This window comes from Micromonospora sp. NPDC005367 (assembly GCF_040606825.1).
Classification (GTDB): Bacteria; Actinomycetota; Actinomycetes; order Mycobacteriales; family Micromonosporaceae; genus Micromonospora.
This window is the reverse complement of sequence record NZ_JBEXFP010000022.1, coordinates 1-55,303: the sequence shown is the minus strand read 5'-3', so window position 1 is coordinate 55,303 and position 55,303 is coordinate 1. Positions and strand designations below refer to the sequence as shown.

Genomic DNA, 55,303 nt, shown 5'->3' with positions numbered 1-55,303 from the left:
CGCGTTGACTTCGGGGCGCGGGTGAGGCGGGGTGGCCGTCGACCGCCGCAGTCGGCAAGCATGGCCGGCATGATCTCTGCCCCTCGCCGCTGGTTCGGTCGGCTCGTCGCCGCGGCCGGACTCCTCGTCGCCGTCGTCGCCCTCCTGATCGCTCCGGCCACGCCCGCGAGCGCGCACGCGGTGCTCTCCAGCTCCAGTCCCGTAGCGTCGGCAGTGCTGCCGACCGGGCCGTCGGAGGTGGTGCTCACCTTCAGTGAGTCGGTCCAGAAGGTGCCGGACAAGATCCGTGTGATCGCCCCGGACGGTTCCCGTGCCGACCGTGGCGATCCGGATTTCCAGGGCGCGGTGGTGAAGATCCCGGTCGACCCGGCCGGCGAGCGCGGCACATACCTCGTCAGCTACCGGGTGATCTCGGCCGACAGCCACCCGGTCTCCGGCGCGTTCACCTACTCGGTCGGGGCTCCGTCGCCTCCCCCACAGGACACCGGTGACAACAGCCGGGCGAACCCGGTCGTCGAGACTGCGGTGAAGGTCGCCAAGTTCCTCGGCTACGCCGGCCTCGTGCTGCTGATCGGGCCGGCGCTGGTGCTGGCCGCGTTGTGGCCGCGGCGGCTCAGCCGGCGTGGTCCGGCCCGGCTCGCCTGGGCCGGGCTCGGCCTGGTCGCCCTCTCCACCCTCGCCGACCTGTGGTTGCAGGTGCCGTACACGGCCGGTGGTGGGCTCTTCGAGGTCAGCGGTGAGGGTTTCGGCACCGTGCTGGGCAGCACCTTCGGCGCGGTGCACCTGGTTCGGCTCGGTCTGCTGGCCGCAGCCGCCTTCCTGCTCCGGCCGCTGCTCGCGGGCCCCGCCGGGCGGGCGGACGGGATCATCCTGGCGGTGCTCGGGGTGGCCGGTCTGCTGACCTGGCCGCTGTCCGGGCACCCCGCCGCGTCGCCGGCCCCGGCGGTCTCCGTGGTCGTCGACACGGTGCACCTGGGCAGCATGGCGGTCTGGCTCGGCGGCCTGCTGATGCTCGCCGTGTTCCTGCTGCGTCGTGGCGATGAGCGGGAACTCGGCGCGATCATGCCGATCTGGTCCCGCTGGGCGGCGCTGGCCGTGTCCGCGCTGCTGCTCGCCGGCGTGGTGCAGGGTCTGATCGAGGTGGCCACGCCGAGCGCCCTGGTCAACACCACCTACGGCCAGCTGCTGCTGGTCAAGATCGGGCTGTTCGCGTTGGTCATGGGGGTGGCCGCGTACTCGCGGCAGATGGTGCGCCGGCGGATCGCCGAGCAACGGCCCGGGTCGGTTCGCCGGGCCGTCTGGGTGGAGCTCGCGATCACGGTGGTAGTGCTCGGTGTGACCACGGTGCTGGTGCAGAGCCCACCGGCCCGCACGGCCGCCGAGACGGCCGGGGTCGAGGCCGGCTACTTCAGCAGCACGCTCACCAGTTCCCTGCTCGACATCCAGGTCGAGGTGGATCCGGCCGCGCCGGGCAACAACAGCCTGCACCTGTACGCGTATGACAAGAACAGCCGGCCGCAGCCGGTGGTGGAGTGGAAGGCGACAGCCGCCCTGCCGTCGGCCGGGATCGAGCCGATCGACATCCCGCTGCTGCCGCTGAGCGACAGCCACGCCACCGGCGAGATCAACCTGCCCGCGTCCGGGGACTGGCAGCTGAAGTTGACCGCCCGTACGTCCGACATCGACCAGGCCACGGTGACCGCCACCGTGCCGATCCGTTAGAGAGGTTCCGAACCCATGACCCGTACCCGCCGTTCTCTGGCCGGCGCCGCGGCCCTGGCCGTCGGTGTCGTCGCCACCGCCGTGCTCGGCTTCGCCGCGCCCGCGTCGGCCCACGTCACGGTGAACCCGAAGGAGGCGACCCAGGGCGGTTACGGTCGGATCGCGTTCCGGGTGCCGAACGAGAGCGACACCGCCTCCACCGTGAAGCTGGAGGTGGTGCTGCCGGAGAACGCGCCGGTCGGGTCGGTCTCGACGATGCCGGTGCCGGGTTGGACGGTGGCGATGGAGAAGCGGAAGCTGAACCCGCCGCTCGAGGTGCACGGCAGCCAGATCACCGAGGCGGTGTCGAAGCTGACCTGGACGGCGAGCGGCGACGCCGGGATCAAGTCGGGTCAGTTCCAGGAGTTCGCGGTCTCCCTCGGGCCGCTGCCGCAGGTCGACCAGATGGTCTTCAAGACGCTGCAGACCTACTCGGACGGCAACGTCTCGCGGTGGATCGAGGAGCCCACGGCGGGCGCGGAGGAGCCGGAGGACCCGGCGCCGGTGCTCACCCTGGCCGCCGCGGCCGAGTCCCCCTCCGCGTCGTCGGCTCCGGTCGCGAACAACGCCACGGGCACCGGCGGTGACCCGGACGAGGCCGGGGGGAACGGTCTCGCCACCGGGCTCGGCATCGCCGGGCTGGTCGCCGGGCTCGCCGGCCTGGTGCTCGGTGGGCTCGCGTTCAGCCGCAGCCGCCGGGAGCCGGCCGCGAAGGCCTGACCCGTACCCCCGTCAGGCGGGCCCACCGGATCTCCGGTGGGCCCGCGTGCTTTCCCCGATCGCGTGCCGTGGATATCCCCTGATCGGCCGGTCGACGTCGGTAAGGTCGACCGAGTGTCTGGCTACGGAGGGGGACGGAACGGATGCGGTTCGTGCGCGCGATCGCCGGAATGCTGCTGCTGATCGTCGGTCTCCCGGCGCTGCTGGCCGGCGGAGTGCTCTGGCAGGTCGGCCGGCACGCCGATCCGAGCGGCGCGTTCACGGCCCGCTTCGAGGCCGTGCAGACCTCCGGACACGCGGTGGTCGTGCCGGACCTGGACCGGCTGCTGCGGCAGGAGGCGCCGTTCACCCGGTTCGGGCAGGCGCGGCTACGCCTCGAGGCCAGTACGCCGGACGGTCCCGCGTTGCTCGGCCTGGCCCCGGCCGACGAGGTGCGGCGCTGGCTGGAACCCGTACCGCACGCCACGGTGCGGCGGGTGGCGCTGGCCCGCGGCCCGCTGCCGGTCCGGCTCGAGCAGGCCGGCGCGTCGCCGGCCACCGGCGAGCCGGCCGGATCCGTACCCGTGGGCCGTCCCGGTTGGACGCGGGAGGGCGTCGGCGAGCTGGAGTGGACCCCGGAAGATCTGGCGGGCCGCCCGCTGAGCCTGGTGGTGATGCGCCCGGACGGCCGTGCGGGCCTGGCGCTGGACCTGCGCGTCGAGCTGAACCTCGGATGGGCGGCTCCCGTGATGTGGGGGCTCCTGGCCGGCGGCGTGCTGCTGGTGACGTTCGCCGTGCTCCTGCTCTTCCGCCCGGTGCGCCCCCGGGAGGTCGTCTTCGTGGTTGAGCCGGACCAGGTGCCGGTCCTCGCCGGTCGGCTCGGGGTCACCTCGCTCAGCGGCCTGGGCGTCCAGCCGACCGGCGGCGACGAGCGGATGAGCAGGGTCCAGCGGCAGCTCGTGGCGGTCGGGTCCGGTGCGGCCGAGCGGTCCGCGATCGGCGCGCTGCCGGCTCGCCGGCCGGCCAGCCTGGCGGATCTCGCCGAGACCGACCTTCCCTCCGGTACGGACGTTGGCGCCCGCTCGGCGGCCCGGACGTCGACGGCGACCGCGGAGCACCCGCCGGAGGTGACGCTCACCCTCGCCTGGCCGCCCGTCCAGCCGGAGCAGACGGTCCGACCGGCGCCGGTGGACGGTCGGAGCCGGCCGGGGGAGCCGGCGGACGACGGCGATCATCGTTCCTGAGCGATCACGCGGAGCTGGTTCGTCCGCCGGTAAGGACCCGCGAACGGCGAGTGGCCCTCCGCGCTGCCGACGTGGAGGGCCACCCTCACCGGGGGATCGGTGCCGCTACCCGAGTTGTCCTTGAGGTAGTTGAGGTCAGATTAGCGCCGATGGTGGCTACTCGGGGCCTCTGTCCATTTGATGCAATTTCTCAGGCTCGGCGGTCGGGCGGGACGTCTCCGGTCGCGGCACGGACGGCCGGGCCGGCAGGGTGACCAGCAGCAGCAGGCTGAGCAGCACATACGTGTTGCGGACCAGGAACTGCCACGGGTTGTCGGTGTGGACCGGCGCGACGCCCCAGTCGTAGAAGGTGACGACGCCGTAGATGATCACGGCGGCGGTGGCGACGGCCAGCACCGCCAGACTGCGGCGTCGGCCCAGGTCTTGGTCGCCGATCGGCCCGGCGGCAGACGAAGCGCCGACCGCCGACGGCACGGCCGCGTTCGACGGGCGGGTGCCCAGCGCCGCGTCGGCGAACACCACCACGGCCGGGATGAACCAGTAGAGGTGGTGGGTCCAGGTGATCGGGCTGACCAGGCCGCCGACGAGCCCGGTCAGGGTCAGGCCGGCGAGGTGGTCACCCACCCGTGCCGCCCGGGCCGCCCGCCACAGCCCGTACCCGGTCACCACCGCCACCAGCAGCAGCCAGATCAGCCGGTCCGGCTTGTCCGGCGCGGTGAACCGGCTGAGCAGGCCGAACAGCGACTGGTTGCCGGTGTAGTCGGTGCGCCCCACCCGGTCGGTGGCCCACAGTTCGTGCGTCCAGAACCGCCACGAGTCGTTCGGCGCGACGGCCGCCGCCAGCAGGGTCGCCGCCGCGGCGGTGGCGCTGGCCACCGCCGCCGCCCACCAACGCCGGCAGGCGAGCAGGTAGACGATGAAGATGCCGGGAAAGAGCTTGAGCGCCGTCGCCAGCCCCACGCCGACGCCGGCCCACCGCCGGCCCTGGGGTACGGCGAAGAGCAGGTCGGCGAGGATCAGTACGACCAGCAGCATGTTGATCTGGCCGAAGGTGATGGTCTCGCGGGTGCTCTCCACGGCCAGCACCAGCAGCACCGCCACCGTGAGGACGAACACCCGGGGCAGGCCGTGCCGCGCGATGACCGGGCGGACCAGCCAGCGGGTGGTCACCACCACGCCCAGCACAGTGAGGATCGTGAAGATCGCGATCGTGGCACCGAGCGGGATCAGCGCGAACGGTCGCAGCAGCAGCGCGCTGAACGGCGGATAGGTGAAATAGAGCTCGCCCTGGACCCGGTCCGGTTGGGCGTAGTCGTAGAGCGGATTCCCGGCCGCCCACCACCGCATCGCGCGCATGTAGATCTTCAGGTCGAAGAAGTCGTGCACCCGTCCGGGCAGGTAGAGCGCCGGCAGCACCGCGGCCAGGGCCACGACTGTGACGAGACGGCGAACCGTACGGCCACCGGGATCGTCATCGGTGACGGCAGGTGGTACGACGGATTCGGGTGGCACGGGGAAACCCTAGCGGGCTGGTCGCCGTGGAGCCCGCATCCGCGGCCCGTGGGCTGCGCGTAGTCTGTGCCGGTGGCTGATCTCCTCGTCTGGATCGACTGTGAGATGACCGGGCTGGACCTTCGCAGCGACAAGCTGATCGAGGTGGCGGCGCTGGTGACGGACCGCGATCTCAACGTCCTGGGTGACGGCGTCGACGTCGTGATCCACGCGGACGACGCGGCGCTGGACGCGATGCCGGAGATCGTCCGGACGATGCACGCCAAGTCCGGGCTGACCGAGGAGGTCCGCCGGTCGACGGTCACCATGGCCGAGGCGGAGGACATGGTCCTCGACTACGTCACGACGTACGTGAAGGAGCCGCGTACCGCCCCGCTCTGCGGCAATTCGATCGCCACCGACCGCGGCTTCATCGCCCGGGACATGACCCGGCTCGACAACCACCTGCACTACCGGATGATCGACGTCTCCTCGATCAAGGAACTCTGCCGCCGGTGGTACCCCCGGGTTTACTTCGGTCAGCCGGCCAAGGGGCTGGAGCACCGGGCGCTCGCGGACATCCGGGAGAGCATCCGGGAACTGGAGTACTACCGGCGGACCATCTTCGTGCCGCTTCCCGGTCCCGATGTGGAGAGCGCCAAGGCGGTCGCCGCGCAGCTCTGAGCCTTGCTCCGGGGCTCCGCCGGTGGTGGCCGGCCGTCCGGCGCAACCCGCTGGACGGGGGCGCCGGGTGGGGGGCTATTATTGTTCCGCGCCGCCCGGAGCATTCGACCGGGCACGGCGACATGGTGGCTGTAGCTCAGTTGGCAGAGCACCGGGTTGTGGTCCCGGTTGTCGTGGGTTCAATTCCCATCAGTCACCCCAGCAGCAAGTCAGGCCCCCTCCCCGGAGGGGGCCTGACTTGTCTCCGCCTCCCCCACCCCGACCCCTCCCACCCCGGTCGCAGGCCCCGGTGATCATGAAGTTATTGCGCCGGCGCGCTGGGCAACAACTTCATGATCAGCCGGGTGGGTCCGGGGGTTGGAGCCGGGTGGGACGGTCGGGAGTTCTTGAACGCGAAACGCCCCCTCCGGGGGAGGGGGCGTTCGGCGTCGCTCGGGAACGTCAGTCGGTGGTCGGGGTGACGTCCGGGTCCGGCGTGGCGTCGGTCGACGGCTCAGTCGGCGGCTCGTACGGCAGGGCGCTGCCCTTGACGTACTCGTTCCAGCTCATGTTCCAGTCGGTCCAGCCGTTGCCGTTCTGGAGCTTGCGCTCGGTGCCCTTCACCGTGATCGGGTCGCCGATCCGGGTGTTGGTGAAGAGCCAGGCGCCGTCGGCCATCGACACGTTCACGCACCCGTGGGACACGTTCACACTGCCCTGCTGCCCCTCCGACCACGGGGCGGCGTGGATGAACTCGCCACCCCAGGTGAGCCGCTGGGCGTAGTCGATCTTCGTGCGGTAGCCCTCGTCGGGCCCGAGCTCCTCGAAGGTGTCGAAGACCGTCTTGCGCAGCTTCTCGATGACCACCATGGTGCCGCTCGACGACGGGGTGCTCTTCTTGCCGAGGCTGACCAGGATCGTCTTGACCACCTTGCCGTTGCGGGTCACGGTCATCTTCTTGGTCTTGTTGTCCACCGTCATGATCAGCGAGGGGCCGATGTTGATGTCGACGGTCAGGTCGGCTCGGCCGTACCAGCCGCTGCCCATCGGCAGGCCGCCGGCCTGGACCCGGTACGAGACCTTGCTGTTGGCCTTCCAGAACTGCTTCGGCCGGTAGCGGATCTCGGTGGGGCTCACCCAGTGCCAGATGCCCTCCTGCGCCGGCACCGAGGTCACCGTCATCCGGCGCTGCACGTCGTCGCGGTAGCTCTCGGGGATCGCCCGGCTGAACTTGACGATCAGCGGCATGCCGACACCGACCGTCTGGCCATCGCCGAGGAAGCTGCTCACCCGGATCTGCTTACTGGGCTGGGCCATCGTGGTGAAGGTGCTGGTCGCCGTGGCCGGCCGGCCGTCGTCGCCGGTCGCGGTGACGGTCGCCGTGTAGGTCTCGCCGTACTTGAGCACACCGGACGGGAGCCACGACTTGCCGTCCGCGGCGAGCTTGCCCTTGACCGTCTCGCCGGCGGAGTCCTTGAGCTCGACCGCCGTCTCCATCGCCTCGGTGGTGCTGAAGGCGATGGCCGTGGAGGCCGGCACGTCCTTCGCATCGGCCTTGGGCTCGCTGATGGTGGCGGCCGCCTTCGGCGCGGGAGTCTCCGTGCCGCCCTGCCACGACGACGGTTTCCCGTCGCCGCCGCTGGTGCAGGCGGAGGTCAGCGCCAGTGTGGCGGCGATCAGCCCCGCGGCGAGAGCGCGGCGTCGCGCGACTGGCCGGCCGCCGCGACCTTGGTTCAGCTGGTCCTGGTCAGCTCGCATGATTCCCTCACAGTCGTGATCCCCGCACAACCCATCGTCTCTTACAGACGCGTCAGAAGGGGTACCCGTTGCAGGGGGTGAAACGAAACACCCCGAGAACTTATGCCCGGGTTGTTGCTAGAATTCGCGGTTCGCGAGCAGGGTTCGGTTTTCCGGGTCCCGCTCCCGCCCATCGATCCGACATCGTACGCGTACCGCCGCGCCGGCTCGACGTCGCGAGCCGGCGCGCACGGTGACGTCAGAGCGCTGGGCCGGCCCCACCCTTGGGCACCGGCAGGGCACTGCCCTTGATGAACTGCGACCAGCTCAGACTCCAGGCGGTCCAGCCGTTACCGGCGGCCAGCTTGCGCTCGGTGCCCTTGACGGTGATCGGGTCGCCGATCCTCGTCTTCTCGAACAGCCAGCGGGCGTTGGCGGTGGAGACGTTCACGCAGCCGTGCGAAACGTTGCGCCGGCCCTGGTCGCCCACCGACCACGGCGCGGCATGGATGTACTCACCGCCCCAGGTCAGCCGCTGGGCGTACTCGATGTCGGTGACGTAGCGGTTGGCGGGATCCGGGTCGTCCATGGTGTCGAAGACGGTCTTTTCCTTCTTCTCCATCACGACCATCGTGCCGCTGGAGGAGGGGGTGCTCTTCTTGCCCAGGCTCACCGGCATGGTCCGGCTCACCTTGCCGTCCTCGTACACCGTCATCTTCTTGGTGGCGTTGTCCACCTTCATCACGAAGGAGCGGCCGATCTTGGCGGTGGCCTTGCGGTCCACGTCGCCGTAGCGGCCGTTGCTCAACGGGATGCCGGCCAACGCGATCCGGACGTCGAGCGTCGTGCCCGGCTGCCAGTACTCCGGCGCGCGGTAGTAGGCCTGGGTGCCGTTGTCCACCCAGTGCCAGGCCCCCGGCTGCGGCGGGTCGGTGCGGACGAACATCCGCTTCTGCACGGCGGCCCGGTCCTTCTTCGGGATCCCCGGATGGAACTCGGCCACCACCGGCATGGCCACGCCGTACGTCTTGTCGTCGAAGAGGTACAGCCCGGAGCCGATGGTCGACTTCGGCTTCTTCATCGTGGTGAAGGTGCTGGTCCCCTGATGCGTGGTTCCGTCGGAGCCGGCGGCGGTGACGCTCGCCGTGTAGCTGGCGCCGTACTTCAGCGGCGCGTTCGGGACCCACGACGAGCCGTCGGTGCGCAACTTGCCCGCGACCCGATCGCCGGCGGCGTTGGTCAGCGTGACCTCTTTGATCTTGATGCCGTCCGGCAGGTCCGCGCTGATCTCGGTGCTGACCGGCTTGTTCTTCGTTCCGTTATCCGGGCTGACCGGCAGCGGCGGCCCGGCCGGAGCGGTCGGTGTCGACGAGCCGCCGATCGCGGCATCGGGGCCGGTGCCCGGTGCCGATCCACCGACGAACGACGGTTTCTGCTGCTCGTCGCCGCAACCCGTCAGTGCCAGCGAAGCCGCCAGAGCCAGGGCGCCCACCAACGCCCCGGCCCGCGTGAACCTGACCATCCCCACCTCTGTTCTCGCGTGCCTGGCGGACATAGTGCCGCATCTCGCGCCGCCGGCAGGCCCCCTGCGAGATCAAGTTGGGCTCTTCGATGCATTTGCCCGTTAAGCTCGCCCGAAGGGAGGAGCCGGGTATCGGATTGGAACCCCGCTCAGAGCCCGTGCTAATGTTCTCCCCGTTGCCAACGAGCGCCGCTAGCTCAACTGGCAGAGCAGCGGACTCTTAATCCGCGGGTTCGGGGTTCGAGTCCCTGGCGGCGCACCAGCAATAAGGCTCTGGCCTGATGTCCTACATCGGGTCGGAGCCTTTTTCGTGTCGGCGGTGGTGGGCGGGCGCTCGAGAGCCGTTGGACCGACCTATCCACCTTCGCTGCAGTCCGCGATCTCGCGTTGATATTTCGGTTTCTGCAACAAGGCCGACCGGTAGATCCGGAAGGGTGTCCTGTTGTCGGATATGGGCCGGGGTGAGCCGTCGAACGGGAAGTCCCACCCCCCGTAGGAGTCGTGCAGCCGCAGGGTCCAGCCGGCCGGCAGATCATTGACCAGGAACCGTGCGTCGGCACCCTCACCCGCGACCGGCCAGATCTTTTCGTCCCGGTGATCGCCCTCCAGCAGGACCAGCTCGTAGCCGACCATCGTGCACGGCATGATCATCTGCTCGAACTGCGCCACCCCCAGCCGGTCATCCGCCGTGTCGATCGGGCGGTAGAGCGCCTCGACGTCCAGCAAACGCACCGGTGATCGGTTCTGAATGTGTATCACGTGCGACTTTCCCGTTTCCTCGATCCACCAGGCGACTCGTTCCACGTACCGTCGCTCCGCTCGTTCGCGGGTCACCTCGTTGATCTGCTGCTGGTCCTGCAGCGTCAGTGCTCCTACGAGTAGCGCCAGGGCGGCGATGACGGTGGCGATCATCGTTCCGATGCCCTGTAGCCAGTCGGTGAGCTTGTGGCCCTGCTCGGCGGACGCGGAGGCTGGTGGGACGTCGCTCTCACGGGGGACGTAGAGGCCACCTGGCCGGCGCTTCCAGGAGGAGTCAGGCGTCGGGGGGCAAGGTCGGTCGGCCATCAGTGCATGTTGGACGGCCGCCGGCGGGCAGTCACCTGGTTGTCCGGTAGGCGACGGATGAGCCGGCTACCCCTTCGGGTCCAGCGGGCCCTCCCGCATCGGATCGAAGTGTCGTCGTACTCCAGACGGGGCGCGCGGCCATCGGGACGCCGAGCAGAATAAGGCGATGCGAGCCGCGTACATCGAACGTCCCGGGCCCGCCGCCGACATCCGCTTCGGCGACCTGCCGGCACCCCGACCGGGCCCGACCGACGTCCTGGTCGACGTGATCGCCACCACCGTCAACCCGGTCGACACCTTCGTGCGCTCCGGGGCATTCCCCACGCCGCTGCCGCTGCCCTTCGTGGTCGGCCGCGACCTCGTCGGCCGGGTGGCCGAGGCCGGACCGGGCGCCGCCGGCTTCCGAGCCGGAGACCTGGTCTGGTGCAACAGCCTGGGGTACGACGGGAGGCAGGGCAGCGCCGCCGAGCAGGCCGTGGTGCCCGTCGACCGGCTGTTCCGGTTGCCCGCCGGTGTCGACCCGGCCACCGCGGTGACCGTGCTCCACCCGGCGGCCACGGCGTACCTGGCGTTGTTCGTCCACGGCCGGCTCCGGCCCGGGGAGACCGTCGTCGTGGCGGGTGGTGCCGGCAACGTCGGCGCGGCGCTGGTCGCGCTCGCCAGCGCGGCAGGTGCTTGCGTCGTGGCGACCGCCGCCGCGGCCGACCTCGAATACTGCCGCCGCAACGGCGCCGTCGAGGCGCTCGACTACCACGCCCCCGACCTCGTCGACCGGCTGCGAACGGTCAGTCCCGACGGGGTCGACGTGTACCTGGACACGGCCGGACGCAACGAGCTGGAGCAGGTCATCGACCTGCTGGCCCTGCGCGGACGGATCGTGCTGCTCGCCGGGGGCGCCTCCCGGCCGGTGCTGCCGGTCGGCGCGCTCTACCAGAACGACCGCGCCGTCATCGGCTTCGTCATCTCCCACGCCACAGTCGCCGAGCTGACCGAGGCCGCCGTGATGGTGAACCGGATGCTCGCCGCTGGGCGGCTGACCCCACGCGAGACCGTGCCGCTGCCGTTGTCGGCCGTGGCGGAGGCGCACCGCATGCTGGAGCAGGGTGAGCTGCGCGGCCGGCGGGTGGTGATCCACCCGTAGGTCAAGGCCCTCCCGTTCGGCAATGCCGGGGCCCTGTTAATGTCTCTTCCCGTTGTCAGCGAGCGCCGCTAGCTCAACTGGCAGAGCAGCGGACTCTTAATCCGCGGGTTCGGGGTTCGAGTCCCTGGCGGCGCACCAACGATCAAGGCTCTGACCTGGTGTTTCTCCCTGGGTCAGGGCCTTTTTCGTGCACCTCGGTACGTGGTGGTGGCTCGGTGGGTGCTCGGGAGCCGTTAGACCGGGCTGGCGTTGCTGGGGCATGTCGTTGTTCCGTGGACGCCTGCGCTCATCGTCATTTCTGAGGTGGCCAGCCTGCACGGTCGTCAGGGCATTGACGCATCCGACCGCCGAGGCATCCGCCGCGCTTCTTCAAGCATCCGGCCGTCGGCGCTTACGCTGGCGGCGTGGGGGGACAGCCGCGGGTTCGCGTGCAGGGGGACCTGTATCACCCGGTGGTACCGCCCGGTGCCGTGTATGTGGGGCGGCAGGGGTTCGGGTTGCGGCGTTCTCCGTGGGCCAATCCGTTCAGCCTGCGACAGCATGATCGGGCGGAGGCGTTACGCCTCTATCGGCAGTGGCTGGTGGGGCAGCCGGCCCTTGTCGACCGGGCGCGTCGGGAACTCGCGGGAAAGCAGTTGGCGTGCTGGTGCCGCGCCGAGGATGCGTGCCATGCCGACGTGCTGGCCGACGTCATCGGTTGACGTACGGTCAGTGCCGGGCGGTGGGTCGTCTCGGTGCGTAGACGCCGCCGATGCTGAAGGACTGCGGTCGGGCCGCCTGGTTGCCCACGTAGAAGGCGACGTCGCGGTCGGCGGCGCAGAGCTGGGTGAGGAACTTGTTTCTCAGCTGCTCCGCAGCCTCCGCGTCGGTGAGCCGGTCCAGGCGACGTTGCAGGGCGACAAACTCCCAGTCCCAGAGTGTCTGCTGGTGACCGCGGCAGTGAGGGTCCGCGCAGCGGTAGTGGTAGGCGCCGGTGAAGCGTGGCGCTTGGAGCGGGTTGCGCTTGGCCGGTTCCAGTAGGTCGAGCTGGTTGAGGTAGCCAGCGATTTTCCTGCGATCCTCCGCCGACCAGCCGGGATGTCGCTTCACTTGAAAAGCCGAAATGTCGGCCACGCGAATCAGCGCGATCGATCGTGCGCTCGGGTCGTCGCGGGCCTGTTTGTTGAGCCAGCACATGGAGTCTTCGACGAGTGGATCGAGGAGACTTCGACGCGACTGCCGACTGGCAACGTGCCGCTCGGTGGTGATGGTGTCCGCGATCGGCTTCCAGCTCTCGCGTCGATGGTCTTGCCTGGCTGGCAGTGCCTCGACGTGAATGATGTCGTACTTGTGGAACTTGCTGTCGTCGTCCAGGTCGCGATAGCGAACCGGGTAGAGGCGAATCCAACCCGTCCAGGGCGGGTGCATGCCCAGTGCCCCGACGCAGACCGTCTCGCCGTACTGCGCGGAGGGGTTGGGTGCCGCCTTCACTGTGATCAGGAGGCGGAGTTTTGCTGGTCGTGCCAGGACTGGCTTCGGTCTCGGATCTTCGTCGGTGCTCGATCCCCACAATGGAAGTTGTTCCAACGGAACCACCCACATCGCTAAATGCAGCCACTCAAATACTTTTAGTTACATAGACAGTCCCACATTTGATGGGAGAGTGCTAGCCGGCAGGGGTGAGGGTCGGGGTCCCGACCGGAGATGCTCGGCATCACCGAGCCGCGATACGGCGACTTCATCGGCGGCAACGTCCTCCATAAGCCCATAACCGACATACTCGCCCGCCCCGACGACCTGGACTACGTCGCCGAGTTCGTCACGGCCCTCAACGGCTGTGCCGACCACTGCGCCTTCTACGACTTCTGCCGCAGCGCCCAGGCCGGCAACCGCTACTTCGAGCACGCGACGTTCACCGCCCATGAAACCGCCTACTGCCGGACCACCCGACAGGCCCTCGTCCGCGCCGCCGCGGACCACCTCACCCTCAAGGAGGAGCACCATGACCAATGCTCTCGCGACCCTTGTCAACGCCGCGCCCGCGCAACTCGCCCGCCTCGGCGTCGACCCGCAGCGGTCGGTAGCGTCGATCGACGCGGCGAAGTGCGACAACCGCCCCACCTGGGATAACAAGGGTAAGTTCGACAGCCGACCCGGCTGGGCAACTGGAACAAGAAGAAGTAGACCCCACCACGGGAACGCGCAAAGTGGCGTGCCCACCCCGCGCCCACACAGGTTGAGGACACATGCGTACCACCACGATCGGCGATGTGAAGGTCCTGCTGCCGGACCTCGAACCGGACGACCTCGACACCACGAAGAACCTGGACGGCGGCCTTACCGAGGCCCTCGTCAACGGCGCGGCGTGGCGCGGCTCGCACCTTGAGGACGTCAACATCCGCAGCAGCCTGATCACCGGCGTGGACCTGAGCGAGACCACCTGGGAAGCCGGCAGCCTCTTCGGCTGCGAGATCACCCGCACCGACTTCTCCGGCGCGACCCTGACCGGCATGACCATCGAACGCTGCGCGATCACCGGCTCCCGGTTCACCGGCACCAGACTCACCGATGTACGCCTCAAGGACGTCCTGTTCGACGGCTGCCGCTTCGACTACGCCACCCTCCAACGCGTCGCCGCCGCCGGCTCGGTCGCCTTGACCGACTGCACTCTCACGAACGGCGCGTGGTCCTCCTGCCGGCTACCGCGCATCGCACTGCGGTCATGTGACCTCGCCGGTGTGGAACTGGATTCCTGCCACCTCGACGGGGCCGACCTGCGGGGCAGCCGGCTCCAGGGCCTCAAGACGCCGCTGGACAACCTGCGCGGCGTCACCCTCGGCGAGGACCAGCTTCCTGACCTCACCCAGCTGACCGTCGCCGCCCTCAACCTCACCGTCCGCAACGACTGAACCCGAGGAGGGATCGTGGTCGCTGAATCCACCGGCAGCCCGGACACGATCCTCGTCTGCATCAGGGGCAATTCCGGCTCGGGCAAGACCAGCATCGCCCGTGAGCTACGACGCCGGCACGGCCGGGGCTGCGCCCTGGTCGAGCAGGACTACCTGCGCCGCATCCTGCTGCGCGAACGGGACCTGCCCGGCGGCATCGCGCCGGCGCTGATCGCGCAGACCGTACGGTTCGCCCTCGACCACCGCTACCACGTGGTGCTGGAGGGCATCATGCACAGCAGCCGCTACCGGGGCGTGCTGACCGCCCTCCGCGACAACCATCAGGGGCGGTCACTGTTCTGCTATCTCGACGTGTCCCTGGCCGAGACCCTGCGCCGGCACCTCACGCGCCCGCAGGCCGGTGAGTTCACCGCCGAGCACATGAGCGGCTGGTACGCCGCCCATGACGTCCTGGGCTGGCCCGACGAACTCGTCCTACCCGAGACCACCGGACTGAACGAGGCCGTCAAGGCCATCGCCGCTGCCGCCGGGCTACCCCAGACCAGACGCGACGACGACCTGCTACCGAACGTTCCGTACCCGTAGAGCAGCCCAACCGGCTACCGGTGACGCCGTTCCGGCGCACCGATCCCAACGCCGGTCCCGAGTAACCAGGCAGCCCGTCAAGCACGGCGACTGCGACGGCATGGAGCTCGCCCTACCGCGCCCGCCTGAGCCAGCTCTCGATGACTGTGAAGTCGTGCTCGGTCAGCCCGCGACGTGGGTCGACCCGGTGCGGTAGGGCCGGGCAATGGTGATGAGTCGATACCCACTGCTGGCCGGTGTGGGAGATTTCGTCGTCGACCCAGACGAAGGGGCGTCCCTGCACCCACTCGACCAGCCCACGGGTCTCCAGTGCAGGACGCCCACCTCGTCGGAGTGGGGCCAGTCCTCGACGGGCAGAGGTGGTAGCCCGAGCAGGGGTACGAGCAGGTCGTTCGCATCGTTCATCCAGGTCGTCGCGCACACCAGATCGCACATTCCACGCCTCAACCAAGGAGTTCTCGTGCTCGTGCCGACCCCTACACCTACTGCCATACGCATTGGCAGTGACAACTTCCCGCATGATTCCGCGCTCAGGTTCCTCGTCATGGTCAAGATCGCCCTCGGCCGCACCAGCACCGCCACGACCGCTTCGAGATCAGGCTCTTGAACCGCGGGTTCGTGGTTCGAGCCCCTGGCGGCGAGCCGTTCTGGCTCAGTTGCGTGGCACGGCTGGCTCCAGGCGGGCACGCTCGGCTGGAAGAGTGCAGGTCAAGCGGGGTGCGAATACCCGGCTTATCGGCAACGGCGAGACATCCCCGCTGAGCGAACCCCGATGGTCGAGACGTGCGCGGCACCACCAGTCAGGTAGACACGTGGTGTGATGCGGGTTTCCGGCGATCAGAAGCGGCTCGGTGCTCTCGCGGCGGCGGAGCTGACGTACACCGATGCCGGGGCCACCCGGGACCGGCTGCCGTCGGGCTACCGTCACGCGCGCCGGGACGCGGCACTGGGGTTCGGCCGCGGCGTATTCGAACAGGCCGTCGACGGGTTGCTGGGCTGGGAGATGCACCGCCGCGCGGGCATGGCGGTGACCGCGTCGGAGCCGAGCGCCGCACCGGGGGCGGTCGTGGTGTTGCGGGTGGGGATCCCTCCGCTCGGTTTCCGCATCCCGTGCCGGGTGGTGTACCGGGTCGAGGAAGCGGATCGGCGGGGCTTCGCCTACGGGACGCTGCCCGGACACCCGGTGCGGGGCGAAGAGTCGTTCGTCGTGCGGCTCCGGCCCGACGGCGAGGTCCGCTTCGCCATCGCGGCGTTCTCGCTTCCCGCGTCGCTGATGGCCCGGCTCGGCGGCCCGGCAGGCCGCAAGGTGCAGGCCATCTTCACCGACCGCTACGTTCGAGCCATGCAGCGCATCGCCGAGGGTTCGGCGTGACCGTTCACCACGAAATCCCGCCGCGAGACGGGCCGACTCCGCGCGTCGTACGCGCAGCGGAGCTCGCCCACTTCACCGCCGCCCAACTGCTGGACGTGACGACGGCCGTCATGGCGATCCTGGCCCTGCCGCAGTCCGCAGCGGACCGGGCCGAAGCGCTCGTGGTGCCGACCGGCCAGGGTGAACAGTGGCGTCTCATCCATGCCATCCGGCGCTGGGAGGCCAACCGGGACATCAGGCATCTGCTGGTCGCGAACGGCAACCCGGCGGAAGAGACGTACCAGGAGATCACGCTTGCCTACCTGCGCAGGCTCGGCCTTCGTCGCCTCGACGGGGTCCGTCTTCAGGCCGAGGCGGCTCCCAACACCGGCCTGCAGGCCGCCTGGATCGCAGACCAGGTGAAGGAGTTCGGCATCACGAGTCTCGCGCTCAGCGTCTCCGCGTACCACCTGCCCCGCGTCTACCTGACGGTCCTCAAGTCGCTCAGCCGTATCGGCGTTCGCCTCCCCCTCATCCCGGACCCGGTGACGATCTCTCCCGACGCCGCCGCCCCCGAGACCCAGGCGACCGCGTACGACCTGTTGCCGGGGGAAGTGGCCCGCATCCTGAGGTACGTCGACGAGGGGTGGGTCGCCACGTTCGATGATCTACAGCGGTACCTGCGATGGCTGTGGAGCGACCACGAGACCTTCCTGACCGGGAACTCCGGATGATCCTCTCGGGCTCCTTGAAGTCGGGCTGTCCCGGCGTCTGGGACGGCCCGACTTCAAGGAAACCGAGTCGATCAACCTGGTCGGCGGTCGTACAGCAACGTCCGGGGGTTGTGTCGAAGTCGTCACCGGTGAACCTGGCAGCTTGCAAGATCGTGGGAGAGGGTGTTGTCGGCGCGAGGAACAGCAGGGGAGCGAGATGTTTTCTGGTCGTGCGTGGCGGGTGGCGAGGTTCGGCGTCCCGGAAGAGGCGATCGAACTGCAGGAACTCACCTGGCCCGAGCCGTCGCCGGGACAGGTGCTCATCCGGGTGCGAACCGCGGGTGCCGGGTATCCCGACGCGATGATGACAGCGGGAAAGTTCCCGCTGCTCGGCGACCCTCCGTTCGGGCTCGGCGAGGAGGCGGCCGGCGAGGTAGTCGCCGTACCGTCGGGCTCTCGGTTCGCGGTGGGTGACCGGGTGGCGGGTATCACCGAGTTCCTCAAGGGCTGGGGCGGGTACGCCGACTACGCCTACCTGAGAGAGATATCGACCGTCCGGATCCCCGCGGGGATGACCGACGAGCAGGCCGGCGGGTTCCCGATCGGGTTCCGAACGGCGTACACGGGTCTGGTCGAGCGCGCCCCGGTCGAGGCGGGGCAGACACTGCTGATCCTGGGCGCGGCCGGCAGCAGCGGCGCCACCGCCATCCAGCTGGGCAAGGCGCTGGGCGCGACCGTGATCGCGGTGGCCGGCAGCGCCGAGAAGCTGGAGTTCTGCGCCCGGTACGGCGCGGACCACGGAGTGAACTACCGAACGCAGGACCTCACCGCCCGAATCGCCGAGATCACGAACGGACGAGGTGTGGACCTCATCTACGACCCGGTGGGTGGCGAGACCGCGGCCATGGCCATGCGGAGTCTCGTCCGCAACGGCCGTATCGCCGTCGTCGGCCTGGCCAGCGGCGCCCCCGTGGCGCTGGATCCGATGCAGCTGATGCTGCGTAACCAGACCGTGGTCGGCGTGCTGTCCATGCCCCAGGAGGATCCGCAGGCCGAGGCCGCCGTCTGGGAGCGCCTCGCCGACCTGGCCGAGCGGGGCGTCATCACCACACCGGTGGGCGCGGTCTACGCCTTCGACGAGGTGCCGCGGATGGTCGCGAACCAGACCGCGCCGGGGGCGGGCAAGTCCGTGGTCCGGGTCGCGGCGCCCTAGCCGAGGCGGCGCACCGCGGCGGCTCGGCCGGAGTACCCGGCCCAGCCCTGTACGGCCAACGCCTCCGCGCCGCCGGCGGCGAACGACAACCAGGCCGAACGGATCTCGGCACCCCGGTCGGCCACCTCGGCCCAGCTCAGTCCGGCGAGCATCGGCGCGTTCGCCCAGGCGGCCTCGTCGCCGAAGAGCAGGGGCAGGTCGCTGCAGTGGCAGGCCCGGTACGGCGAGGTCGAGGCCGGCTCGTCGATGCGGTACGCGAAGACCCGGGCGCCGGCCCGGGCCAGCTGCCGGCCGAACCGGAGGGTGGGCCGGGCGAAGACCGCCCGGGTGGCCAGGTCGATGACCGCGTTCTCGGCGGCGCGTCCCAGCACGGGGACGTGCCGGGAGATCGGCCCGTCGGCCAGGAAGTAGGCGATCTCCCGGCGGGTGCTGCCGAGCACCACCTCCAGGTTCTCCGCACCCTCCCGGGTGGCGGCCCGCCAGCCCCGTACCTCCGGCAGCGGATCGGTGCCGGCGACCGGCCCGTACACCGGGGCCATGCCGAACCCGGCACGTGCCGCCAGGTCGCGTTCGGTCAGCTGCTGCGCCGCGATCAGCTCCGCCGTCGACGCCTGCCACGGATCCCGTCCCAACCGGGTGAGGAAGCGCTCGGCCACCCGACCGGCCAGGGCGGGGCTGCCCAGGCCCAGACCGAGCGGCGGGCTCTGCAGCACGGCCCGGCGGAACAGCGGGCGCGCCTGCGCCACACCCAGCAGGCAGGCCACCGAGTGGGCACCCGACGACTGGCCCACCACTGTGACGTTCTCCGGGTCGCCGCCCAGATCCGCGGCGTTGTCACGTACCCAGCGCAGCGCCTCGATCTGGTCGAGGAGGCCGAGGTTGCCGGGGGAGACACCGGGTGACCGCAGGTAGCCGAGCGCGCCGAGCCGATAGTTGACGCTCACCACGACCACGTCGCCCTCGCGGGCGAGCCGGTCGGTCCGGTAGCGGTCCCAGGAACCGGAGCCGGAACGGTACGAGCCGCCGTGCAGCCACACCAGCACCGGCCGCCGCGCCCGGTCGGCGGCCGGGGTCACGATCGTCAGATTCAGGCAGTCCTCCGACTGGAGGCCCAGCTCGGACATGCCCGCGGGCCCCACGGACCGGGCCGCTGGCTGCGGGCTGACGCCGCCGTGCTTCCGGGCGTCGCGTACCCCGGACCATGGTTTCTCGGGCACCGGCGGGGCGAACCGCTCCGCGGTCGCGTACCGGACGCCACGCAGGACCGTCAGACCGCTCTCGCGTGCGCCGCGCAGCGTGCCCCCACGCACGCTGACCAGCACTTCCTCCGCCGCCGGCGGGGCGTCGGGCCGGGCCGAGCCGACGCCGGCACCATCCTGCACGAACGCCTCGGACGTCACCGTGATCCCGCCTCTCTCGCAGCGCTGCGGGCCGGACGGCGACGACCCAACGGGGAGAACGCGCAACGGTAGCCCCGAGGGTCAGGCAGGCGACGAGGGCGTACGCCTCCGGGAGACGTACGCCATGGTCCGGGCGGCTTGGCTCAGGCGGGTGTCTTCTTCCTGGCCCTGCGCAGCCCGAAGAGGGCCACCGCGGCCAGCACGATGATGGCGATGCTGTACTCGTCGGCCGTCATGGGCAGGCCACCGCCGTAGACGACGAGGAAGCCCGCGATGACGGCGGGCAGGCCGAGGCCCACGTAGGAGACGATGTAGAGCAGGGACAGGACGCTGGCGCGCTGGTGCGCCTCGACCAGTGGCAGGACGGTCTTGAGGCTGCCCTGGAAACCGCCGCCGAAGCCGACGCCGCCCAGCGCGATGCCGACGAAGAAGCCGGCGACGAGGTCCATCATGACCGACACCAGCGTGACGATCATGCCCAGGATGAGGGCGCTGACCCCCGTGAGCATGACGGTATCCGCGGGAGTGTTGCGCAGCAGGAGGACGGTGACGGACGAGAGGCCGGCGAAGACGAAGAGCGCCACTCCGCCGAGCACGATCGAGGTGGGTCCGAGGGTGCGTACGAGCGCGGGGCCGAGCGCGCCGAAGAAGCCGGCCAGCGCCCAGACGGCGAAGAGCACCGGGGCGACCGCGAGCACCGGCCCGCGTACGGCGCGGGGCAACGTGATCTCCGGCCGCAGGCTGCGCAGCGCTCCCGCCATCGGCGTGACGGTCTCCGGCATCAGCACGATCCCGATGCCCTGGACCAGCAGGATCACGAACAGGACGATGTACACGAGTCGCGTCGGCGCGGGCAGGAACTGGATGAACAGCGCCGACAGCAGCGCCCCGCCGCCGGTGCCGATGCCCGGCGCGAACGAGTTCGCGAGCGTGCCTCGGATGCGGTTGATGTCGAGCATCGCGGCGCCGATGGCGCCGGTGGCGGCGCCGGCTGCGAGCCCCTGCACGACCCGGGCCGCCAGCAGCGCGCCCACGCCACCCGCGAAGACGAAGATGACCAGCGCGATCATCTGCACCGCGATCGCGCAGAGCAGGATCGGCCGCCGGCCGAGGTGGTCCGAGAGTTTGCCGAAGGTGAGCAGGGACCCCAGCACCGCGGCGGCGTAGATGGCGAACACCAGAGTGGTGGTGATCGATGAGAAGTGCCAGGTCGCCTGGTAGATCCCGTAGAGGGGGGTAGGGGCGGACGAGGCCGCCAGGAACGACACCAGGATCGAGGCGAGCAGGACCAGGGAAGCGTTCGGTGAGAGACGCGCCTGCCCGGCGATGCTCATGCATGCTCCTCGAGTGCGCTGCGGGCGGCCCGCCCGACCGGTCTGGACGCAGGTACGCAGGCACCGCGGATACCCGTTGCGCTTCGCCGCACGCCGACCAGCCCGGACGACGCGTCGGCGACTGTCAGAAAAGGGTCATCGGCTCGGCCGGGATCGGTACGGGCAGGGGTGCGAGTCCGGGTACCCGGACCCGAACCTCGTCGTGGAAACGTCGGGCCAGCAGCGGCGCGTCGGCGTTGTCCGGGGTGTGGACGAAGAAGGTGGGGGAGCGGCCCTCGCGCAGCCACCCGGCGACGATCTCGACCCAGTGCTGCCAGCCCTCGACCGTGCGTTCGGCGTCGTCGCGCCCGAGGTAGCGGACGATCGGCCGGTCGGTCAGCGCGGCGGATCGGAGCGACACCCGGGGCTTCTTGACCCAGGCGTCCCGTTCCGCGTCGCTGGTCGGCGGGCTCTGGAAGAACGTGGTGGTGTCGAACGGCACCCATTCGGCGGCCACCGTGGTGAGCGTCTCCTCGAGCAGGCGCGCCGAGCGGGGGTCGTCGAAGAACGCGGGGTGACGGACCTCCACGGCGTACCGGTGGGTGTCGGGGAGCCGGCGCAGGAAACGGGCGAGCACGGGCACGTCGGTGGGGCCGAACGATCCCGGCAGTTGGATCCAGAGGGCGTGGGCCCGCGGGCCGAGTGGTTCGATGGCGTCGAGGAACCCGCGCAGCGCGTCGCCGACCTCACCGAGCCGGCGTTCGTGTGTGATGAGCTTCGGCAGCTTGAGCACGAACCGGAAGTCGGGGTCGGTCTGCTCGGCCCACGACGCCACGCTCTCCCGGGTGGGCGTCGCGTAGAACGTGGTGTTTCCCTCGACGGCGTCGCACCAGCCGGCGTAGTGCCGCAGGCGCTCTTCGGCGGGCAGGGGATGCGCCAGGAACTGGCCCTGCCACGCCCTGTGCGACCACATCGCGCAACCCACGTGAAGACGCAAGGCTTCCCACCTCTCCGGTAGACCGAACACCATCGGTCCGCCCCCGCACCGGGACGTCGACGGCCGCCGGAAACGGTATACGGCGGGTCTCAGCGCTCTCCTCGACGGCCGGTCGCCGGTCTGGCCGGTCCGTTTGCCGCCGATTGCTGCGGGTAGCCACGCATCTCTGCTTCGGGAAGGACGGGTCATGGCCGAGCTCAGTTTCTACGACAAGGTCGCCGACCGGGCGGGCGTCCCGGAGGTGACGGCCCGCGCGCTGACCGAGGCCACCTTGTGTACGCTCGCCGAGCGGATCAGCGGCGCTGAGGCGGGCGCGCTGGCCGGCCACGTGGCGCACGAGCTCCGCCCGCTGCTGGCCCGGACCGCGCCGGAGGAGCCCGAGGTGTTCGGGTACGACGAGTTCCTGCGCCGGGTCACCGAGCGCGCCGAGGTGAGCCCCCTCATCGCCGAGCAGGGCGCCGGCGCCGTCCTGCAGACCCTGCACCGCGTGGTCGGGCACCGGGAGTTCCTGGAGGCGCTGGCGCAGCTGCCCACGGAGATCCAGGCCCTGGCCGAGCCCGTGCCGCACACGCCCTGACCTGTCAGTACGTCACTTGGGCAGCACCTCGATCATCCGGCGTAGGGTCTGCTCGTAGCCCTCGGGGCCGCCCAGGCGCTGGAAGCTGGACAGCGTGATCGTGAACGTGCCCGGGGCGGCGATGAGGACGGCCTGCCCCTCGATGTCCTTGACCGCGACGTAGCCCTTGCCGCCCTGGTCGATGTCGGTCACCTTCTGGTAGATCTGGTCGGCCTGCTGGCGCTGGTAGTCGTACGTCATCTCACCCGCGGTTCTGGACGCGGTGGTGATGGTCAGGCTCGCCACGCCGTTGCCGTCGCCGAAGAGGCAGTTGCCCTGGTCGACCATCGGCTGGCCGACGAGCTCGGACACCTGGTCGGCGGTGAACGGGCATTTGGGCGGGGCGGCGTCAGCCGCGTCGCCGAGGTCGGTGAGGTCGCCGCCGTCGATCGGTGCGTCGATGTCCGCGCCCGGATCGGGTTTGGTGGAGTCGGGGCTGTCGCAGCCCACCAGTACGAGGGCGGCCACGCAGAGCGCGGGCAGGATCATTCGGCGCATGGGATTGACTCCGTTCTACCTGCTCGGAAGTGTGTCCGCCGGCCGGCCTTGCGGGCTCGGGCGCCGGAACGGCGGGTCGCGTCACCGACGGTACGGACGCGGGCCACCCGGGGAATCCGGTGTTTCCCTAGCTTTCGAACTCTCCTGACCCGTTCCAGGCGGTCGACGTTCGGCCCGATCGTCAACCGTTGGTTGACGGGGCGGGTGCGTCAACCTAGAGTTGACGCATGACCAATCCTGAACCTGTCCCGATGGACATCCCCGTACGCCTGGACGACCTGATCCAGGCGATCAAGAAAGCGCGCAGCGAGCCGCTGGAGCAGCTCAGCGACGCGGTCCTCGTGGGAGACCACCTCGGTGAGGTGGCCGACCACCTGATCGGGCACTTCGTGGACCAGGCCCGCCGCGCGGGTGCCTCCTGGACGGAAATCGGCCGCAGCATGGGCGTCAGCAAGCAGGCGGCCCAGAAGCGGTTCGTCGCCAAGGACGCGCCGCTCGACCCGCAGCAGGGCTTCAACCGCTACACCCCCCGGGCCCGCAACGTGGTGGTGACGTCGCAGACCGAGACGCGCGCCAGCGGGCACGCCGAGATCCGGCCGGAGCACATCGTGCTGGGGCTGCTCAGCGAACCCGAGGCGCTCGCCGCGAAGGCGATCGTCGCGCAGGGCGTCACCCTGGAGCAGGTGCGCGAGGCGGCCACCGCCGCGCTGCCGGCGCCCTCGTCCGAGGAACTCCCCGCCCTCATCCCCTTCGACGCGCAGGCCAAGAAGGCGCTGGAGCTGACCTTCCGCGAGGCGTTGCGGTTGGGGCACAACTACATCGGCACCGAGCACATCCTGCTCGCACTGCTGGAGCTGGAGAACGGCACCGGCGTGCTGGCCGGCCTCGGCGTCGACAAAGCCGCCGTCGAGGCCGACATCGCCGCGGCGCTCGAAGAGATCACGCGGAACCGGGCCTGACCCGGCAGGGTCAGGAGGCGGTGGGGAAGCCGTACCGTGCCGCGTGCTCCGGGTCGGCCGGGTCGATCTGCCGGACGCCCGCGTCGGCGAGGCGCTTGTTGACCTCGTCGAGCTGCTCCCGAACCAGGCGGGCCTCCTCCTCGGTCACCCGGCCCCGGTGCGGCTTCCCGGCGTGCTCGATGGTCCCGTAGTCGAGCCGCTCCACGTTCTTGCGCGCCTTCGGCGGGCGCACCCGCTCAGCGGTCTTGAGCAACTGCGCCATCGGCGCGTCGGTCGCCATCGAGTCGAACTCGCTGGCGGTGAGCACCACCCGGCGCGGCTCGCCGTCGTGCTGGTCGTAGATCTCGACCACCGCCACGTCCAGGGCGGCGTCGTCGATGCTCTCCACCTCGACCGGGGTGGCCTCCAACTGCACAGGCCCGGCGACCAGGTCGGGATGCTCCAGCACCACGATGCGGACCACCTCGTCCTCCGGCTGCAGAACGGTACCGCTGAAGTCGGAGACACGGATCGTCTTCTTGCCCATGCGCGGAGCTACTCCTGTCGTCGACCGGATTCGGGACCAGACGACGTTACCCGACAGGTGTGCGAAAGCCGGGGGTGGACGGACCCGTGTGTCGCCGCTCGCGTCGTCAGCGGCCGCCCCGACCGTGCCGAGCGGACGCCCCGGCGGGCAGCTCGTTCAGCTCGGCCCAGCCCAGTGCCCGATCCGGGTCACCGCAGGCCCGCACACCGCGGTACGGCGGCTGCGCCGGGAATCGCGCGCCGACGTTCCAGCCGCGCTCGGTGTCCTGCTGCTGTCGGTCCTTCGGCTGATTCGGCATGACGTCACCGTCCCAGAGAAAGGTGTCCATATCTGGAAGTGGATGTGACGTACGGAGTCGACACCGGGTTCCCCTGCGGCGAGGAATCCGGGGCGATCCTGAGCGCGGGCCACGTCCGCCCACCCCGTCCGGCGTACGGTGATCGGCGACGAGGCCCGGTGGCTGGGCGCCCGGTCGGTGGGCCGGACACCGCCGGGCAGGACCGGATCACGGAGGTGGCGGCGTGCTCGACCGGCGGCTCCATCTGCACCTGGCGAGCTGGCTCGGGCAGTGGCCGGCCGGCCCGGGCCTGCACGTGGTGTCCTCGCGGCGTCGCGCCCACCCGGCCTGGGACGGCCGGCTACGGCCCGCCGTCGCGGTGGGCGCCGGGCGCAGCACCGTGCTCTCCGTGGCGCCGGATCGGGTCGCACGGGTGCGCGCGCTCGCCGACCTTCCGCCGGATCGGCTGGTCCCGGCGCTGCCCGCGGCCGTCGGCCTGCCCGACTGGGCCACGCACGACGGCCCGTTCCGGTGGAGCCTGGCGCCCGCGCCGCTACCGGACGTCGGGGAGTGGATCCGGCCCACCTCACCCGGGCTGCCACCGTGGCTGCGGCTCTTCGACAACGACGTGCTGGTGGTCCGCGCCGCCGACGGCCGATACCTGGCCGGGGCGGGGGTGAAGCGGCATGACGCGTACGGCCACGAGCTGGCCGTCGGCACCGCGCCGGAGGCTCAGGGTCGGGGACTGGCCCGGCGACTCGTCGCCCAGGCCGCCCGCCGGGTGCTCGACGAGGGGGCGGTGCCGACCTACCTGCACGAGCGGGGCAATCAGGCGTCGGCCCGGGTGGCCGATGCCGCGGGGTTTCCGGACCGCGGCTGGCGTTCGTTCGGGGTGTACCCGCGCTGAGTTCGAAGCCGGGATGACCGCCGGGGTGCGGTGACGTGTGCTGAGCCGGGGGCCGTACAGCGCGGACCGTGGATCCCGGGCCGGATCCACGGTCCGCAGCCTCCCCCCAGGTCCCCGTGGGCGCGACCAGCGCGCATGCCCGGTCGCGTCTTCCGCCGATCACGCTACGTATCGAATGCCTTCAGGGCAAGACGCCTCGCGCCGGTTCGACGTGTCGAATTGTGGACTTGACCTGGAAGGAAATCGCTTTGGCGCCGAGCGGGCAGCCGTGACGCAGCGTGCCGATGGTGAAGTGGGCCGGGTCCTGGTTCAGCCGGTCAGACCGAGCACCTCGGCGGCCGCGCGGCCGTTGGCGTGGCTCGCCCCGTACGTGGTGACGAAGGCGCGCACCCCGGCCGGGCGCCACTGCGCGGGCCAGCCCATCTCGACCACCGTCACCGGATGCACGGCGGCCAGCGCGGTGATCAGCTCCGGGCCTCCGGGAAGCTGATGGAGGCGGCGGCCGACCAGCACGATCGGCCGGTCTCCGGCGAGGTGGCGCAGGGCGGCCGGATCGGTCTCGGCCGCGACCACGCGGACCTCCTCGGTGCCGGCCAGGTGCGGGCCGAGACCCCAGGGCACCCGGCCCTCGGCGATGGTGGACGCGGCGTGCAGTTGCACCACCAACGGCCGGTCCAGGTCGGTGAGCACCCCGTCGATCTTCACGGCGCGCCGGGCCGCCGCGTACCCCAGGTCGGTGCCGCCGCCGGTCGGAAGGCGGTTCGCGACGCGGGTCCAGGCGGCGAGCGTGGCGGCGCGTCCGGCCGCCTGCTCGACCCGGGCCCGGTCCAGCCGCCCGTCGCCGAGTGCCTCGACGATCTCGGCGGCGACCTGTTCGACGAGTTCGGCGTCGACCTTCGCGCCGATGCAGAGCAGGTCCGCGCCCGCGGCGAGGGCCCGGACGGCCGCCGGCCCGACACCACCGGCCGCGACCGAGGCGCCCTTCATCTCCAGCGCGTCGGTGATGACGGCGCCGGTGAAGCCGTACTCGGTGCGGAGCAGGTCGACCAGGACCTCGCGGCTGAAGGTGGCCGGGCCGGTGCCGGTCAGCGCCGGCACCCGGATGTGGGCGGTCATGACGGCCTGGGCGCCCGCGGCGATCACGGCGGCGAACGGTGGCAGGTCACGGCGGCGCAGCACGTCGAGCGGAACGTCGACGGTGGGCAGTTCGTGGTGCGAGTCGGCGACCGTCGCGCCGTGCCCCGGAAAGTGCTTGGCGCAGGCCGCCACGCCGGTGGCCTGGAGACCGGCCACCGCGGCGGCGGAGTGCGCGGCTACCCGGAGTGGGTCGGCGCCGAAGGAGCGGGTGCCGATCACCGGGTTCTCGTCGGCGCTGTTCACGTCGACGGTGGGGGCGAGGTCGATGGTGATGCCGAGCTCCGCCAACTCCGCGCCGATCGCCTCGTAGACCCGCCGGGTCAGCGCGACGTCGCCGATCGCGCCGAGTGCGGCGTTTCCCGGGTACGGGCTGCCGGTGGCATGGGCCAGGCGGGTGACGTCCCCGCCCTCCTCGTCGATGGCGATCAGCACGTCCGCCCGCCCCTGCCGCAGGGCCGCCGTGGTCGCCGCGAGCTGCGCCGGGTCGTGCACGTTGGTGCCGAACAGGGTGTGCCCGGCCAGCCCCTCGGCCAGCAGATCGACCGCCCAGTCGGGCGGGATCGGCCCCGGGTACGCGGCCAGCAGCGTGCCCAGCGCGAGCCGGCGAAGTCCTGGATCCAGCCCCACTGATCTCCCCCTTCGGTGCCGCACGGCGCGGCGTCGTATTCCGGCCGTCCCGCCCGCGCAGCCCTGCCGGGTCGACCGAGTACTCCGGGTCCGGGTGGCCGATACGCTACGGCTACCCATTTCCAGGTTGGTTTACAGTTAGCAAAGTTTGCTGAACTAGAGGACTGGCATGAGTGCGACGCGGCTGCCCGGCACACCCCGCCTGTTGCGGGCGCTCAACGACCGTGCGGCGCTGGAACTGCTGCTCGAACGGGGACCGTTGACCCGCGCGCGGCTCGGCGAGCTGACCGGGCTGTCGAAGGTCACCGCCTCGCAGCTGGTCGAACGCCTGGAGGAGCGCGGGCTGGTCACCCGGGTCGGCGAGCAGGCCGGCGGGCGGGGGCCGAACGCCCAGCTCTACGCCGTACGGCCGGGCAGTGCGCACGTGGTCGGCGTGGACGTCGGCCCGGACCGGGTGGTGGCCGCCTGCGCCGACATCACCGGCACGGTCATCGGCCGGGTGGAACAGTCCACCCGGGACACCGACGACCCGGTGGGCGTGGTGCACAACGCAGTGGTCCAGGTCGCCGGCAGCGCGCAGGCGCAGCTGTCGAGCGTACGGAGGGTCGTGCTCGGTACACCCGGTCTGGTCGACCCGGGCACCGGGGACATCACGTTCGCCTTCAACCTGCCGCGCTGGCACCGGGGTCTGCTCGCCGCCCTGCGTGAGGACCTGCACACCCCGGTCGTCTTCGAGAACGACGTGAACCTCGCCGCGGTCGCCGAGGCTCAGTCCGGCGCGGCCCAGGGCCTGTCGGACTTCGTCCTGGTCTGGGTCGGCGCCGGTGTCGGCCAGGCGATCATGCTGGGCGGGCGGCTGCACCACGGCAGCAGCGGCGCGGCCGGCGAGATCGGCTACCTCCCGGTGCCCGGCGTTCCGATCCCGCGCGACGTCGCCCGGCGGGCCAAGCCCGCGTTCCAGCGGCTCGTCGACGCGGACGCGGTCCGAGCCGTGGCCCGGGAGAACGGCTTCACGGTCGACAACGCCGCCGACGCGGTTCGCGCCGCGATCGAGGCCGGCGCCGACGGCGGCCCGGTGCTCGACGAGCTGGCCCGCCGGCTCGCGCTGGGCGTGGCCAGCACCTGCGTGGTGCTGGACCCGCCGCTCGTCGTGCTCGCCGGTGAGGTCGGTCAGGCGGGCGGAGCGGCCCTCGCCGACCGGGTGCAGCAGGAGGTCGCGGACATCTCGCTGGTGCGCCCCCGGGTGGTGCCGACCGGGTTGACCGAGGAGCCGATCCTGCACGGCGCGCTGCGTACCGCGCTGGACGCCGTCCGCGACGAGGTCTTCGGATCCACAGTGGGCTGACCGGCCCCGGCATGCCCCCGCCCGCGAGAGCGTGGGCGTGCCGGGGGCCGTCATGTGAAGGAATTCTTCACGATGCGATCAGCGCCTGCAAGGCGTTGCCCTGTGGTTGGGTCGCTGCTGTCGTAGCTCAGATCAGGTCCCGACGGCGGAACACGCCGAACGCGGCCACGGACAGTAGCGCGGTCAGGCCGAGCAGCACGGCCAGCGCGGGCTGCCAGGTCAGCGCGTAGACCCGCTGGCAGAATCCGGTGGCGGAGGCGCAGGCGGACGCGTCCCAGAACTCGAGGCGGCCGGAGAGCCAGGCCCCCACATGGCTGGAGAGCATGAACCGGTCCGGATGGGCGGTGTCGACAATCTCCATCACCAGACGCCCGCCGAGCTCCCAGACCACCGCGTACGCGGCCACCGTGCCGAGCGCGGCCGACGTGTGCCGACCGAGTGTGGCGAGCGCGAAGCCGAGCACGGTGGTGAGCAGCACCAGCACCAACCCGCGGGCGTGCACGGCGCCGAGACCGGCCCAGAACGCGCCGTCGAGTTGGCCGGCAAGCCCGGCCGCCTGCCCGATCACCCAGAACGTGGCGAGGTACACGAGCGACGCGAGCAGGGACAGCCCGAGCACGCCGCCCATCAGCGTGCCCAGCTTCGCGCCGAGCACCGTCATCCGCCGCGGTCGCCAGAGCAGCAGGTTCACCACGCCACCCGAGTTGAGGTCCGCGCCGATGTAGGAGGCGCCGACCAGGAAGCCGAAGAGCGCCAGGAAGGCGATCAGGAAGTAGAGCAGCGGCTCGGCCTGGTGCGAGAAGACGAAGACGCCCGGCAGGTAATCGGTCGTCACGGGAAGCCGGTCCTGGCGCGTCGGGTCGACCTCGCTGCAGTCGGCCGGGAAGTACTCCTGCTCCGAGCCGGGCGGGAGGTTCCCGTTCACCCGGGCCACGCAACGCTGGTAGACGTCGTCCAGCTGGCGTCGGCTCTCGGCGGCCTGATTCCGGGCCTCGGTCAGCTCTGCGGCGGTGGGCCGGTGCGAGCCGGCGAGGGTCGTCGACGCGGTGACGCCGAAGGCCAGCACCAGCAGGACGAGCATGAGCTGGACGAAGCGGCGGGTTCCGAGCCGCTCCAGCTCGGCACGGACCAGGTTCACGCGCTATCTCCTCTGACGTCGCCGACCCCGGCGTCCAGTTCGATCACCCTGTCGTGCGGCCCCGAGCCGGCTGCCTGGCGGGGCACCTCGGGGTGTCCGCCGTCGCCGGTCAGCTCCAGGAACACGCTCTCCAGGTCGGGGCGCAGCGGGGTCAGCTCCCGTATCCACAGCCCCTGCTCACCGAGCAGTCGGCTGATCGTCGTCGGGTCGTCCACCTGCCCGACCACGAGATGGTCGGAGTACGCGTCCGCCGGCAGCCCACCGGCGCGCAGCAGCTCCGCGGCACGCTCCGGCTCGGCCACCCGGACCAGGAACTCGTGCTGGTCGAAGCCGGCGAGCACCTCGTCCACCCGCCCCGACGCCACCCGGCGGCCCCGCGAGATGATCGTGACGTGGTCGCAGATCAGCTGGATCTCGGCGAGGATGTGGCTGGAGATCAACACGGTCACCCCGGCGTCGGCCAGCGACCGCATCAGGTCCCGCATCTCCCGGATACCGGCCGGGTCGAGGCCGTTTGCCGGCTCGTCGAGGATGAGCAGCTCCGGGTTCTTGAGCAGTGCCGAGGCCACCGCCAGTCGCTGCTTCATGCCGAGCGAGTAGCTCTTCACCCGATCGTCGCCCCGATCGTGCAGGCCCACCTGCTCCAGTGCCTCGTCCACCCGGCTCACCGGTACTCCGCCGGCGAGGGCGAGCAGCCGCAGCGTCCGGTAGCCGGTGAAGTTGCCGAAGAACTGCGGACTCTCCACGATCGCCCCGACCCGCCCGGCCACCTGAGTCAGGCGTGTCGGGGACGGAGCGCCGAGCACGCTCATCCGCCCCCCGTCGGCTCGGACCAGGCCGAGGAGAGCACGCAGGGTGGTGGTCTTGCCCGACCCGTTCGGGCCGAGGAAGCCGTGGACCTCACCCGCCCCGACCGTCAGGTCGAAGCCGTCGAGGGCCACCTGCCGGCCGTGCCGCACGCTGCTGAAGGTCTTGCGCAGACCCTCGATCTCGATGACCGCGCTCATCCGCGCGGTTTCCTGTTCCGAACCGGCATGGACCGTCCTTCGGTATTGGTGACCAACGCCACGGCGCTTCACCCTATGGCCGGCCGCCCGCCCGTGGGGGGCGCCACGGCCGTGCGTGGTTGGATGGAAGGGTGACTGGTGACCTGATCCCCGGCGCCGCCGGCGCCACCCCCGCCGCCGCTCTCGTGGACCCGGATCTGGTGGTCAGCCTCGACGGCGTCGGCGTTCGCCGCTCCGGCACCGCGCTGTTGCAGGATCTGAGCTGGCGGGTCGAGCTGGACGAGCGCTGGGTGGTGCTCGGCCCCAACGGCGCCGGCAAGACGACCCTGCTCAACCTCGCCTCCGGCCGGCTGCATCCGACCAACGGCGTCGCCCACGTACTCGGTGAGCGGATCGGGCGGACCGACCTCAACGAGCTGCGCACACGCATCGGGCTCACCACCGCCGCGCTGGCGGAACGGGTGCCGACCGAGGAGCGGGTCAGCGACGTGGTCGTCACCGCCGCCTGGTCGGTGGTCGGCCGCTGGCGGGAGAGCTACGACCGCACCGACGAGGCCCGGGCCCGCACGCTGCTCGGGCAGCTCGGCGTCGGCCACCTCGCCGACCGGGCGTACGGCACCCTCTCCGACGGCGAACGCAAGCGCGTGCAGATCGCCCGCGCGCTCATGACCGACCCGGAGCTGCTGCTGCTCGACGAGCCGGCTGCCGGGCTCGACCTGGGCGGGCGCGAGGACCTGGTCGCGCGGCTCTCCGTGCTGGCGTACGACCCGGACGCCCCGGCGATGGTGCTGGTCACGCACCACGTCGAGGAGATTCCGCCGGGCTTCACCCACGCGCTGCTGCTGCGTGAGGGGGGCGTGGTGGCACAGGGGCTGCTCGAGGAGACGCTGACCGGCGACAACCTCTCCAAGACCTTCGGCCTGCCGCTGATCGTGCAGCGGTCCGGCGACCGGTACACCGCCCGGGCCGCCTGACGCCCACCCCGCCGCAGTCGAGACAGGAGGGGCTGGTGGCGCAGACCCGGGTGGCCGTTGTCGGCAGCGCGAACATGGACCTGGTGGCGATGGCGCCGGCCCTGCCGCGACCGGGGGAGACCCTGCTCGGCACCGACTTCGTGATGGTGCCTGGCGGCAAGGGCGCCAACCAGGCCATCGCGGCCGTGCGCGCGGGCGCGTCCTGCGCCTTCCTCGGGGCGATCGGCTCCGATTCGTTCGGGGTCACACTGAAGGCCCGGATCAGTGCTGCCGGTGTGGACACCGGGCACCTGCGGGTGGTCTACGGCACCTCCGGCGTCGCCCTGGTCATGGTCAACGCGGAGGGCGAGAACGCGATCCTGGTGACCCCGGGCGCCAACGAAGCGCTGACGAGTCTCACCGACGAGGAGCTGAGCACCGTACGCGCCGCCGATGTGCTGGTCGCCCAGCTGGAGATTCCGGTGGAGACGGTGACCGAGGCGGCGGTGGCCGCCCGGGCCGCCGGCACGCGGGTCGTCGTCAACGCCGCGCCGGCCCGGCACCTCCCCGGCGAGCTGCTCGCCGCGGTGGACGTGCTGGTGGTCAACGAACGCGAGGCGCAGGCGCTGACCGGGCGCGGCCGGGACGCACCGCAGGCGCTGCTGGAGCTCACCCCGAGGGCGGTGCTCACCCTCGGCGCCGAGGGCGTCTGGTACGGAGACCGGGACGGCACGGCGGTGCACGTGCCCCCGGTCAAGGTGGACACCGTGGACTCGACGGCCGCGGGTGACGCGTTCACCGCGGCGCTGGCCGTGGGCTGGGGCGAGGGTCGGGACCTGGTGGACGCCGTACGTTGGGCGGCGGCCGCCGGCGCGGCGTGTGCCCGCCGGCTCGGCGCCTCGGTGGCGCTGCCCTACCGGGCCGAGATCGACGAGCTCTACGCGTCGGCCTGAGCCCGGCCGCCGTCGACAATCGACGGTCACCCGGCGCGGAACGCCCGCCGGTACGCCGACGGCGAGGTACGCATGGCGCGGCCGGAGTGGTGGCGGTAGGTGACCGGAGAGTCGAAGCCCACCGTCGCGGCGATCTCCTCGACCGGTACGTCCGTCGTCTCCAGCAGCGCCAGGCTGGCCCGTACCCGCTGGTCGATCAGCCACCGGATCGGGCTCGTTCCGGTGGCTCGCGCGAAGTGCCGCAGGTAGCTGCGGGTCGACATGTGCGCCTGCCTGGCCAGCCGGGCGACGGTCAGCGGCTCGCCGAGGTGCGCCAGCGCCCAGGTGAGACTGCCGGCGATCCGGTCGTCGCCCGGATCGGGCGGCACCGGCGCCTCGATGAACTGGGCCTGCCCACCGTCCCGGTGAGGCAGGATGACGAGCCGGCGGGCGACCGCGTTGGCGATCGCCGCGCCGTGGTCGCGCCGGACCAGGTGTACGCACAGGTCCAGGCCGGCCGCGCTACCGGCGCTGGTGAGCAGGTCACCCTCGTCGAGGTAGAGCACGTCAGGGTGCACCTGCACGGCCGGGTACCTGCGGGCCAGCAGGTCCGCGTACTGCCAGTGGGTGGTGGCCCGCCGGCCGTCGAGCAGGCCGGCACCGGCCAGCGCGAACGCCCCCGAGCAGATGGACACGATCCGGGCGCCGCGCCGGTGCGCCCGGCGCAACGCGGCGACCAGCTCCGGTGACGGGTCCGCTGTCACGTCCGGTACCCCGGGGACGATCACCGTCCGCGCCTGCGCCAGCACGTCGAGGCCGTAGGGAGTGTCCAGAGCGGCACCGCCGACCACCGGCACCGGACCGGGCCGCTCGGCGCACACCCTGAGGTCGTACCAGTCGACCCCCAGTTCCGGTCTGGGCAGCCCGAACACCTCGGTCACGATGCCCGTCTCGAAGACCGACATACCCGGATACGCGAGGACCGCCACGCTCTGGTCCACCCGCTCCGCGGCTCCCGGGCGCGATCGGGTCGCGATGGGCACGCGAACCACCATGGCGGGATGTTAGCGCAGGACGGCGTTACCGCCACTCGTCTCGCGCTCCGTCCACACGCAGGATCGATGCCATGACGCACACCTTCGCCGTTCCGGCGGCCGATCCGGTCGCCGCGACCACCCACTTCCTCGCCCGGCTGAGCTTCGAGACCGATGTCAGCGATGTGTACGCGGACCTCACCGCCAGGGCCCCCGGCCTGGTGGTGGTCGACTCGCGCGGGACGGCCGCGTGGACGCAGGGGCACCTGCCGGGCGCGGTGCACCTGCCGACCGCCGAGATCGCGGCACTTGCGGCCGAGACGGTGCCCGATGGCTCCACTGTCGTCACCTACTGCTGGGGCCCGGGCTGCAACGGGGCCACCCGCGCCGCCCTGGAGTTCGCGCGGCTCGGCTATCCGGTCAAGGAGATGCTCGGCGGCTACGAGTACTGGGTGCGGGAAGGACTGCCGGTGGTGACGGGTACCGGACTGACCCGGCGGCCGGTCGACGAGCTGACCGCACCCCGGTCCACGGTCAGCTGCGACTGCTAGCCGACCTGGTCCAGCTCGTCGGTGAGCTTCTCGCCCCGGCGGCGCAGCATGCCGAGCCCGGGGATGCCGGCGACGGCGAGCTTGAGGTCGCGGGTGACATCGAGCAGGTCGTGCAGGTCTGGGCCGACCCGGTCCAGGGTGGCCAAGATCGGCAGGACGTCCGCCGTCAAATGCTCGCGCAGCTTGGGTAGCTCGTCCACGAGCCGGATGGCGGCGGTCACCTCCTCATGGGTGAGCTGCTCGACGAAATGTGCCGCCATCGGCGCCGCCCGGCGCAGCGCCGGCTCGTACGTCGTCATCAGCTCGGTCGCAGTGGCCGCCGTCTCCGCCCCGGCGGTCAACGCAGCCGCCGCTCGCGCGGCCACCGAGTCCGCCTCGGCCACCACGGTGGCGGCTTTACGGGCCACCTGCTCCGCCGCTCCGACCACCAGGGCGGCGCGGCCGGCGACCTCGGTCGCCGTAGCGAGCACCTGGTCCGTGCGGTCCAGGGTCTGTTCTATCCGGTCCACCACGGCGTTGATCCGGGTCAGTAACGCCTCGACGCCGTCGAATACGGCGAACGCGCGAGCGGGCACGGCCGCGAACGAGGCGGCCGAGTCGCGGGCCTGGTCGAGGGCGGTACGGGTGAAGCCGATGACGGACGACGGCCGGGGCAGGGGAATCACCATGGCACCCAGTGTGCGTCGCCCGTGCCGTTGCCGCCGTCGACCGATCCCGGCGGGCCGCCGGTCAGCGATGGTCGGTGTGCTGCTCGACAGCGCGCTGCACGGCCCGGTAGATCTGGCCGAACCTCAGCGCGTCGGGGGTGCGCACCAGCAGCTCCTCCTGGCCGTGGTGCTGCGCCCAGAGCTCGTGGACCCGGCTGCCCCGTTCGTACGAGCGGTCCAACCAGCTGAGCGGAATCTCCAGGAACGGGGTCAACACGAGCGCGCCCACCACACAGCCGCCGAGAATGAGCAGGGCGAGCTTCCATTCGCCGCGGTCCTGCGCGGACCAGACCAGCGACACGACGCAGAGCATTGCCAGGAGCGGGGGCAGCGACAGCAGTAGGACCAGGACGCCGCGCCCGAGCACCCGACCTCGCACGGCGAGCGTCGCCCGACCTCGGGTATGCCAGACGTATGTGACGTCGGCGAGAGCGATGACGCGGCCACCCGAACGGATCGACTCGGAGGTTACCTGCACCGCGTCGTCCCGGTAATAGACCATCATCACTCAGCCTAACCACGCCCCGGCAAGCCGCCACGTCCTGCCATCGGCCCCGAGGCGTGTGGTGACCGGACGCTTTGGAGCTGAGTCGTTGACGACATCAGCACCGAGGGGCCGCGAGCCACCGGGACGAGTCGCCTCACCTTGCTGGCCGACTATTTCGTCCGAGTCGGACCGGGGACGGCGACCAGCCGACCCGCCGGCCCGGCTCGCCGATCCACCCGGCCCGCCGGCTCGCCGATCCACCCGGCCCGCCGGCTCGCCGGCTCGCCGACCCACCCGGCCCGCCGATGAGCCGGGGCGCTGGCTTGCTGGCCTGTTGGCTCGCCGATGAGCCGGCCCGCTGGCTTGCTGGCCACCCGTTCCGCGGTGCCGGCGATCGGGGCCGACGTTCCGGGGCAGCGCCCGCCGCCGGTGCTCCACCCCGGAGGTGGGGTTGTTCCGGAGGCGGGGGTTGTTCCTGAGCCGTCGTGTTCTTGAGCGTTCACTTTTTTGTGTTGCCGCTGCTTCGAGCCGTCGCCGTTTCGGCTGCCGTCGATGGCGCTGCGGTGAGTCGTTTAAGTCATCAGCTCCAAAGCAGTCGAGGTAGAGGTCCTTCCTGCCCGGGCTCACGCAGGTTACGTCGTCGTTGCGCGCTGGGGCCGCACAGCTGGCCATGCTGGCTCGGCAGCAGTCGAGGCGGGGAGAACGTGGGCGGAGATGTGTAGCGTCGCGGAATGGGTGAGCACCTGACGACCGGGCGTGAGCGGACCGAACACCAACGGACCGAACACCAACGGATCGAACACCAACGGACCGAACGCCAACGGACCGAACACGAGCGAGTCGAACACGAGCGAGTCGAACAGGAGCGCAACGTCGAGGTGGTTCGGCGGTATCTGCGTACCTTCGTCACCAAGGACCTGGTCGAGCTGCGCGCGGTGGTCGCGGAGGACGTGCAGATCTACGGCTCCGGCACGGCGGTGCGGGGCCGGCACCACGTGGAGCAGGCCGTCGCCTCGCCCGGGCTCACCGTGGTCGACCTGGCGCTCGTCGAGATCTTCCCCGCCGGCGACCGGGTCACCGTGTCACTCGCCCTGACCTACCGCCGGGACGCCACCGGTGCGACGGCCGTGCAGAGCGTGTGCAAGATGTACCGGCTGGCCGGCGGCCGGATCGTGCAGTTCTGGGGTGAGCAGGACCTCTACGGACTGCTGCGCGGCCTGGACATGCTGCCGGATGTGCCGATCCGTTTCTAGTTCCGCCGTCCGCGACTGCGCACCGGGCGGGCGGCCGCCCTGGCGGCGCCCGGCGGCGGCGCCTGCTCGACCGCCCGCTGCACGGCGCGGTAGATCTGACCGAACCGGAGCGCGTCACCGGTGTGCAGCAATCGGATGTGCCGGCCCTGCCAGCGCACCCAGAGTTCCCGTTGGCGGCTGCCCCGGGCGTAGGAGCGGTCCAGATACTCGAAGAGGAAGTCGGCGACCGGCCCGACGGCGAGCCCGACCAGCACCGAGGCGCCGACGATCGCGATGGTGACGGTGGGGGAGCGGTCCAGCCAGAGTGCCAGCCCGACGCCCAGGACGGCCGCCGCCAGCGGACCGGCCATGGCCGCGCCGAGCGCGCCCCGGCCCGCGAGGACCCGCCAGGAGCGGCTGCCCCGCCGGTGCCAGACCATGCTGATCTCGGCGAGCGGGTAGACGCGGTCGTCAACCCGGATGGCGGTCGAGGTGACCTGCACCGACCTGTCGTCGTAGTACGTCGTCATCGCTGGACTCCCGGCCCCGGGGCTGACACCAGACTACGTACCAAACGAGCGTGGCCGTATGGTTGGCACGCGACTTCGACGAGGAAGTGAGGGCGGCGTGAGCGAGTTCGTGCGGCTGGAAATCAAGGACGGTATCGGCACCATCCGGCTGGATCGGCCGCCGATGAACGCACTGAACAAGCAGGTCCAGGAGGAGTTGCGCGCCGCCGCCACCGAGGCCTCCGCCGACCCCGAGGTCCGCGCCGTGATCGTGTACGGCGGGGAGAAGGTCTTCGCCGCGGGCGCGGACATCAAGGAGATGGCCGACATGTCCTACGTGGACATGGCGGCTCGGGCGGCCGATCTCTCCAGCGCGCTCGGCGTGTTCGCCCGCATTCCGAAGCCGGTGGTGGCCGCGATCACGGGGTACGCGCTCGGCGGCGGGTGCGAGCTGGCCCTGGCCTGCGACTGGCGGGTCGTCGCCGAGGACGCGAAGCTCGGCCAGCCGGAGATCAAGCTGGGGATCATCCCGGGTGCCGGCGGCACCCAGCGGCTGGCCCGCCTGGTGGGCCCGGCCCGGGCCAAGGAACTCGTCATGTCCGGCCGGATGGTCGACGCCGAGGAGGCGCTGCGGATCGGTCTCGCCGATCGGGTCGCGCCGGCCGCCGAGGTCTACTCGACCGCGGTCGAGATGGTCCGCCCGTACGTGCACGGTCCGAGCCAGGCGCTGCGCGCGGCGAAGCTGGCCGTCGACGGTGGCCTGGACATGGACCTGAACTCGGGCCTGGCCTGGGAGAGCCAGCTCTTCGCCGCGCTCTTCGCCACCGACGACCGGCGCGAGGGCATGGCCGCCTTCGTCGAGAAGCGCAAGCCGGACTTCACCGGTCGCTGAGCGGCCCCCGGCCGGGTGTGGCGGGCGGCCCCGGCCGGTCAGATCCAGCCGCGACGGACCGCCTCCATGCCGGCCTGGAACCGGGTCTCGGCGCCGACCATCGCCATGATGCGATGCACGTGCCGGTGCACCGTTCGTACGCTCCAGCCGAGGGTGCGGGCGATCCGCTCGTCGGTGGCGCCGCCGGCCAACAGACCGATCAGCTCGGTGTCCCGGTCGGAGAGTTGGTCCGGGTGACTCTCGGCGGCCAACTCGACGGCGTCGGGCCGATCGGCGCCGCCGCGGTTCACGACGGCGCGGTTGATCGCGACGGCCCGTTCCCAGAGCGCCTCGAACAGCTCGCAGACCGCGTCCAGCAGCGACGACGGGTGGATCAGGTACGCGGCGTCGGCCAGTTGCCCGCCCGTCATGACGGGGATCAGCGCGAGCCGGTCGTCGCTCAGCATCATCTTCATCGGCACGTTGCTGGCGACCCGGGCGCGTTCGCCGCTCTGGATGCCGCGCCAGATCTCCGCCATCCGCCCGGGTATCGCCAGCGCCGACCGGTCGTAGATCACCCGGTAGGTCAGCCCACGGTTGGCGATCTGGTGGGCCTCCTCGGTGTTGCCGCTGACCGGATTGTCGAGGTACGGCGGCCGGTCCAACCCGCGGATCTGCACGCGCGCCTCGCGCTGGAGCCGTACGAGGGTGGCTCGTAGGTTGGTCGGCCCTTCGATCACCTCGACGAGTTCCGCCGGATGGCGGCCGGTGCCGTCGTGTCGCCGAAGTTCCTTCGCCAGCTGGTCGGCATGGGTGCGCAGCCGAAGCAGGTCGCGCTCCCGCTCGGCGATCAGGACGGTGGCGACCTGGTCGGGAGGTGTCGCCGCGTACCGTGTGGGGCGGCCGGAGAGCCGGCTGGCCAGGCCGCGGTCGACCAGCCGGCCGAGCGTACGGGTCAGCTGTGCCCGGGACAGCACGACGTCACTGAGGAGATCCCCGGCCGTCGCCTGCCGGCGCCGAGCCAGCGCCTCGTAGACGCGCTCCTCGGCCTCCGAGACGTCCACCACATGCCACATCCGAAGCCTCCGTCGGGAACCGGCCAGCTGTCCGGAACATGAAAGTCCCGGCACATTGTCCGTGCCTTTCGACGCATGCCAAGATCATCCGTCAACGTGTGTCCCATTCGTGTCCAGGATCGCGTCCGTCCTGACGGGAGGGTGCGCGGCCTCAACGGCGAGGCGTGTCCGTGGCATCACTGGTAAGGAGTAATGGATGTCCGTGCCCTTACGGCGGAGACGGCTTCACAGGGGCCTTCTCGGCGGGCTGACCGCAGCCCTCACACTGTCACTGCTCGCCGTCGGCGCGCTGCCCGGTACCCCGGCGCAGGCGGCACCGAAGGCCGAGCCGTCGGCGGCGGGCTGGGAGGCGACCCGCTACCAGCCGGCCGGCTGCAACACCACCTCGAAGGAGAAGGTCGGCGAGGACGGACCATGGGCCCGTTGCTTCGCGGTCGGGCTCGCCGAGGACACGCAGCGGCGGACGAAGCTCGCCGGCCCGCCGGCCGACGCCCTGGGACCTGCGGACATCAAGTCCGCCTACCGGCTTCCCGACGGCGGCGAGGGCCAGACGGTCGCCATCGTCGGAGCGTTCGGGTACGCGGCCGCCGAGGCCGACCTCGCGGTCTTCCGTGCCCACTACGGCCTGCCGCCGTGCACCACCGCGAACGGCTGCTTCCGCAAGGTCGACCAGCGCGGCGGGACCGACTACCCGGTCGAGAGTCCGGACTGGTCGATCGAGGCAGCCCTGGACCTGGACGCCGTCTCGTCGGCGTGCCCGAAGTGCGACATCCTGCTGGTGCAGGCCGGCAACAACTCGATGGGCAGCCTCGGCTACGCCGTCGACACCGCCGCCCGGCTCGGCGCCGACGCGATCTCCAACTCGTACGGCGTCGCCGGCGAGTCGGTCACCCAGTACGCGAGCCACGCCCACTACGACCACCCGGGCATCGTGATCACCGTGTCCAGTGGTGACATCGGCAACGTGCAGAGCTACCCGGCGACCCACCCGGACGTGGTGTCGGTCGGCGGCACGCTGCTGACCAGGGACGCCTCCAAGGCCCGTGGCTGGTCGGAGACCGCCTGGGAAGCGGCGGGCAGCGGGTGCTCGTTCGTCGAGCCGCGGCCGTCGTACCAGGACGACATCGACACGCACTGCGGGGACAAGCGGGCCAACGCCGACATCTCCGCCACGGCCGCGCCGGAATCCGGCCTGGCCGTCTACAACACCTCCGGCCAGGACGGCTGGGCGCGCTGGGGCGGCACCTCGCTGTCCGCGCCGCTCGTCGCCGGGATGTACGCCCTCGCCGGTGACGCGGTTCCCGGGACGTACCCGGTCACCTACCCGTACCGCAAGGGTGCCGACGCCGGGCTCTTCGACGTCACCGAGGGTTCGAACGGGTGGTGCGGCGACCTGCTGTGCACCGCCGGCCCCGGCTGGGACGGGCCGACCGGCCTGGGCACCCCCAACGGCGTCTCCGCGCTGACCCTCGGCCCGACCGGGCAGGTCAGCGGGACGGTCACCAGCGGCAAGAACCCGCACGGCAAGAAGCAGGGTGCGCTCGACGGGGTGACGGTCACCGCCACGGACACCGCCGGCAACACCTACCACGCGATGACCGACGCCAAGGGCACCTACCAGCTGGCCGTCCCGGCCGGCACGTACGACGTGGTGGCCGCCGAGTTCGGCTACCAGGCTCCGGCGCCGGTCCGGGTCGTGGTCGCCGCCGACGCGAAGCTGACCCGCGACATCAAGATGACGGCGATCGCGACCCGCACGCTCACCGGTACCGTCACCGACGGCTCGGGGCACGGCTGGCCGGTCTACGCGAAGGTCGCCATCGACGGCTACCCGACGGACGCGGTCTACACCGATCCCTACACGGGTCGCTACCAGGTGGAGCTGCCGGTCGGTGCCGACTACACCCTGCACGTGTCGCCGGTCGACATGCCCGGCTACACCACCGGGACGGCGACTGTCAGCGTCGACCCGCAGCCCAAGGGCCGGCCGACCGACGTGCGGCACGACGTACGGCTCGCCATCGAGGCGTCGTGTGCCGCTCCCGGCTACACCTGGCGTTACCACGGCGTCGGCACCGACTTCACCGGCTGGACCGACGGGCCGCGGGACGGCTGGAAGGTCACCGACGAATCCGGTGCCGGCCAGACGTGGCGCTTCGACGACCCGGGCACCCGGGGCAACCTGACCGGCGGCGACGGTGGCTTCGCCGCCGTCAACACCTGGGTCCAGGCCGGTGACATCGACACGACCCTGGTCACCCCCTCGGCGGACCTGGCCGGCATCACCCAGCCGGTGATCGGGTTCGACAGCGACTTCCCCGCCTCCAACTTCGGAGTGCAGAAGGGGGCCATCGACCTCAGCCTCGACAACGGGGCGACGTGGAGCGAGGTCTACCGCCTCCCGAACGTCGACGTGCGGGGGCACATGGAGATCCCGATCCCGCAGGTGGCCGGGAAGTCCGGCGTCCAGGTCCGGTTCCGCTACCAGGGCAACCTCTCGTACTGGTGGCAGCTCGACAACGTCTTCGTGGGCCAGCGGACGTGCGCCCTGGTGCCGGGCGGGATCATCGCCGGGCAGGTCCGGGACGACAACACCGGCGGCGCGCTCCTCGGCGCCACCGTCTCCACCCGCACCGACCGGTCGGCCGTGGCCACCAGCCGGGCCACCGACGACGACCCTGCCCTCGACGACGGCTACTACTGGTTCTTCGCCGAGGGCGACGCGACCACTCCGGTGACCGTGAGCGGCCTGCGTTACGCCGACACCACCGCGAAGGTGCGGGTCGAGCGGGACCGGGTCGTCCGCCGGGACTGGAAGCTGGAGGCGGGGCGGCTGACGGTCCGCCAGTCCGATGTGTCGCTGGACGTACGAGCCGGGAAGACCGCCGCCGAGCAGGTCCGGCTCACCAACGACGGTGACCAGCCGCTGCGGGTCAAGCTGGTCGAGCAGGACCGCGGGTACACCGCGGACCGGGTCCGCGTCGCCGCGGACGCCGCCCGCTCGTCGCAGACGCCCGCCCAGCAGGCCGCGGACGGCAGCGCGTGGGTCGACCTGCCCGAGCTTCCGCTGCCGCTGATCGACAACGTGGTGGCCGACAACGACGGCACGGTCTACTCGGTCGGCGGTGACTCCTACGGCTACGTCATGAACGAGGGGTACGTCTTCGACTCGCAGGCCCGGGCCTGGAAGCGGATCGCCGACCTGCCCGAGGAGCGAGCCGGCGCGGCGGGCGGTTTCATCGACGGCAAGTTGTACGTCACCGGTGGTCTCACCGGTTCCGGGATTCCCGCGACGCAGACCTGGGCGTACGACCCGATGACCGACAAGTGGTCGCGTCGGGCCGACCTGCCCGCCGGGGTCGCCAACGCGGCGAGCACCACCGTCGACGGCCGGCTCTACGTCGTCGGCGGCTGCCCGGACGGCGCCTGCCCGGACCCCACGGCGCGGGCGTACCGTTACGACCCCGCCGCGGACCGCTGGACCCGCCTCGCCGACTACCCGCGGACCGTCGCGTACCACGCCTGCGGCGCGGCCGGCGACGGCGTGGTCTGCACCGGTGGGTACATCCCGCGCCAGTACGACGCCGTGCTGGAGAGCTACCGGTACTTCCCGGAGTCCGACACCTGGGTGCAGACGACCGGCCTGCCCGTGTCGGGTTACGGCATGGCGTACGCCACCGTCAACGGCAAGCTGCGGATCATCGGCGGCACCATCGGCGGTGACCTCAGCCGGCAGGTGCTGGAGTTCGACCCGGCCACGGCTGTCTGGTCGAAGCTGCCGGACGCGTTGAACGCGCGGCAGCGCGGTGGCGCCGCCTGCGGCACGTACCAGATCGGTGGACTGGTGGACGGCAGCGTGGAGACCGGTTCGGCCCAGCAGTTGCCGGGTCTCGAGTCCTGCATCCGGGGCAGCGACGTGTCGTGGCTGTCCGCGAACCAGACCGAGCTGACCATCCCGGCGGGGCGGTCGGTCACGGTGACGCTGACGGCCGCCGCCCCGGTCCACTCCGGGCACGGTCAGTACCAGGCGCAGCTGGCGTTCGAGACGGACACTCCGTACCGGACCGAGCCGCTCGCGGTGGTGATGAAGCTCCGCTGACCCACCTCCGCGACCGCGCCCGCCCGGTGTCACGACCCCCTGCGCCGGGCGGGCGCGGCCGTTCCGCGAGTCCGTGACCCGGGCCGGTGGTGGTGCGAACCGCCGGCCGGGGCGCAGTCGCCCGCGCGGAGTGACCGGTGGGTAACCTGTGACCCCGGCCACGGACGAGGGGAGCGACCATGACGGAGCAGATCGAAGGTCACGGCGGGGAGCTGGCGCTCGCGGCACTACGCGCGCACGGCGTACGGGAGATGTTCACCCTCTCCGGCGGGCACGTCTTCCCGCTCTACGACGCCGCCCACAAGACCGGCTTTCCGATCTACGACGTCCGGCACGAGCAGTCCGCGGTCTTCGCGGCCGAGGCGGTGGCGAAGCTCCAGCGCCGCCCCGGCCTGGCCGTCCTCACCGCCGGCCCCGGCGTCACCAACGGCATCTCGGGTCTGACCAGCGCGTTCTTCAACGCCTCTCCGGTGCTGGTGCTGGGCGGCCGGGCACCGGCCTTCCGCTGGGGCTCGGGCAGCCTGCAGGAGATGGACCACCTGCCGCTGGTCGCGCCGGTCACCAAGCACGCCGAGACGGTCTTCAGCACCGAGGACATCCCCCGCGCCGTGACCGCCGCGCTGACCGCCGCCCTCACCCCGCACCGTGGACCGGTCTTCCTCGACTTCCCGCTGGAGACGGTCTTCTCCGTCGCCGACGCGGAGCTGCCCGCGCCACCCGGTATCGCCCCGGTCGAGCCGGACCCGGAGGAGGTCGCCCGGGCGGCCGGCCTGGTCGCCGCCGCCGAACGACCGGTCATCATCGCCGGTTCGGACGTCTACGCCGGCGACGCGACCGCGGCGCTGCGCGAGGCGGCCGAGGCGTTGCAGGTGCCGGTCTTCGCCAACGGCATGGGGCGCGGCTCGCTCCCACCGGAGCACCCGCTCGCCTTCGCCAAAGCCCGCCGGGCCGCGCTCTCCGGTGCCGACGTCGTCGTGGTGGTCGGCACCCCGCTGGACTTCCGGCTCAACTTCGGCGACTTCGGCGACGCCGAGGTCGTGCACATCGTGGACGCCCCCAGCCAGCGCGCCGGGCATGTCCAGCCGGCCGCCGCCCCGGCCGGTGACCTGCGGCTGATCCTCTCGGCCCTGGCCGATCACCGGGACGACCGGGCGGACCACGCCGGTTGGATCGCCGACCTCCGTGCCGCCGAGGACGCCGCGAGCGCCCGGCACGCCGAGGAGATGGCCGCCGAGACCGACCCGATCCGCCCGGCCCGGGTCTACGGCGAGCTGCGCAAAGTGCTGGCCCGCGACGCCATCACCATCGGCGACGGCGGGGACTTCGTGTCGTACGCCGGACGCTACCTCGAACCCGCGCAGCCCGGCACCTGGCTCGATCCCGGCCCGTACGGCTGCCTCGGCACCGGCATGGGCTACGCGATGGGTGCCCGGATCAGCCACCCGGACCGGCAGATCTGTGTGCTGATGGGAGACGGCGCGGCCGGTTTCTCGCTGATGGACGTGGAGTCGCTGGTCCGGCAGAAGCTGCCCGTCGTGATCGTGGTCGGCAACAACGGCATCTGGGGCTTGGAGAAGCACCCGATGCGTGCCATGTACGGCTACGACGTCGCCGCCGACCTGCAGCCGGAGCTGCGCTACGACCTGGTGGTCAGCGCGCTCGGCGGTGCCGGGGAGACCGTGGCGAAGGCTGCCGACCTCGGGCCGGCGCTGCAACGGGCCTTCGACGCCGGCGTGCCGTACCTGGTGAACGTGCTCACCGACGCGTCGGACGCGTACCCCCGCTCGTCGAACCTCGCCTGACCGGCACCGGCGCCGCCGCCGGTCTCGGCGGCGGCGCGACCGGCGGCGTCAGCGAAGGCTCAGCGGCATGTCACTGCCGGGCCACCACTGTCAGCCTGCCGCCGCCGTCCTGGCCGACGATCACCTAAACCTCGGGGCGGTCCTCCTCGCGAGGCGATTCGCCGTCGTGGGCCGCTCGTGGCGGGCCGTCCGGCCCGTCGGTCTCCCGGCGGCGCAGGTCCTCCTCGCGGCGGCGCAGGTCCTCTTCCCAGCGGTGGAAGAGTTCCTGGTCGTCGCGGCGGGACCGCTCGGCGATGGACTTGAGGAACTCGGGGTCGTCGTCCGGGGCGAGCTGCTGCGGGCGCTCACGGGCGGGCGTCCACCGCTTCGGCCCGCCGGTCGCCGGGCCACCGACTCTCTCCCGGCCGGCGAGGAACCAGGCGATCGAGCCGACCAGCGGGAAGAACAGGATGATCAGCACCCAGGCGACCCGGGGCAGGGCGCGGATCTGACCCTCCTCGGCGGAGAGGCAGCTGATCAGCGCGCAGACCGCGAGGATGATTTGCGCCACGAAGAGGAGGGCGTACAGCCGGAACATGCGCCCATCATTGCGCACCCGGGCGCTCATGACAGCCCGCGCAACACCAGCACCACACCCAGCAGGGCGAGCGCCGCCGCGCCGAGGGCGACGGTGGGCAGGCCGGGCCCGTAGCCGGAGGTCGGCCCGGTCCTGGTGCCGCGTCGCCAGTAGATCGGCAGCACCGCCGCCCACAGGACCAGGGCGGTGAACGCGAGCAGCGCGTCAGCCGTGTCACCGGCGAGCGCCAGGCGGACGGCCAGCGCGGTCACCACGGTCAGCGTGAGTGCGGTCCGTCGCCACGCCAACCGGGTCCGTTCCGGCTGGAGACCGGGGTCGCGCGGCTGCCTGTCGTCGGCTGTGCCGCCCGGGCCGGCGTTCGGCTCTCGGGCGGGCTCCGGGGCGCCGGGCCGGGTGGTCACCGACCGCCGAGCGCCGTCACCAGCACCGTGGCCACCAACAGCAGCGCGCCGAGGCCGACGGTGAGGGCGAGGATGGCCGGGAACCGGGAGGCGGGCAGCTCCTCGCCGAGCCGGATCGCCCGCTCGGTACGCGCCCAGTGGTCGACCGCGCGAACCGCCACGGCGCCGCCGAGCAGCAGCAGGACCACCGCGATCGCCTCGCGCAGGTGCCGCAGTGGCAGCGGCGGCAGGAACTGGGCGGTGGCCAGCCCGCCACCCACGAGCGCCAGCCCGGTACGCAACCAGGCGAGGAAGGTCCGCTCGTTGGCCAGCGAGAACCGGTAGTCGGGAGTGCTACCGACCGAGCGCAGCTCCCGCGGGTCGAACCAACGCCTGATGGACTCCCACACGATGCCGATTATCCGCTGGTCACGGGTCGTAGCCTGAAGCGATGACGGATCTTGATGCCACCACCCTGCGGGCCGCGTACGACACCCAGCTGCGACCCGACCTGCCGGATCCGGTGCCGGCGGGGGTGACGGTCGAGCAGGACGGGCCGCTGTACCGGGTGCTCGGCCTCGATCACGGGGGTTTCCTCACCTACCGCGATCTGGGTGGTCTGACGGGTACGGCGCTCGACGAGTTGATCGCCCGGCAGGTCGAGTTGTTCCGGCAGCGGGGCGAGCAGGTGGAGTGGAAGCTCACCGGTCACGACGAGCCGGCGGACCTGCCCGACCGGTTGCGCGCGGCCGGGTTCGTGCCGGAGGAGCAGGAGTCCGTCGTGATCGGGCCGGTCGCGCCGCTGGCCGCCACGCTGCCCGTGGTGCCCGAGGGGGTACGTCTGCGGGAGGTGACCGCCCGCGCGGACCTGGACCGGATCGTGGCGATGGAGGAGGAGGTCTGGCAGGCCGACCGCAGCCACCTCGGGGTGGCCCTGGAGCGGGAGATGGCCGTGGACCCACAGTCGATCACCATCGTGGTGGCGGAGGCGGACGAGACAGTGGTGAGCGCAGGCTGGGTCCGTTACCCGTCGGGTACCGGCTTCGCCTCGCTCTGGGGTGGCTCGACGCTGCCGCAGTGGCGGCGCCGGGGCATCTACCGCGCGCTGGTGGTCCATCGGGCGCGGTTGGCCGCGCAGCGCGACCGGACCCTGCTCCAGGTGGACGCCTCCGCGGAGAGCCGACCGATTCTCGAGCGGCTCGGCCTCGTCGCGGTCACCACCACCACCCCGTACGTCTACACTCCGTGATCATGTCCCAGGTGTTGACGGACGAGGAGCGGTTGACGCTCAAGACCGGCGCGTTCGGCGCGGTCTTCCTGGTGTCGAACGTGGACCTGGGCATGCTGGCCGTGCTCAAGGAGAGCCTGGCCGCGTCGGGCGCGTTCGCCGACGCGTCGGGTGTGGTCCGCGCGGCGCTCACCACGGGTCCGCTGCCGAGGCTCCCGCGTGATTCGGCACTCGAGGTCGAGGCGACGGTGCTGCCGGCGCTCGGCGCGGCGGTGCGGATCCTGCGCGAGAAGTCGCCGGCGGATCTGGCGGCGTACCGGGAGGTAGTGCTCGCCGCTGCCGACCGGGTGGCCAGGGCGCACGCGGGGGTGGCCCCGGCTGAGGCGGCGATGATCGAACGGATCAGGGCCGCGCTGGGCGGGGAGGGCTGATCCGGGCGGGCGGTGCGGCGGTCAGGCTTGTCGGCGACCAGAGCGCCCGTACGGTGGCCCGTACGCAGCGGTCGCGAATCTGCCCGCAGGCACAGCGGTACGAGTCCGGCAGTTGCCGGCGGCATTCTCGCGCCGTGGCGGCGGGCTGCCGGTCGAGCCCGCCGGCCTGGCATATTCCGCAAGCTCGGACATTTCGGTCACCTCCCGCCGGGGAGTGTACGCCGGGTCGGGCCGGGTCAGTGGGCTGTGTCACTCTGTGCCTCGCCAGAGGTCTTACCTACTGGCAGGTAACATCACGCCCGTGGGCAACCGCACAGCGGCCCGCAGTTGACCGATCGTTAAGTCACGCGGGAGGCTGCGGCCCAGACCGGGCGAGCGATTCGCAACACCACACAGGAGGGGTCGTCGAAGCGCGATGAACATCGTCGTACTCGTCAAGCAGGTGCCCGATTCGGGCGCGGACCGCAACCTGCGCAGTGACGACAACACCGTCGACCGCGGTTCGGCGAACAACGTCATCAACGAGATGGACGAGTACGCCATCGAAGAGGCGTTGAAGATCAAGGAGGCGCACGGCGGCGAGGTGACCATCCTGACCATGGGTCCGGACCGGGCGACCGAGTCGATCCGCAAGGCGCTGTCGATGGGCCCGGACAAGGCCGTGCACGTCGTGGACGACGCGCTGCACGGTTCCTGCGCCGTGACCACCTCGAAGGTGCTCGCCGCCGCGCTGGGCACCCTCAATGCCGACCTGGTCATCTGCGGCGCGGAGTCGACCGACGGTCGGGTCCAGGTCATGCCGCACATGATCGCCGAGCGGCTGGGCGTGGCGGCCTTGACCGGCGCCCGCAAGCTCACCGTCGACGGCGGCACGCTCACCATCGAGCGGCAGACCGAGGAGGGTTACGAGGTCGTCACCGCCGCCACGCCGGCCGTGGTCTCGGTCTGGGACACCATCAACGAGCCGCGCTACCCGTCCTTCAAGGGCATCATGGCGGCCAAGAAGAAGCCGGTGCAGACCCTCTCCCTGGGTGACCTGGGCGTGGCCCCGGCCGAGGTGGGCTTCGACGGCGCCACCAGCGCCGTGGTCGAGCACTCCAAGCGCCCGCCGCGCTCCAGCGGCGCGAAGGTCACCGACGAGGGCGACGGCGGCGTCAAGCTGGTCGAGTTCCTCGCCACCGAGAAGTTCGTGTGAGAGGTCTGGACATGTCTGAGGTTCTCGTCGTCGTCGAAGCCACCCGCGAGTTCGGCGTCAAGAAGGTCACCCTGGAGATGCTCACCCTCGCCCGCGAGCTGGGCACGCCCAGCGCCGTCGTGCTCGGCGGCAGCGGCGCGGCCGAGGCGCTGAGCGCCAAGCTGGGCGAGTACGGCGCGGAGAAGATCTACGCCGCAGAGGGCGAGGAGGTCGACGGCTACCTGGTGGCCCCGAAGGCCACCGTCCTGGCCGAGCTGGTCCGCCGGGTCGAGCCCGCCGCCGTGCTGCTCGCCTCCTCCCAGGAGGGCAAGGAGATCGCCGCGCGGCTGGCGATCAAGCTCGACAACGGCATCCTGACCGACGTTGTCGCGCTGGACGCCGACGGCACCGCCACCCAGGTGGCCTTCGCCGGCTCCGCAATCGTGAAGTCCAAGGTCACCCGCGGCCTGCCGCTGGTCACCCTCCGGCCGAACTCGGTCAACCCGGTCCCGGCCGCCGCCAGCCCGGCGGTCGAGCAGCTCGCCGTCACCGTCGGCGACACCGACAAGCTGGCCAAGGTCGTGAACCGGGTCGCCGAGCAGAAGGGCTCACGTCCGGAACTGACCGAGGCGTCGGTGGTCGTCTCCGGCGGCCGCGGTGTCGGCAACGCGGACAACTTCAAGCTGGTCGAGGAGCTGGCCGACTTGCTCGGCGGCGCGGTCGGCGCCTCCCGGGCGGCGGTCGACTCCGGCTTCTACCCGCACCAGTTCCAGGTCGGCCAGACCGGTAAGACGGTCTCGCCGCAGCTCTACATCGCGCTCGGCATCTCCGGGGCCATCCAGCACCGGGCCGGCATGCAGACCTCGAAGACCATCGTCGCGGTGAACAAGGACGCCGAGGCGCCGATCTTCGAGCTGGCCGACCTCGGCGTGGTCGGCGATCTGTTCAAGGTCGTACCGCAGGCCGCGGAGGAGATCCGCAAGCGCAAGTGAGCTGTCGGGCGGAGTATCGCCCGCCCGACGCAGACACCGAGAAGGAGTGGCCGGTCCGCCGTGGGCCGCCACTCCTTCTCCGTACCCGTCCACCCGTGTCCCCGGTCGGCTGATGGGAGCTGATCGGCGGGCCGGGGAGCTGAGCCGGCCCGCCGATCAGCCCGTCGGGGTGCCCCCGGCGTGCGGTCGCCGAGCGGGGCAGGTGACGCCTGACCGGGTGGGGACGTCGATATCCGAGTATGCCTGATGTGCGCCGTTCAGTACCGCCCAAGGCGATGAATCCGGCTCGGCGACTGGCGAAAGCAGTGCCCCGGAACCCCTCCGGGGAACCGCGCCCGCACCGCTGGATCGCCCGGACGACCCGTGACGTACCCGAGGTGCCCTCGCCCGCCGACCGTCCGTAGCGCCGCCGTAGGCTGAGCGGTGATGGCTTACCTGGATCACGCGGCTACCACTCCGATGCTCGACGAGGCACTGGAGGCGTACGTCGCCACCGCACGTGAGGTCGGCAACGCGTCGTCGCTGCACGCGGCCGGCCGGCAGGCTCGTCGTCGGGTGGAGGAATCCCGCGAACGGGTGGCGGCGGTCCTGGGCGCCCGGCCCTCTGAAGTGATCTTCACGGGCGGTGGCACGGAGAGCGACAACCTCGCCGTCAAGGGCATCTTCTGGGCACGTCGGGGGGGCGTGGACCGCCGCCGTCGAGTGGTGTCCAGCGCGGTGGAGCACCACGCGGTGCTGGACGCCGTGGACTGGCTGGGCGAACACGAGGGCGCGGAGGTGGGCTCGTTGCCGGTCGACCCCACCGGCCACGTCGACCCCGCCGCGCTCCGCGCCGAACTGGAGGCCCACGGCGACCGGGTCGCGGTGGTGACCGCCATGTGGGCCAACAACGAGGTGGGCACCATCCAGCCGATCAGTGAGCTGGCTGCGGTCGCCGCCGAGTACGGCGTGCCCTTTCACACCGACGCGATCCAGGCGGTCGGTCAGGTGCCGGTCGACTTCGCCGCCAGCGGGGTGTCGGCGCTGACCGTGACCGGGCACAAACTCGGCGGGCCGGTCGGAGTGGGTGCCCTGCTGCTGGGCCGTGACGTGGCGGCCACCCCGCTGCTGCACGGCGGCGGTCAGGAGCGCGACATACGCTCCGGCACCCTGGACACCGCCGGAATCGTGGCCTTCGCCGTCGCGGTGGAAGCGGCGGTCAAGGGCCAGCAGGAGTACGCGTCGCGGGTCGCCGCGCTCCGCGACGACCTGGTCGAGCGGGTCCGCCGGGCCGTGCCCGAGGTGGTCTACAACGGCGACCCGGTGGACCGGCTACCCGGCAACGCGCACTTCTCCTTCCCCGGCTGCGAGGGCGACGCCCTGCTGCTGCTCCTCGACGCCCAGGGCATCGCCTGCTCCACCGGGTCGGCCTGCTCCGCGGGGGTGGCCCAGCCCTCGCACGTGCTGCTGGCGCTGGGCGCCGACGACGACCGGGCCCGATCGTCGCTGCGCTTCACCCTCGGCCACACCTCGTCACGGGAGGACGTCGACGCGCTGATCGCCGCACTTCCCGGCGCGGTCGAGCGCGCCCGCCGGGCCGCCGCCTACCGCACCTCTCGCTGATCCCGGCTGCCCTCGCCCGGCGCCTCGGCTGCCGATCAGTGGGGTGTGGCGTCCGATTCGTCCTCCGGCACAGCGCTGCCGAACCGCCGGGCGAGTGGGCCGCGCGGCAGCGGGCGGATCGGGCGGGCAGTCGGCCCGATCGGGTGGTTAGGGTTGGAAGGCGGAAGGGAGTCAGCTGGTGAGGGTATTGGCGGCGATGTCCGGCGGGGTCGACTCGGCGGTCGCGGCGGCACGGGCGGTTGACGCCGGGCACGACGTGACCGGCGTGCATCTGGCGCTGTCCCGCAATCCGAAGACCTACCGCACCGGAGCGCGGGGCTGCTGCACGCTGGAAGACTCCCGGGATGCGCGTCGCGCCGCCGACGTGATCGGCATCCCGTTCTACGTCTGGGACATGGCCGACCGGTTCCATGAGGACGTGGTGGACGACTTCGTCGCCGAGTACGCGGCCGGGCGTACCCCGAACCCGTGCCTGCGCTGCAACGAGAAGATCAAGTTCGCCGCGGTGCTGGACCGGGCGATCGCCCTGGGCTTCGACGCGGTGGTCACCGGCCACCATGCCCGGCTCGGCACGGACGGCCTGCTGCGGCGCAGCGCCGACCTGGCCAAGGACCAGTCGTACGTGCTGGCGGTGCTCAGCCGGGAGCAGCTGGACCGGTCCGTCTTCCCGCTCGGCGACTCGACGAAGGCGGAGGTCCGGACCGAGGCCGCGCGGCGGGGGCTCGCGGTCGCCGAGAAGCCGGACTCCCACGACATCTGCTTCATCGCCGACGGCGACACCCGGGGTTTCCTCGCGCAGCGGCTGGGCGAGCAGCCGGGTGAGGTGGTCGACGCGACCAGCGGGGCGGTCGTCGGCACCCATGCCGGGGCGTACGCGTACACCGTCGGCCAGCGACGCGGCCTGCACCTGGACCGGCCCGCCCCGGACGGCCGGCCGCGCTACGTGCTCTCCATCACCCCGAAGACCAACACGGTGACCGTCGGCCCGGCCGAGGCGCTGGAGGTGGCCCAGGTGCGCGCGGAGCGTCCGGTCTGGACCGGCGGCCCGCGTCCGGACGGCCCGATCGAGTGCGAGGTGCAGTTGCGTGCGCACGGTGACGTGGTGCCGGCGACCGTCGCGCTGGACGGCGACACGCTCCACGCCGAGCTGCGTCGTCCGTTGCGGGGAGTCGCCGCCGGGCAGGCGGTGGTGGCGTACCGGCCGGATCCGGCGGGCGACATCGTGCTCGGCTCCGCCACCATCGCGGGCTGAGTGCCGCCGCCGGGCGGATCGGCAGGGCTCACCGGATACCCTTCGCCCGTGACAGATCAGGCGTGGCCGTGGCCGACCGGCGCGGCGACCGGCATCGGATCGCTGCCGGGCACCGACATCGCCGAGGCGCAGCGGATCGTCCTCGGGGAACTACCCAACCTGCCGCACCTGCCCGAGTTGCCGGCCCGCGGCCCGGGCGCCGACCTGATCGGCCGCACCGCCGGCCTGTTGGTCGAGCTGCCCGTGGAGCTGTACGCGGCCCGCTGGCGGATCGCCCCGCGCCCTGGTCGTGAGCTGCGCCGCGCCCGGGACCTCATGGAGCGCGACCTCGACCAGCTCGCCGAGCAGGCCGAGGAGTACGCCGGGCCGATCAAGGTGCAGGCCGGGGGACCGTTCACCCTCGCCGCCGCCGTGGAGCTGCCGATCGGTGGCCGGATGTTGCGCGACCCGGGTGCGGTACGCGACCTGACCGGTTCGCTCACGGAGGGGCTGCGTGAGCACGTGGTGGCGGTGGCCCGGCGGCTGCCCCGGGCGTCGGTGCTGCTCCAACTGGACGAGCCGTCGCTGCCCGCGGTGCTCGCCGGACGGGTGCGCACGGAGAGCGGGCTCGGCACGTACCCGGCCGCGGACGTCGAACTCGTGTCGACCCTGCTGCGCTCGCTCATCGAGGCGGTGGGGGTGCCGACAGTGGTGCACTGCTGCGCGCCCGACGTGCCGGTGGAGCTGATCCGGTCCACCGGCGCGGCCGCTCTCGCCCTCGACCTGTCGCTGGTCACCGACCTGGACCCGCTCGGCGAGGCGATCGACGCCGGGCTGGGGTTGCTCGCCGGCGCCGTTCCCACGCGACCGCCGTCGAACGGTCGCGCACCCACCTCCGCGGAGGTGGCCGACCGGGTACGCGCGCTCTGGGATCGCCTCGCCTTCCCCCGCGCCCGCCTGCCCGAGCAGGTGGTGGTCACCCCGGCCTGCGGGCTGGCGGGCGCCACGCCGGAGTACGCCCGGGCCGTGCTCAAGGCGTGCCACGACGCGGGTCGGCGACTCGCCGAGGACTGAGTTTCGCCGTCGTACCCGCCGGGCAGGATGACCGGCATGATTGGACAGCTGCGTTCGACGGTCATCGACTGCCCGGATCCCCGGGCCCTGGCGGCGTTCTACTCGGAGCTGCTCGGTCTGCCGCTGGTACAAGACGAGGACGACTGGGTGGTGCTCGGCGGCCCGCCCGGGCAACATCCGCGCCTGGCGTTCCAGATGGCGCCCGACCTGCGTCCACCGACCTGGCCGGAGCCGGAGGTACCCCAGCAGCTCCACCTCGACGTGACGGTGACCGACATCGAGGCCGCCGAGAAGGCGGCGCTCGCGCTCGGTGCCCGGCGGTTGCCCGGCGAGGGCGAGGGCTTCCGGGTGTACGCCGATCCCGCCGGCCATCCGTTCTGCCTCTGCTGGGACTGACGGCCGGCCGGCGGGCGCACCCCCCTGGCGACGGTTGCTCCCGAGCGGCATGATCACAGTCATGATCAATTCCTCGCGCGACCGCGCCGCCGGGTCGCTGTTCGGGCTCGCCTACGGCGACGCGCTCGGTAAGGAGACCGAGTTCCTTCCGGTCGCCGAGATCGTTCGCCGGCACGGGCCGGCCGGCCCCCGCGAGCTGGTCGGAGATCCCGCGCTGGTCACCGACGACACCCAGATGGCGCTGGCCGTGGCCTGGGGGCTGCGCGACGCGTCCGAGCTGACACCCGAGGCGGTGGAGCCGGTGCTGCGCCGCCGGTTCGTCGACTGGGCGGCGAGCCCGGAGAACAACCGGGCCCCGGGAATGACCTGCCTGCGGGCCTGCGGCGAGCTGGCCCGGGGGGTGCGCTGGCAGCAGGCCACCGTGGCCGACTCGAAGGGCTGCGGGGCGAACATGCGGGTCACCCCGGTCGGGCTGCTCGACGTCGACCTCGACACGCTCGCCGGGCTCGCCCAGCTCCAGGCCGGCCTGACGCACGGCCACCCGACCGGGCTGGCCGCCAGCGAACTGACCGCGTACGCCGTGCGGCTGCTGCGTGACGGCGCCGTGCTCGCCGAACTGCCGCGCCTGCTCACCGACCGGGCGACCGCGCAGCGGCGGACCTACCGCGCCGACTGGCTGGGCGACCTGTGGCAGCGCCCCGGCGCGACGAGCCCGGAGGCATTCATCGCCCGGGGCTGGGACGAGTGCCTCGCTGCGCTGGGTCGGCTGACCGACGCGCTGGCCCGGCCGGACGACGGTGGCGATCCGTGTCGGCTGACCGGGGAGGGCTGGGTGGCCGAGGAGGCGTTGGCCACCGCCCTGTACTGCGCGCTGCGGCACCCCGAGGACCCGGTCGGCGCGCTGGCCAGGGGCGCCACCACCGCCGGTGACTCCGACTCCATCGCCGCGCTGGCCGGCGCGTTCGTGGGGGCGGCGGTCGGCATGTCCGCCTGGCCGGCCGGGTGGGCCACCCGAATCGAGTACGCCGACCAACTGACCGCCCTAACCCGCACCCCCTAATGGGAGGTGTCGGGTCGGTCGGGAGGCAGACTCGATGTCCGGTAGCTGCGGGCGAGTGAGCACTCGCACCCCCTGGACCGGTGAG

General features: G+C 71.6%; 52 protein-coding genes, 3 tRNA genes and 2 pseudogenes. 35 read left to right on the top strand and 22 right to left on the bottom strand.

Annotated elements, in window-relative coordinates; all coding sequences use genetic code 11:
• Positions 1-60 precede the first annotated feature (60 nt).
• The 3 genes and pseudogenes from ABZS42_RS17520 to ABZS42_RS17510 form a co-directional block, all read left to right on the top strand.
• Positions 61-1,722: a copper resistance protein CopC gene (locus ABZS42_RS17520; RefSeq protein WP_355146386.1), complete on the top strand. Its 1,662-nt coding sequence runs from the start codon at positions 61-63 to the stop codon at positions 1,720-1,722.
• Between the two features lie 15 nt (positions 1,723-1,737).
• Positions 1,738-2,481 carry a YcnI family protein gene (locus tag ABZS42_RS17515; protein ID WP_355146384.1) on the top strand — a complete coding sequence of 248 codons (744 nt, stop codon included), beginning with the start codon at positions 1,738-1,740 and terminating at the stop codon, positions 2,479-2,481.
• A 671-nt stretch (positions 2,482-3,152) separates the two neighbouring features.
• A pseudogene (locus tag ABZS42_RS17510) lies at positions 3,153-3,371 on the top strand (hypothetical protein); the annotation flags it as partial.
• A 489-nt stretch (positions 3,372-3,860) separates the two neighbouring features.
• On the opposite strand, the gene ABZS42_RS17505 reads toward ABZS42_RS17510, so the two are convergent.
• Positions 3,861-5,216, bottom strand: a complete 1,356-nt coding sequence (locus ABZS42_RS17505; protein WP_355146382.1) for a glycosyltransferase family 87 protein — start codon at positions 5,214-5,216, stop codon at positions 3,861-3,863.
• A 66-nt stretch (positions 5,217-5,282) separates the two neighbouring features.
• Here ABZS42_RS17505 and orn point away from each other — a divergent pair, with 66 nt between their 5' ends.
• Together orn and ABZS42_RS17495 are read left to right on the top strand one after the other, a co-directional pair.
• Complete coding sequence (gene orn, locus ABZS42_RS17500) at positions 5,283-5,879, top strand: oligoribonuclease (protein WP_355146380.1); 597 nt, start codon at positions 5,283-5,285, stop codon at positions 5,877-5,879.
• A gap of 125 nt (positions 5,880-6,004) precedes the next feature.
• A tRNA-His gene (locus ABZS42_RS17495) sits at positions 6,005-6,080 on the top strand.
• 240 nt (positions 6,081-6,320) lie between these two features.
• Here ABZS42_RS17495 and ABZS42_RS17490 read toward each other — a convergent pair.
• Together ABZS42_RS17490 and ABZS42_RS17485 are read right to left on the bottom strand one after the other, a co-directional pair.
• Positions 6,321-7,616 (bottom strand): Ig-like domain-containing protein, encoded by a 1,296-nt coding sequence (locus tag ABZS42_RS17490; RefSeq protein ID WP_355146378.1) that lies wholly within the window; start codon positions 7,614-7,616, stop codon positions 6,321-6,323.
• Positions 7,617-7,854: 238 nt separating this feature from the next.
• Positions 7,855-9,117 carry an Ig-like domain-containing protein gene (locus ABZS42_RS17485; protein ID WP_355146376.1) on the bottom strand — a complete coding sequence of 421 codons (1,263 nt, stop codon included), beginning with the start codon at positions 9,115-9,117 and terminating at the stop codon, positions 7,855-7,857.
• A gap of 186 nt (positions 9,118-9,303) precedes the next feature.
• Here ABZS42_RS17485 and ABZS42_RS17480 point away from each other — a divergent pair.
• A tRNA-Lys gene (locus ABZS42_RS17480) sits at positions 9,304-9,379 on the top strand.
• 92 nt (positions 9,380-9,471) lie between these two features.
• On the opposite strand, the gene ABZS42_RS17475 is transcribed toward ABZS42_RS17480, so the two are convergent.
• Positions 9,472-10,029: a hypothetical protein gene (locus tag ABZS42_RS17475; protein ID WP_355146374.1), complete on the bottom strand. Its 558-nt coding sequence runs from the start codon at positions 10,027-10,029 to the stop codon at positions 9,472-9,474.
• Positions 10,030-10,348: 319 nt separating this feature from the next.
• On the opposite strand from ABZS42_RS17475, the gene ABZS42_RS17470 reads away from it, so the two are divergent.
• The 3 genes from ABZS42_RS17470 to ABZS42_RS17460 all read left to right on the top strand — a co-directional run bounded on the left by ABZS42_RS17470 (position 10,349) and on the right by ABZS42_RS17460 (position 12,024).
• Positions 10,349-11,323: an NADPH:quinone reductase gene (locus ABZS42_RS17470; RefSeq protein WP_355146372.1), complete on the top strand. Its 975-nt coding sequence runs from the start codon at positions 10,349-10,351 to the stop codon at positions 11,321-11,323.
• Positions 11,324-11,385: 62 nt separating this feature from the next.
• Positions 11,386-11,461, top strand: a tRNA-Lys gene (locus tag ABZS42_RS17465).
• Between the two features lie 266 nt (positions 11,462-11,727).
• A complete protein-coding gene (locus ABZS42_RS17460) occupies positions 11,728-12,024 on the top strand; it encodes a DUF4326 domain-containing protein (RefSeq protein ID WP_355146370.1) in 297 nt (98 codons plus the stop codon).
• 7 nt (positions 12,025-12,031) lie between these two features.
• On the opposite strand, the gene ABZS42_RS17455 is transcribed toward ABZS42_RS17460, so the two are convergent.
• Positions 12,032-12,904 carry a hypothetical protein gene (locus tag ABZS42_RS17455; protein WP_355146368.1) on the bottom strand — a complete coding sequence of 291 codons (873 nt, stop codon included), beginning with the start codon at positions 12,902-12,904 and terminating at the stop codon, positions 12,032-12,034.
• Between the two features lie 96 nt (positions 12,905-13,000).
• On the opposite strand from ABZS42_RS17455, the pseudogene ABZS42_RS17450 reads away from it, so the two are divergent.
• The 6 genes and pseudogenes from ABZS42_RS17450 to ABZS42_RS17425 all read left to right on the top strand — a co-directional run.
• Positions 13,001-13,288: pseudogene (locus ABZS42_RS17450) on the top strand (radical SAM protein); the annotation flags it as partial.
• A gap of 260 nt (positions 13,289-13,548) precedes the next feature.
• Positions 13,549-14,211 carry a pentapeptide repeat-containing protein gene (locus ABZS42_RS17445; RefSeq protein ID WP_355146366.1) on the top strand — a complete coding sequence of 221 codons (663 nt, stop codon included), beginning with the start codon at positions 13,549-13,551 and terminating at the stop codon, positions 14,209-14,211.
• Positions 14,212-14,226: 15 nt separating this feature from the next.
• Positions 14,227-14,796 carry a kinase gene (locus tag ABZS42_RS17440; RefSeq protein ID WP_355146364.1) on the top strand — a complete coding sequence of 190 codons (570 nt, stop codon included), beginning with the start codon at positions 14,227-14,229 and terminating at the stop codon, positions 14,794-14,796.
• Positions 14,797-15,616: 820 nt separating this feature from the next.
• A complete protein-coding gene (locus ABZS42_RS17435) occupies positions 15,617-16,168 on the top strand; it encodes a DUF1990 domain-containing protein (RefSeq protein WP_355146462.1) in 552 nt (183 codons plus the stop codon).
• Positions 16,165-16,881 (top strand): ElyC/SanA/YdcF family protein, encoded by a 717-nt coding sequence (locus tag ABZS42_RS17430; protein ID WP_355146362.1) that lies wholly within the window; start codon positions 16,165-16,167, stop codon positions 16,879-16,881. Before ABZS42_RS17435 ends, ABZS42_RS17430 begins: the two co-directional genes overlap by 4 nt.
• A 196-nt stretch (positions 16,882-17,077) precedes the next feature.
• Positions 17,078-18,073 (top strand): NADPH:quinone oxidoreductase family protein, encoded by a 996-nt coding sequence (locus ABZS42_RS17425; RefSeq protein ID WP_355146360.1) that lies wholly within the window; start codon positions 17,078-17,080, stop codon positions 18,071-18,073.
• On the opposite strand, the gene ABZS42_RS17420 is transcribed toward ABZS42_RS17425, so the two are convergent.
• The 3 genes from ABZS42_RS17420 to ABZS42_RS17410 all read right to left on the bottom strand — a co-directional run bounded on the left by ABZS42_RS17420 (position 18,070) and on the right by ABZS42_RS17410 (position 21,759).
• Complete coding sequence (locus ABZS42_RS17420) at positions 18,070-19,473, bottom strand: carboxylesterase family protein (protein ID WP_355146358.1); 1,404 nt, start codon at positions 19,471-19,473, stop codon at positions 18,070-18,072. The genes ABZS42_RS17425 and ABZS42_RS17420 overlap by 4 nt on opposite strands.
• 143 nt (positions 19,474-19,616) lie before the next feature.
• The gene (locus ABZS42_RS17415) at positions 19,617-20,807 is read right to left on the bottom strand and encodes an MFS transporter (RefSeq protein WP_355146356.1); all 1,191 of its coding nucleotides are present in this window, start codon (positions 20,805-20,807) and stop codon (positions 19,617-19,619) included.
• Between the two features lie 124 nt (positions 20,808-20,931).
• The gene (locus ABZS42_RS17410) at positions 20,932-21,759 is read right to left on the bottom strand and encodes a DUF72 domain-containing protein (RefSeq protein ID WP_355146354.1); all 828 of its coding nucleotides are present in this window, start codon (positions 21,757-21,759) and stop codon (positions 20,932-20,934) included.
• A 211-nt stretch (positions 21,760-21,970) separates the two neighbouring features.
• Between ABZS42_RS17410 and ABZS42_RS17405 the strand changes: the two genes are divergently transcribed.
• Positions 21,971-22,360 carry a DUF2267 domain-containing protein gene (locus tag ABZS42_RS17405; protein ID WP_355146352.1) on the top strand — a complete coding sequence of 130 codons (390 nt, stop codon included), beginning with the start codon at positions 21,971-21,973 and terminating at the stop codon, positions 22,358-22,360.
• A 12-nt stretch (positions 22,361-22,372) separates the two neighbouring features.
• Here ABZS42_RS17405 and ABZS42_RS17400 read toward each other — a convergent pair whose 3' ends face one another.
• A complete protein-coding gene (locus tag ABZS42_RS17400) occupies positions 22,373-22,897 on the bottom strand; it encodes a hypothetical protein (protein WP_355146350.1) in 525 nt (174 codons plus the stop codon).
• Positions 22,898-23,124: 227 nt separating this feature from the next.
• Between ABZS42_RS17400 and ABZS42_RS17395 the strand changes: the two genes are divergently transcribed.
• Complete coding sequence (locus tag ABZS42_RS17395; RefSeq protein WP_355146348.1) at positions 23,125-23,856, top strand: Clp protease N-terminal domain-containing protein; 732 nt, start codon at positions 23,125-23,127, stop codon at positions 23,854-23,856.
• Positions 23,857-23,866: 10 nt separating this feature from the next.
• On the opposite strand, the gene ABZS42_RS17390 is transcribed toward ABZS42_RS17395, so the two are convergent.
• Positions 23,867-24,382 carry a hypothetical protein gene (locus ABZS42_RS17390; RefSeq protein WP_355146346.1) on the bottom strand — a complete coding sequence of 172 codons (516 nt, stop codon included), beginning with the start codon at positions 24,380-24,382 and terminating at the stop codon, positions 23,867-23,869.
• Positions 24,383-24,488: 106 nt separating this feature from the next.
• Entirely contained in the window at positions 24,489-24,710 is a 222-nt protein-coding gene (locus ABZS42_RS17385; protein ID WP_355146344.1) for a DNA repair protein, read from the bottom strand.
• 193 nt (positions 24,711-24,903) lie between these two features.
• On the opposite strand from ABZS42_RS17385, the gene ABZS42_RS17380 reads away from it, so the two are divergent.
• Positions 24,904-25,566: a GNAT family N-acetyltransferase gene (locus ABZS42_RS17380; RefSeq protein ID WP_355146342.1), complete on the top strand. Its 663-nt coding sequence runs from the start codon at positions 24,904-24,906 to the stop codon at positions 25,564-25,566.
• Between the two features lie 309 nt (positions 25,567-25,875).
• Here the strand turns inward: ABZS42_RS17380 and ABZS42_RS17375 are convergent, their stop codons facing one another.
• Positions 25,876-27,330, bottom strand: a complete 1,455-nt coding sequence (locus ABZS42_RS17375) for a glycoside hydrolase family 3 N-terminal domain-containing protein (RefSeq protein WP_355146340.1) — start codon at positions 27,328-27,330, stop codon at positions 25,876-25,878.
• A gap of 169 nt (positions 27,331-27,499) precedes the next feature.
• On the opposite strand from ABZS42_RS17375, the gene ABZS42_RS17370 reads away from it, so the two are divergent.
• Complete coding sequence (locus ABZS42_RS17370; RefSeq protein ID WP_355146338.1) at positions 27,500-28,675, top strand: ROK family transcriptional regulator; 1,176 nt, start codon at positions 27,500-27,502, stop codon at positions 28,673-28,675.
• 127 nt (positions 28,676-28,802) lie between these two features.
• Here the strand turns inward: ABZS42_RS17370 and ABZS42_RS17365 are convergent, their stop codons facing one another.
• Both ABZS42_RS17365 and ABZS42_RS17360 read right to left on the bottom strand, forming a co-directional pair.
• On the bottom strand, positions 28,803-29,813 hold the full coding sequence (locus tag ABZS42_RS17365; protein WP_355146336.1) for an ABC transporter permease subunit: 1,011 nt from the start codon (positions 29,811-29,813) through the stop codon (positions 28,803-28,805).
• Positions 29,810-30,820: an ATP-binding cassette domain-containing protein gene (locus ABZS42_RS17360; protein WP_355146334.1), complete on the bottom strand. Its 1,011-nt coding sequence runs from the start codon at positions 30,818-30,820 to the stop codon at positions 29,810-29,812. Before ABZS42_RS17360 ends, ABZS42_RS17365 begins: the two co-directional genes overlap by 4 nt.
• Before the next feature lie 131 nt (positions 30,821-30,951).
• Between ABZS42_RS17360 and ABZS42_RS17355 the strand changes: the two genes are divergently transcribed.
• Together ABZS42_RS17355 and ABZS42_RS17350 are read left to right on the top strand one after the other, a co-directional pair.
• On the top strand, positions 30,952-31,794 hold the full coding sequence (locus ABZS42_RS17355; RefSeq protein ID WP_355146332.1) for an ABC transporter ATP-binding protein: 843 nt from the start codon (positions 30,952-30,954) through the stop codon (positions 31,792-31,794).
• A 35-nt stretch (positions 31,795-31,829) separates the two neighbouring features.
• Positions 31,830-32,726, top strand: a complete 897-nt coding sequence (locus tag ABZS42_RS17350; protein WP_355146330.1) for a ribokinase — start codon at positions 31,830-31,832, stop codon at positions 32,724-32,726.
• A 26-nt stretch (positions 32,727-32,752) separates the two neighbouring features.
• On the opposite strand, the gene ABZS42_RS17345 is transcribed toward ABZS42_RS17350, so the two are convergent.
• On the bottom strand, positions 32,753-33,670 hold the full coding sequence (locus tag ABZS42_RS17345; protein ID WP_355146460.1) for a helix-turn-helix domain-containing protein: 918 nt from the start codon (positions 33,668-33,670) through the stop codon (positions 32,753-32,755).
• Positions 33,671-33,831: 161 nt separating this feature from the next.
• Between ABZS42_RS17345 and ABZS42_RS17340 the strand changes: the two genes are divergently transcribed.
• Positions 33,832-34,290 carry a rhodanese-like domain-containing protein gene (locus ABZS42_RS17340; RefSeq protein WP_355146328.1) on the top strand — a complete coding sequence of 153 codons (459 nt, stop codon included), beginning with the start codon at positions 33,832-33,834 and terminating at the stop codon, positions 34,288-34,290.
• Here ABZS42_RS17340 and ABZS42_RS17335 read toward each other — a convergent pair.
• Both ABZS42_RS17335 and ABZS42_RS17330 read right to left on the bottom strand, forming a co-directional pair.
• Positions 34,287-34,958: a hypothetical protein gene (locus ABZS42_RS17335; RefSeq protein WP_355146326.1), complete on the bottom strand. Its 672-nt coding sequence runs from the start codon at positions 34,956-34,958 to the stop codon at positions 34,287-34,289. The genes ABZS42_RS17340 and ABZS42_RS17335 overlap by 4 nt on opposite strands.
• A gap of 61 nt (positions 34,959-35,019) precedes the next feature.
• Complete coding sequence (locus tag ABZS42_RS17330) at positions 35,020-35,502, bottom strand: DUF6232 family protein (protein ID WP_355146324.1); 483 nt, start codon at positions 35,500-35,502, stop codon at positions 35,020-35,022.
• Between the two features lie 713 nt (positions 35,503-36,215).
• Between ABZS42_RS17330 and ABZS42_RS17325 the strand changes: the two genes are divergently transcribed.
• Positions 36,216-36,737, top strand: coding sequence for a nuclear transport factor 2 family protein (locus ABZS42_RS17325; RefSeq protein ID WP_355146322.1), 522 nt, complete (start codon positions 36,216-36,218; stop codon positions 36,735-36,737).
• Here ABZS42_RS17325 and ABZS42_RS17320 read toward each other — a convergent pair.
• Entirely contained in the window at positions 36,734-37,246 is a 513-nt protein-coding gene (locus tag ABZS42_RS17320) for a DUF6232 family protein (RefSeq protein ID WP_355146320.1), read from the bottom strand. The genes ABZS42_RS17325 and ABZS42_RS17320 overlap by 4 nt on opposite strands.
• Before the next feature lie 97 nt (positions 37,247-37,343).
• Here ABZS42_RS17320 and ABZS42_RS17315 point away from each other — a divergent pair, with 97 nt between their 5' ends.
• Positions 37,344-38,117 carry an enoyl-CoA hydratase-related protein gene (locus ABZS42_RS17315; protein ID WP_355146318.1) on the top strand — a complete coding sequence of 258 codons (774 nt, stop codon included), beginning with the start codon at positions 37,344-37,346 and terminating at the stop codon, positions 38,115-38,117.
• Positions 38,118-38,155: 38 nt separating this feature from the next.
• On the opposite strand, the gene ABZS42_RS17310 is transcribed toward ABZS42_RS17315, so the two are convergent.
• Positions 38,156-39,172, bottom strand: coding sequence for a helix-turn-helix domain-containing protein (locus tag ABZS42_RS17310; protein ID WP_355146316.1), 1,017 nt, complete (start codon positions 39,170-39,172; stop codon positions 38,156-38,158).
• 196 nt (positions 39,173-39,368) lie between these two features.
• Between ABZS42_RS17310 and ABZS42_RS17305 the strand changes: the two genes are divergently transcribed.
• Positions 39,369-43,271 carry a kelch repeat-containing protein gene (locus ABZS42_RS17305; RefSeq protein WP_355146314.1) on the top strand — a complete coding sequence of 1,301 codons (3,903 nt, stop codon included), beginning with the start codon at positions 39,369-39,371 and terminating at the stop codon, positions 43,269-43,271.
• Positions 43,272-43,450: 179 nt separating this feature from the next.
• The gene (locus ABZS42_RS17300) at positions 43,451-45,073 is read left to right on the top strand and encodes an acetolactate synthase (protein WP_355146312.1); all 1,623 of its coding nucleotides are present in this window, start codon (positions 43,451-43,453) and stop codon (positions 45,071-45,073) included.
• Positions 45,074-45,197: 124 nt separating this feature from the next.
• Here the strand turns inward: ABZS42_RS17300 and ABZS42_RS17295 are convergent, their stop codons facing one another.
• From ABZS42_RS17295 to ABZS42_RS17285, 3 genes are read right to left on the bottom strand one after another with little or no spacing between them, the layout of a single operon-like run.
• Positions 45,198-45,650 (bottom strand): PLD nuclease N-terminal domain-containing protein, encoded by a 453-nt coding sequence (locus ABZS42_RS17295; RefSeq protein ID WP_355146310.1) that lies wholly within the window; start codon positions 45,648-45,650, stop codon positions 45,198-45,200.
• 26 nt (positions 45,651-45,676) lie between these two features.
• On the bottom strand, positions 45,677-46,051 hold the full coding sequence (locus tag ABZS42_RS17290; RefSeq protein WP_355146308.1) for a DUF202 domain-containing protein: 375 nt from the start codon (positions 46,049-46,051) through the stop codon (positions 45,677-45,679).
• Positions 46,048-46,440, bottom strand: coding sequence for a DUF202 domain-containing protein (locus ABZS42_RS17285; protein ID WP_355146306.1), 393 nt, complete (start codon positions 46,438-46,440; stop codon positions 46,048-46,050). The genes ABZS42_RS17290 and ABZS42_RS17285 overlap by 4 nt, the downstream gene beginning before the upstream one ends.
• Positions 46,441-46,481: 41 nt before the next feature.
• On the opposite strand from ABZS42_RS17285, the gene ABZS42_RS17280 reads away from it, so the two are divergent.
• From ABZS42_RS17280 to ABZS42_RS17240, 9 genes are all read left to right on the top strand, one after another.
• A complete protein-coding gene (locus tag ABZS42_RS17280) occupies positions 46,482-47,279 on the top strand; it encodes a GNAT family N-acetyltransferase (protein ID WP_355146304.1) in 798 nt (265 codons plus the stop codon).
• Positions 47,276-47,689, top strand: a complete 414-nt coding sequence (locus ABZS42_RS17275) for a hypothetical protein (protein WP_355146302.1) — start codon at positions 47,276-47,278, stop codon at positions 47,687-47,689. The genes ABZS42_RS17280 and ABZS42_RS17275 overlap by 4 nt, the downstream gene beginning before the upstream one ends.
• Positions 47,690-48,104: 415 nt before the next feature.
• Complete coding sequence (locus ABZS42_RS17270; RefSeq protein ID WP_355146300.1) at positions 48,105-48,884, top strand: electron transfer flavoprotein subunit beta/FixA family protein; 780 nt, start codon at positions 48,105-48,107, stop codon at positions 48,882-48,884.
• Positions 48,885-48,895: 11 nt separating this feature from the next.
• Positions 48,896-49,855: an electron transfer flavoprotein subunit alpha/FixB family protein gene (locus tag ABZS42_RS17265; protein ID WP_355146298.1), complete on the top strand. Its 960-nt coding sequence runs from the start codon at positions 48,896-48,898 to the stop codon at positions 49,853-49,855.
• A gap of 426 nt (positions 49,856-50,281) precedes the next feature.
• Positions 50,282-51,457 carry a cysteine desulfurase family protein gene (locus ABZS42_RS17260; protein ID WP_355146296.1) on the top strand — a complete coding sequence of 392 codons (1,176 nt, stop codon included), beginning with the start codon at positions 50,282-50,284 and terminating at the stop codon, positions 51,455-51,457.
• Positions 51,458-51,635: 178 nt separating this feature from the next.
• On the top strand, positions 51,636-52,709 hold the full coding sequence (gene mnmA, locus ABZS42_RS17255) for a tRNA 2-thiouridine(34) synthase MnmA (RefSeq protein ID WP_355146294.1): 1,074 nt from the start codon (positions 51,636-51,638) through the stop codon (positions 52,707-52,709).
• Positions 52,710-52,757: 48 nt separating this feature from the next.
• The gene (locus ABZS42_RS17250; protein ID WP_355146292.1) at positions 52,758-53,762 is read left to right on the top strand and encodes a methionine synthase; all 1,005 of its coding nucleotides are present in this window, start codon (positions 52,758-52,760) and stop codon (positions 53,760-53,762) included.
• A 36-nt stretch (positions 53,763-53,798) separates the two neighbouring features.
• Positions 53,799-54,158 (top strand): VOC family protein, encoded by a 360-nt coding sequence (locus tag ABZS42_RS17245; protein WP_355146290.1) that lies wholly within the window; start codon positions 53,799-53,801, stop codon positions 54,156-54,158.
• A 49-nt stretch (positions 54,159-54,207) separates the two neighbouring features.
• The gene (locus ABZS42_RS17240; protein WP_355146288.1) at positions 54,208-55,218 is read left to right on the top strand and encodes an ADP-ribosylglycohydrolase family protein; all 1,011 of its coding nucleotides are present in this window, start codon (positions 54,208-54,210) and stop codon (positions 55,216-55,218) included.
• The last annotated feature ends 85 nt before the right edge of the window (positions 55,219-55,303 follow it).

Excerpts from the sequence above, each read along its gene's own strand:
- ABZS42_RS17320 (WP_355146320.1), bottom strand. The coding sequence starts at position 37,246 with ATGACGACGTACTACGACGACAGGTCGGTGCAGGTCACCTCGACCGCC.
- ABZS42_RS17305 (WP_355146314.1), top strand. The coding sequence starts at position 39,369 with ATGTCCGTGCCCTTACGGCGGAGACGGCTTCACAGGGGCCTTCTCGGC.
- ABZS42_RS17515 (WP_355146384.1), top strand. The coding sequence starts at position 1,738 with ATGACCCGTACCCGCCGTTCTCTGGCCGGCGCCGCGGCCCTGGCCGTC.
- ABZS42_RS17405 (WP_355146352.1), top strand. The coding sequence starts at position 21,971 with ATGGCCGAGCTCAGTTTCTACGACAAGGTCGCCGACCGGGCGGGCGTC.
- ABZS42_RS17330 (WP_355146324.1), bottom strand. The coding sequence starts at position 35,502 with ATGATGGTCTATTACCGGGACGACGCGGTGCAGGTAACCTCCGAGTCG.
- ABZS42_RS17470 (WP_355146372.1), top strand. The coding sequence starts at position 10,349 with ATGCGAGCCGCGTACATCGAACGTCCCGGGCCCGCCGCCGACATCCGC.
- ABZS42_RS17270 (WP_355146300.1), top strand. The coding sequence starts at position 48,105 with ATGAACATCGTCGTACTCGTCAAGCAGGTGCCCGATTCGGGCGCGGAC.
- ABZS42_RS17245 (WP_355146290.1), top strand. The coding sequence starts at position 53,799 with ATGATTGGACAGCTGCGTTCGACGGTCATCGACTGCCCGGATCCCCGG.
- ABZS42_RS17335 (WP_355146326.1), bottom strand. The coding sequence starts at position 34,958 with ATGGTGATTCCCCTGCCCCGGCCGTCGTCCGTCATCGGCTTCACCCGT.
- ABZS42_RS17360 (WP_355146334.1), bottom strand. The coding sequence starts at position 30,820 with ATGAGCGCGGTCATCGAGATCGAGGGTCTGCGCAAGACCTTCAGCAGC.
- ABZS42_RS17475 (WP_355146374.1), bottom strand. The coding sequence starts at position 10,029 with ATGATCGCCACCGTCATCGCCGCCCTGGCGCTACTCGTAGGAGCACTG.
- ABZS42_RS17425 (WP_355146360.1), top strand. The coding sequence starts at position 17,078 with ATGTTTTCTGGTCGTGCGTGGCGGGTGGCGAGGTTCGGCGTCCCGGAA.
- ABZS42_RS17490 (WP_355146378.1), bottom strand. The coding sequence starts at position 7,616 with ATGCGAGCTGACCAGGACCAGCTGAACCAAGGTCGCGGCGGCCGGCCA.
- ABZS42_RS17415 (WP_355146356.1), bottom strand. The coding sequence starts at position 20,807 with ATGAGCATCGCCGGGCAGGCGCGTCTCTCACCGAACGCTTCCCTGGTC.
- ABZS42_RS17240 (WP_355146288.1), top strand. The coding sequence starts at position 54,208 with ATGATCACAGTCATGATCAATTCCTCGCGCGACCGCGCCGCCGGGTCG.
- ABZS42_RS17435 (WP_355146462.1), top strand. The coding sequence starts at position 15,617 with ATGCGGGTTTCCGGCGATCAGAAGCGGCTCGGTGCTCTCGCGGCGGCG.
- ABZS42_RS17295 (WP_355146310.1), bottom strand. The coding sequence starts at position 45,650 with ATGTTCCGGCTGTACGCCCTCCTCTTCGTGGCGCAAATCATCCTCGCG.
- ABZS42_RS17520 (WP_355146386.1), top strand. The coding sequence starts at position 61 with ATGGCCGGCATGATCTCTGCCCCTCGCCGCTGGTTCGGTCGGCTCGTC.
- ABZS42_RS17260 (WP_355146296.1), top strand. The coding sequence starts at position 50,282 with ATGGCTTACCTGGATCACGCGGCTACCACTCCGATGCTCGACGAGGCA.
- ABZS42_RS17485 (WP_355146376.1), bottom strand. The coding sequence starts at position 9,117 with ATGGTCAGGTTCACGCGGGCCGGGGCGTTGGTGGGCGCCCTGGCTCTG.
- ABZS42_RS17455 (WP_355146368.1), bottom strand. The coding sequence starts at position 12,904 with ATGTGGGTGGTTCCGTTGGAACAACTTCCATTGTGGGGATCGAGCACC.
- ABZS42_RS17265 (WP_355146298.1), top strand. The coding sequence starts at position 48,896 with ATGTCTGAGGTTCTCGTCGTCGTCGAAGCCACCCGCGAGTTCGGCGTC.
- ABZS42_RS17390 (WP_355146346.1), bottom strand. The coding sequence starts at position 24,382 with ATGGGCAAGAAGACGATCCGTGTCTCCGACTTCAGCGGTACCGTTCTG.
- ABZS42_RS17280 (WP_355146304.1), top strand. The coding sequence starts at position 46,482 with ATGACGGATCTTGATGCCACCACCCTGCGGGCCGCGTACGACACCCAG.
- ABZS42_RS17300 (WP_355146312.1), top strand. The coding sequence starts at position 43,451 with ATGACGGAGCAGATCGAAGGTCACGGCGGGGAGCTGGCGCTCGCGGCA.
- ABZS42_RS17310 (WP_355146316.1), bottom strand. The coding sequence starts at position 39,172 with ATGTGGCATGTGGTGGACGTCTCGGAGGCCGAGGAGCGCGTCTACGAG.
- ABZS42_RS17395 (WP_355146348.1), top strand. The coding sequence starts at position 23,125 with ATGACCAATCCTGAACCTGTCCCGATGGACATCCCCGTACGCCTGGAC.
- ABZS42_RS17400 (WP_355146350.1), bottom strand. The coding sequence starts at position 22,897 with ATGCGCCGAATGATCCTGCCCGCGCTCTGCGTGGCCGCCCTCGTACTG.
- ABZS42_RS17370 (WP_355146338.1), top strand. The coding sequence starts at position 27,500 with ATGAGTGCGACGCGGCTGCCCGGCACACCCCGCCTGTTGCGGGCGCTC.
- ABZS42_RS17325 (WP_355146322.1), top strand. The coding sequence starts at position 36,216 with ATGGGTGAGCACCTGACGACCGGGCGTGAGCGGACCGAACACCAACGG.
- ABZS42_RS17345 (WP_355146460.1), bottom strand. The coding sequence starts at position 33,670 with ATGTCGGTCTTCGAGACGGGCATCGTGACCGAGGTGTTCGGGCTGCCC.
- ABZS42_RS17340 (WP_355146328.1), top strand. The coding sequence starts at position 33,832 with ATGACGCACACCTTCGCCGTTCCGGCGGCCGATCCGGTCGCCGCGACC.
- ABZS42_RS17385 (WP_355146344.1), bottom strand. The coding sequence starts at position 24,710 with ATGGACACCTTTCTCTGGGACGGTGACGTCATGCCGAATCAGCCGAAG.
- ABZS42_RS17410 (WP_355146354.1), bottom strand. The coding sequence starts at position 21,759 with ATGTGGTCGCACAGGGCGTGGCAGGGCCAGTTCCTGGCGCATCCCCTG.
- ABZS42_RS17445 (WP_355146366.1), top strand. The coding sequence starts at position 13,549 with ATGCGTACCACCACGATCGGCGATGTGAAGGTCCTGCTGCCGGACCTC.